Consider the following 46505-nt stretch of genomic DNA (forward strand, 5'->3'; position numbering starts at 1 on the left):
TACTACCATTTGCTTGAATTCCGGTGTGTAGCGCTTGTTTGCTTTCCCTTTTGGCATAATAAAACACCCCACTTGTTATCCAGTATATCATACTGTCTAACAAATGGGGTGCAGTTCATTTGAGGTCCTCAGCGGGGACTTTTTCATTCTGTTATGCTACGTTCTTTGCGATTTTCCAGCGGTTGGAGCGGTAGAACCACCAGCCCACCGGCACCGAGCTGGACACCGCAATGCCGCAAGCCAGATAAACACCGTAAATGCCCATAAAATGCTCCAGAATCACCGCCAGCACCAGACGGACCACGATGCAGTTGAGGAAGGAGTTCCACATAATAAACACCGTGTGGCCCGAACCAGTGGCCAACGTGTTATAGGTGTACATACCTGCATAGAAGAGCTGGCATACAATCTCAATCCGCAGGTTGATGACGGCCCAGTGCTGAACCTCCGGGTCGGGGGTGAAGATCATCACCAGCCAGGGAGCCAGGACCTCGGCCAGCACGATGATGACTGCCGCCATACCCAGGGACAGCTTCATACAGGTCTTCATCACCTGCTCCGCCCGGTCGTACATCTTGGCGCCCAGGCACTGGGCGCACATGGTGCCGGCGCCGGTGGTGAGCGCGGACAGGAACAGCTGGCAGAAATCCCGGATTTTATTGGAGGCTCCGTTACCGGCAGACACCGCCACACCGTATTTGTTCACCAGGCTCAGCACCACCAGCCAGGAAATGCTGGCGATGGTCCACTGGAGGGCCACCGGCAGACCCAGCTTCAGGGTCATACCCACCACGCGGCGCTCCGGGCGCAGGTACTTCAGCCGCAGGCCCAGGCTGTCCCTATGGATCAGGCTGAACACCAGGGCTGTTATAAAAGACACCGCCTGACCAATTACAGTGGCCATAGCCGCGCCTGCCACACCCATCTCATAGACCGCCACAAACAGAATGTCCAGGATTACATTGAGGCTGACGGACACAATGATGCAATACAGCGGGATGCGGGAATTTCCCACCCCCCGCAGAATGGCCGACAGTGCGTTATACCCAAAGATGAACAACAGACCGATGCCGCAGATTCCCAGGTAGGCCACCGAATCCTCCATGGCAGGGGCTTTCAGCAGCGTCAGGAAGGGCCGGCCCAACAGCAAAATCGCCACAGTAAACAAAATACCGGTGATAACGCCCACCGTGAAGGTATTACCTGCCGCTTTCTTGCGCTCCTCGTCCGCGCCGCTGCCAAAGTAGCGGCCCACCAGGATGTTGCCGCCCACCGTCAGGCCTATGGCCACCTGGGTCAGCATATTCATGATGACGCTGGAGGTATTGATGGCGGAGATACCGTTATCTCCGATGAAATGACCGGCGATGATAATGTCCGTGATGGAATAGATGGCCTGCAGCAGGCTGGATGCCACCAGGGGCATGGCGTATCGAATCAGCTTGCGGCTGACACTCCCCTCGGTCAGATTGTTCTGAAGGGCGGGCATACCCATCCTCTCCTTTTCTCTTTCTTATACATGGTATAGTGTACCGCGCCGTCCTTCTCCCTGCAATCCCCACCTTTTGCTCAGTCACTTTCTTTTTAGTAACCAATTTCATATCAAATAAAGCGGGGCCCGCCGGAATCCGGCGGGCCCCGCTGAACTTTTATTTGCTGTGCTTTTTGGTCAGGTATTCGTGCATGGAGGCGGCTGCCTTCTTGCCAGCGCCCATGGCCAGGATCACAGTGGCTGCGCCGGTAACGGCATCGCCGCCGGCATAGACCCCTTCCCTGCTGGTAGCCATAGTCTCCTCATCCACCTGGAGACAGCCCTTCTTATTGGTCTCCAGACCGGGGGTGGTGGACCGGATCAGGGGGTTGGGGCTGGTGCCCAGGCTCATGACCACAGTGTCCACGTCCATCACGAAGTTGGAGCCCTCCACCACCTTGGGGGCACGGCGGCCGCTCTCGTCGGGAGCAGTGAGGCGCATCTTGACGCACTCCAGGCCGCCCACCTTGCCGGTGCCGTCGTCCAGTACCCGCACAGGATTGGTGAGCAGCATGAACTCGATGCCCTCCTCCTTGGCGTGGTGGACCTCCTCCTTACGGGCGGGCATCTCCTCCTCGTCCCGGCGGTAGAGCACATAGACGTGCTTGGCGCCCATGCGCTTGGCGCAGCGGGCGGCGTCCATGGCCACGTTGCCGCCACCGATGATAGCAGCGGAGCCGGAGATCTTCAGGGGGGTGTCGTATCCCTCCCGGTAGGCCTTCATCAGGTTGATACGGGTCAGGTACTCGTTGGCGGAGTACACGCCCGCCAGGGTCTCGCCCTCGATGCCCATGAACATGGGCAGGCCGGCGCCGGAGCCGATGAACACGGCCTCGTAGCCCTCCTCAAACATCTCGTCGATGTCGAAGGTCTTGCCGATGACCATGTCGGTCTCCAGATCCACACCCAGGGCGGACAGCTTGTCCACCTCATTCTGCACGATGGCCTTGGGAAGACGGAACTCGGGGATGCCGTACACCAGCACGCCGCCGGCGGTATGGAAGGCCTCAAACATGGTGACCTGATAGCCCAGCTTGGCCAGATCGCTGGCGCAGGTCAGGCTGGCAGGACCGGAACCCACCACCGCCACCTTGATGCCGTTGCTCTGGGGCTTCTCAGGCATGGCGTTGATGTTCTCCCGGTACCAGTCGGCCACAAAACGCTCCAGGCGGCCAATGGCCACAGGCTCACCCTTGATAGCACGGACGCAGCGGGCCTCACACTGGCTCTCCTGGGGACACACACGGCCGCTGACGCTGGGCAGGGCGTTGGTGTCGGAGATGATCTCATAGGCGGCCTTGAAGTCACCCTCGGCCACCTTGGCGATGAACTCAGGGATGCGAATATTCACCGGGCAGCCGCCCACGCAGGGCTTGTGCTTGCAGTTGAGGCAGCGGCCGGCCTCCTCCATGGCCATCTCGGCAGTGTAGCCCAGAGAGACCTCCTGGAAGTTATGGTTGCGTACGTTGGGGTCCTGCTCCGGCATGGGGACCTTCTTCAAACTCATATTAGGCATTGTATCAGTCTCTCCTTACTGGATCATTTCCTTGGCAAGCTGGTCCATACGGCAGGCGTGGCGCTCCTTCTCCTCCGCCTCCTGAGCACGGTAAACCGCATTGCGGTTCATCAGCTCGTCAAAATCCACCTCGTGGCCGTCAAAGTCGGGGCCGTCCACACAGGCAAACTTCATCTTGCCGCCCACGGTGACACGGCAGCCGCCGCACATACCGGTGCCGTCGATCATGATGGGGTTCAGGGAGACGATGGTCTTGATGCCGTAGGGCTCGGTGGTCTTGGACACAAACTTCATCATGGGGATGGGGCCGATGGCGATGACAGCATCATAGTGGATGCCGGAGTCAATGAGCTCCTTCAGCTTGACGGTAACGAAGCCCTGCTCGCCATAGGAGCCGTCGTCGGTCATAATGTAGCAGTAGTCGCTGACAGACTTGAACTCGTCCTCCAGAATGACAATATCCTTGGAGCGGAAGCCGGCGATCACGTCCACCTCCAGGCCCTCGGCATGGCAGGTCTTGGCCTGGGGATAGGCAATGGCGCAGCCCACGCCGCCGCCCACCACGCAGACGCGCTTGGCGCCCTCAGGCAGCTCGGTGGGCAGGCCCAGAGGACCCACAAAGTCCTGGATGTGGTCGCCCTCATTCAGGTCGGCCAGCAGCTCGGTGGTCAGGCCCACCTTCTGGAAGATGATGGTGATGGTGCCCTTCTCACGGTCATAGTCGGCAATGGTCAGGGGGATGCGCTCACCCTGCTCATCCAGCCGCAGAATGATAAACTGTCCCGCCCGCGCCTTCTTGGCGATCAGGGGGGCTTCAACCTCCAGCAAGGTAACGCTGGGGTTCAGCACCTTCTTGCGTACGATCTTTACCATAGTATTCAACCTCTTCTTCTCAATAACAATCTGCGGCACGGTTTCCCTTCACGGCCGCTTCCGCCATTTTTATGACTGCCCAGTTTAGAAAACCTTACAGCCCCAATGGTTTGCGGCCTTCCAGTCATACGGATAAACGATATCAGTTTTCCCTTACTTTGTCAAGCGGCAATCACCGCCTTTGGCACATCATCCAAAGCTTCGCCCCTGCCAAAGGGGCCACTGTACCCGAATGGCAAACATACCGTTTTCCAGTTCAGCGGTCAGTTGGCAGCCCATCTGCTCCGCCAGAGTTTTGACAATGGCCAGGCCCAGACCGGTGTTGCGGCCGGTGCGCATTTTATCGGAAGTAAAGAAGCGATCGAAGATATGGGGCAGGTCCTCCGCCGTCAGCTCATCGGTCTCGTTGGCAAAGAGGCTCACCACCTTGTCCCCCTCCTGCCAGAGCCGGACGGTCATCTTCCCCTGTCCGTGGTCCAGGGCATTGCGGATCAGATTGGTGAATACCCGCAGTACGCCGCCGTTGTCTGCCTGCACCGGCGGCAGATACTCAGACAACTCCACCGTCATATCAAAGTGCCGGTCGGTAAAGTCGTTGTAGAAGGCGGCCAGCAAACCGGACAGGCTGGTATAGAGATTCACCGGTTCCTGCTCCAGAGGATACTCTCCCCCTTCCAGCCGGGACAGGTCATAAAAGCCGGTGATGAGACTCTGCAATGCCTTGGCCCGGCTCTCCACCACCGCAAGGTACTCCCTCCGCTCTCCCTCCGGCAGCGAAGGGTCCTCCAGCAGCTGAAGATAGCCCAGGATGGAGGTCAGAGGGGTACGCAGGTCGTGGGACACGTTGGCAATCTGCTGGCGAAGGGAGCGCTCCCGCTCCAGCCAGCGGGACTGGTCCTCCCGCCGCAGCTCCAGCAGGTGGTTGACCCCCTCCAACAGTTCCTCCGCCGCCCGGTTGGGTACCGCCATCCGCAGCCGTGCGGTGCTGTCTCCCTGGGTCAGCTCCCGCAGTTGCTCCGCCGCCTCTTTTAACGCCCGGTACTGTGTCCAAACCCACAGGCCCAGTCCGGCGCATACTGCGGCCAGCAGGATACAAAGGATGATCGTCATGGTCCCATCTCCTCTCCAGCCCAAGCGGGCGTGCCGCAGGAAGCGGCACGCCCGTGGAAAAGTTTCTTTTTACTTGATCTCCCGCCGCCGGAACCAGAGCAGGCCCAGCGCTGTGGTAAATACCAGCCAGCCTATCCCTACAGCCCAGCACCAGAACTGGTACTCCCAGGTAAGCCAGCCGGACAGAAAATCAGGCATCAGCAGGGATGCTGGCATTAAAATCGCCTGAATCAAACTGCCGACCCGGCCCTCGGTACCCATGGCCGCCAGGGCCACCAGCACAGGCTGGCCAAAGAAGCTGAGGATATAATAGAACGCCATCCATGCCGCCGTGCTGGGGATGAGCAGGGCCATCATGTGGCACAAGCTATATATCCCGCACCAGACGGGAAGGGCCCCCAGCAAAGAGAAGCCTACCACCGCCAAAGCAACCAAATCGGCCTCCCGGGAGTAGTGAGGCAGGGCCAGCCAACCCACCAGCAGGTAGCTTCCCAACAGCAGCAGGCACAGCACCAGCCCCAGCATCAATCCGGCCAACAGCTTGCCCCAGTAGATCCGTCCCCGGCTCAGCCCGAAGGACACCTCATTTTTTAAGCTCCCCAGGGCCTTGCCGTCCACGATCTGGGTAAGCAGCGGGGCAACCAGCATCCCCAGCAGCATGGTAGTGGAGGCAGCGGAGGCCATTTGGGAAAAGTCGTCAGCCTCCAGCATCATAAAGGTGAACAGAGCGGTACACACTCCCAGAAAGAGAACCAGCCCGTAGATTCCCTTGTGCCGGAAGGCCTTCCACAGCTCCGCCTTGATGTAGTTGAGCATATGTCTCCCTCCCGGCTCTGTCTGTCAGCGGATCTCTTTTTTCCGGAATGCCAGCAGGCCTACCAAAATGGACCCCGCCAGCACCACCAGGCCTACCACCCAGCACCGGCCCACATAGTCCCACTGGAAGGCATAGAGATGCAGCTGCTCCAGCATAACGGCGGGCATAAATTGCCGGATCATTTCAAAGGTCGGATGGATGAGCAGACCGCACAGTTGGAGGATGGAGGGCACCACACCCAGCAGGGCCACCGCCACAAAGGCGGCCAGGGTGGTGTTGCGCACCAGGAAATAACAGGCCAGTACCACGCCCTGGGCTCCCAGCCACAGGGGGAGCGCACCGGCGAGGGTGTAGCCCACCAGTGCCAGACCGGTCTGGTCCAGTTCATTGTGGGGCAGCAGCACCCAGCAGCCTGCCATATAGAGGGCCACCATCACCACCGCCGCCAGCAGTGCCACCAGGGTAGCCACCGCCAGCTTGCCCAGGTAGATCCGCACCCGGGACACGCCGTAGGACACCTCATTTTTCAGAGTGTTGTGCTTATACTGCTCAGAAAAGACCATGTCGCCGGTGAGGATGGTGGCATACAGTCCGATACTCAGCATCATGGGGATCATGATGACGGCGGAGTAAAAGTCCATTTGCGTGTTGCCGTTGGACCAGGTGAACCAGAACCCCCACAGCATCAGCCCCTCCAGGGCCAGCACCACCAGCAGGGTCAGGTAGAGATACTTTCTCCGGAATACTTTATAGCATTCAGCGGCCAGATAGTTACGCATGACGGACACCTCCGATCATGGACAGGAAGTAGTCCTCCAGGTTGGCCCCCCGGCTCTCCAGGGAGCGCAGGGCTACGCCGCCCTCCACCAGCACCTTTGCCACTGTCTGTGGCTGGTCCAGGAAGCTGTACAGCCGCAGGATACCGCCGGAGAGCACCTCGTAGTCCCGGGTGCCCAGCTTCTGCTCCAGCACCAGGGAGGCGGCGGAGGGGTCCTCCACTCCTACCTCGATGCAAGCCCGGCACTTCTCCTCCAGATCCCGGGCGGTGATCTGCTCCAGCATGACCCCGTTGTCGATGAAGCCGTAGCAGGTGGCCAAGTTGGCCAGCTCCGGCAGGATGTGGCTGGAGATCAGAATGGTGGTTTGCCGCTCCCGATTGAGCTTGAGCAGCAAGTTGCGGAACTCCACAATGCCCTCCGGGTCCAGTCCGTTGATGGGCTCGTCCAGCAGCAGGAAGTCGGGCCGGTTCATCAGCGCCAGGGCCAAACCCAGCCGCTGCTTCATGCCCAGGGAAAAGTTCTTAAAGATCTTTTTCCCGGTGTTGGCCAGGTCGGTCTCCTCCAGCACCTGGTCCACCGTTCCCTTGCCGGGGATGCCACGCTGGATGCGATAGTATTCCAGGTTCTGCCGGGCGGTAAGGTAGGGGTAGAAGCTGGGAGTCTCTACCATGACCCCGGTGCGGGCACGCACCTTCATCAGGTCCTTACCCGTGGCCCCGAAGAGGGAGAGCTCCCCCGCCGTAGGCACGGTCTGACCGGTCACCATGCGGATGATGGTGGTCTTTCCGGCGCCGTTGCGGCCTACCAGGCCATAGATCTGGCCCTTCTCCACCGTCAGCTCCGCCCGGTCCACCGCAGTGTGGGCCCCGTACCGCTTGGTCAGGCCCTTTGTGTGTAATACGGTATCTGTCATAGGGCATCAGCCTTTCTCTTGGTTTGTGATGCCAGTATACAGGCAAGTCAATAACCGGGCTTTAAGCAAAGGTGAAGAATGTTTAAAGTTGGGTGTGATCTTATAAATCGTTCAGTTTGAAGCCGATACCCCACACCGTTTTGATGTACTCCGTGGGGCTGGCCTTGGCCAGCTTGGACCGCAGATTGGAGATGTGGACGTTTACCGTATTGTCGTCCCCCATATACTCCCCGCCCCACACCTGCTGGTAGAGCTCCTCACGGGTAAAAACCTTCTTGGGATGCTCCATCAACAGGGCCAAAATGCGAAATTCCCGGGCGGTGATGGTCACCGGCTTGCCGCCGGCAGTGACGGTGACACCCTCCTTGTCCAGCACCAAGTCCCCGTGGGTAAGCACAGCCCCGCCGCTCCCCCGGTCAAACTGTTTGTACCGGCGCAGCTGGGCCTCCACCCGGGCCAGCACCTCGGCGTTGTCGAAGGGCTTGGGGATGAAGTCATCCGCCCCCAGCCGCAGCACGTTCACCCGATCCTCCAGCCCCGCCTTGGCGGAGAGAACGATGATGGGCATGGTTTTACGCCGGCGGAGCTGGGCAATGAACTCCTCCCCGGTCATGCCGGGGAGCATCAGGTCCAGCAGCACCAGATCATAATTATACTGCTCCGCCCACAGGGCGGCTTCACTGCCCGAGTAAGCGGGCCGGCAGTTGTAGCCCGCTCCGGTCAGGATCTTGCACAGCAGGTTATTGATATCCTGGTCGTCTTCCACCACCAGGATGTGGCAGGTCTCCATATATGATCTCCTCCTGGTCCCCGGTTATTTCACCCGCAGGCGCTTTGCCAGCTCGTGGTCCGGGTCCACCACGGCGGTCTGATAGGTGGTATACACCACCATGCCCGGCCGGGCCCCGGCGGGCTTCTTCACATATTTCACCGGGGTGTAGTCCACCGGCACCCGGGTGCTGTCCCCCGCCCGGGAGAAGGTAGCCGCCAGAATGGCCGCCTCGGTGAGGCTCTGGGCGTCGGCCTCCCCTCCTTCCAGCCACAGGATCACGTGGGAGCCGTGGATCTTCTGGGTGTGGAGCCAGATGTCGCTCTTATAAGCCATCTTGGTGGTAAGCTGGTCGTTCTGGCTGTTGTTCTTGCCCACAGTGATGCGTAGGCCGGTGGTGGAGCGGAACTCCATGGGCTTGCCCGCCACCCGCTTCTCCCGCTTGGCGGCAGTCTTGGCCCGGCGGAGATAGCCGGTGTCAGTGAGCTCCTGGCGGATCTCCCCCAGGTCCCGCTCCCCTTCTGCCAGGCGGATGTTCTCCAGCACGCTGTTCAGATACTCCAGCTCGCGCTCGCCCTTCTCAATCTGGATGGTGAGCATCTCCTCCGCCTTCTTAGCCTTGTTGTAGTCCTTATAATACTTGGCGGCGTTCTGCTGAGGGGTGAGCAGGGGGTCCAGCTTGATCTCAATCTCACCATAATCCGGGTCGTAGAAGTTCTGGGCATGGAGTACCGCCATCCCCTTCTCCATCCGGTGGAGATTGGAGGTGATGATGTCTCCCTGTTCCCGCAGCTTCTCCCGGTCAAAGGTGGCAGTCAGCTCCTTCTCCTGGTTGGCCAGCTTGCGGGCGGTACGGTCTCGGGCATTGGTCACCGCCTTCACCAGATCCTGGCCCCGCTGCTTGACCCGCTCCGCCGCCTCCCGGCGCTCATAGAAGCCGTCCAGCAGAGTGGAAAAGCTGTCCTGGCGGATGCTCTCAGTCTCCGGCCCGTACTGGAGGATGGGCAGGAAGGAAAAATCCACCGGTTTGCCTTCCCGCATCAGCAGATAGGCTGTAAAGTTATTTTGCTGTACAATATTTTGCAGCTTGAGCAGCTCCTGAACCAGGCCCTCCTCCCCTCCGGCCCGGAACACGATTTCCCGGGCAATCAGGGGTGAAAGGCCAGTAAAGGTATCCATCAGCAGCTTTTCCGGCTCTTTTCCCATGGGATTATCCAGGGCCGCCCTCAGCCCGTCCTCATCCAGTGTAAAGGGATTCAGCTTGGCAGGCGGAGCAGGGAGCCGATAGAACAGGCCGGGCAGCACCTGGCGCTGTCCTCTGGACAGGTCGCCGTCAATGCGGCGGATACAGTCAATGATGCGCCCCTCCCCGTCCAACAGGATCAGGTTGGCGGAGCGGCCCATGGCCTCCAGCACCAGACGGCGCTCCACCCGGTCCCCCAGTTCGTCAATGGTCTCCAGCTTAAAGTCCAGAATACGCTCCAGGGGGGGCTGGTTCAGCTCCAGAATGCGGCCGCCCAGCAGGTGCTTGCGCAGCAGCATACAAAACATAGGGGGCTTGTCCGGATTCTCCCGGTTCAGGGTGGTGAGGTAGGCCCTGGGGTGGCCGGGATTGGCGGAGAGCAGCAGCTTCAGATTCTCGCCCTGCCCCCGGAGGAAGAGCACGATCTCATCCCTGGTAGGCTGATAAATCTTGTCGATCTTCCCCCCCACCACGGCCCGGCGAAGCTCCTCCGCCACGGCGGTCAGGCACAGTGCGTCTAACGGCATTCCTCTTCCTCCATCATTACGGCAAACAGTTCATTGAGCCGGTCGGTGCGACCCTGAAGCCACAGCCATCCGAACAGAGCCTCCAGGCCGGTAGCAGCCTGGTAGTCCGCCCGACTGGCATTCTGGGGCACGCTGTGAGGGCTGGTATTGCGGCCCCGACGGAACACGTCCTGCTCCGCCTCCTCCAGCAGGGGGAGGATCTTCTCCACTGCTCTAGCCTGGGCGGGAGCCGCCACATAGCGGACCGTGGCCCGATGGAGGCCCTTGGAGGTGGCCTTGCCGTGGAGACACAGCCAGGAGCGCACCATCAGCTCAAACACACCATCCCCCAGATGGGCCAGTCCCAGGCTGCTGATCCCCTGGATCAGTTCCGGCTGGGCATTCAGATGAAAATAATCGGTCATAGTTCATTCCTCATTTGTAAATAGGATCTCATTCTGTCAGTATAGCGCAAACAAAGTGAAATTACAACAGATCGTCCAGCCGGGGGCAGCCGCCGGGCCGGAAGGGAAAACAGAGATAGTCCCGCCCCTCCAGCGTTTCCAGCCGTGCAAAGCAAAACAGCGGCGTCAACGGAAAAGGCCGGTCTTTCCGATACAGATAGGCCATAAGAAAGCCACGCTCGTCCCGACAGATCAGAGCCGGACCTTTGGCGGCAGCGGCCAGTAGCGGCTCCCCCATCAGCCGGCCGGGATTGTCTTCCCGCCGCCACCCTGCCGGAATCTTCTCTGCCCCATCAAAAGAGAACGCCAGTACGGCCTGACCGCCCTCCGGCGGCCAGGCACCCTGCCGCTCCAGCTCGCTGATCGTCAAGGTACGCTCCAACCGCAGGACACCGCCCTGGGGCACAAAGGTGCCCAGCAGGGCTTTTCCTCCCCCTCCGGTAAGCCAGCACTTGTACAGTCCTTTGCCGTCGTTAGGCAACTGTGCGGCACACACCGCACGGTTCTTCTCCTCCCGCACCGTGAGCCAGCCCCGGCCCTCCCACAGTGAAAACCGCCGCTCCATACCCCGTCCCCCCTTTCTGCCATTCTATGCGCTCCGGGGACCGGACAGACGAACCGGGGGGATGCCTTGTTTGGCATCCCCCCGGTTTTTTCTATGGGTATGGACTCAGCAGCAGCTGTTTCCGCAGCCGCAGTTGTTGCCGCAGCTATTACCACCGCCGCAGCAGCAGCACAGCAGGATGATGATCAGAATGATCCACAGGCAGCTACCGCCGCCAAAGCCACAGCCACAACCATTATTGCACCCCATCATAGAAGTACCTCCCGGTTTAAATGTTAGAAACCTGGAGCTGGCGGCGGAGCTTCCCGCTGTCCGGCCCGGTCTCATTCCATACTATGCCGCGCTCCGGAGGTGGTGCGTGCTGAAGGAAAAAATAGCGGGCCGCCCCGGTATGACCGGGGCGGCCTGCTGCAAAGAGAGGGTTTGCTTACTCCAGCTCAAACGCGCCGGTGTACAGCTGATAGTAGAGGCCCTGCTGAGCGATCAGGTCCTCGTGGTCGCCTCGCTCCACAATACGGCCGTGATCCAGCACCATAATGGCGTCGGAGTTGCGTACGGTGGACAGGCGGTGGGCAATGACAAAGACGGTGCGCCCACACATGAGGGAGTCCATACCCTGCTGGACAATGGCCTCAGTACGGGTATCGATGGAAGAGGTTGCCTCGTCCAAGATCATCACCGGGGGATCGGCCACGGCGGCCCGGGCAATGGCAATGAGCTGCCGCTGGCCCTGGGACAGGTTGGCACCGTTGCCAGTCAGCATGGTATCGTATCCCTGAGGCAGCCGCCGGATGAAGTCGTCGGCGTTGGCCAGCACAGCGGCGGCCTCCACCTCTTCATCGGTGGCGTTCAGGTTGCCGTAGCGGATGTTTTCCCGAACGGTACCGGTAAACAGGTTGGTATCCTGAAGCACGATGCCCAGAGAGCGGCGCAGATCGGGCTTCTTGATGTCGTTGATGGAGATGCCGTCATAGTGGATCTTGCCGTCGGCAATGTCATAGAAGCGGTTGATCAGGTTGGTAATGGTGGTCTTGCCTGCGCCGGTGGCGCCCACGAAGGCCAGCTTCTGGCCAGGCTTGGCAAAGAGGCTGATGTCGTGGAGGATGGTCTTACCCTCCTCATAAGCAAAGTCCACGTGGTCAAAGCGCACATCACCCGCCAGCTTCACATACTGGAAGGAACCGTCCTCCTGAGGTACCTTCCAGGCCCACAGGTTGGTATGCTCGTCGGTCTCATGGAGGGTACCATCCTTGTCAAAGGCCACATTCACCAGAGTCACGGTGCCGTGGTCCTCCTCAGCAGGCTCATCCATCAGATCAAAGATACGCTGGGCGCCGGCCAGAGCCATGACCACCGAGTTGATCTGCTGGGAGATCTGGCTGATGGGGTTGGACAAGCTCTTGGACAGCTGGAGGAAGGTAGCGATGACGCCCAAGGTGATGCCGGGGCCAATGCCGCTGAGGGCCAGAGCACCGCCGGCCATGGCGATGATGACATACTGGGCATTGCCGATATTGATCAGGATAGGCATAAGAATGTTGGCGTACTTGTTAGCCTTGTCGGCGCTCTCGAAGAGAGCGTCATTCACCTTATCAAAGCCCTCCTGGGCCTCCTCCTCGTGACAGAAAACCTTGACTACCTTCTGGCCGTTGATCATCTCTTCAATATAGCCGTTCAGATCGCCCAGCTTCACCTGCTGGCGAATGAAGTAGCGGCCGCTGCGGCCGGCCAGGAACCGGGTCACCAGCAGCATACCGATGATGCAAAGAATTACCACGCCGGTAAGCAGCAAATTGGTGAAGATCATGCCCACAAAGGCCACCACAATCATCATCAGAGAGTTGATGACCTGGGGGATGCTCTGGGAAAACATCTGACGGAGGGTATCCACGTCGTTGGTGTATACACTCATCACGTCGCCGTGAGCGTGGGTATCAAAATACTTGATGGGCAGGGACTGCATATGGCTGAACAGATCATCCCGGATCTTTTTCTGTACGCCCTGAGAGATGGTAACCATCAGACGGTTGTAGGCAAGGGCACACAGGGCACCGGCAAGATAGAGGCAGCCCATGAGAATAAGGGCATGGAGCAGGCCGTCAAACACCGGGTTATCCATGGCCAGCAGATCGGTGATATACACGTCGATGAGGGAGCCCAAAAATAGTGAGCCGGACACCGAGGCGATGGCGCTGATCAGGATGCATACCAACACCAGCAGGAACCGGAACCCGTATCCCCGCTTGACGTACTGCATCAGGCGGCGTATCGTGCGGGAGCGGTTCACAGGAGGCTTCTGTCTCATATCAGGTTTCATCTTCGCCGCCTCCTTTGGTCTGGGATTCATAAATCTCGCGGTAAATTTCGCAGGTCTTGAGCAGTTCCTCATGGGTACCCATGGCGGAGATCTTGCCGCCGTCCATCACCAGGATCTTGTCGGCGTCCTCAATGGAGGAGATACGCTGGGCAATGATGAACTTGGTGGTGTCGGGGATCTCCTCCCGGAACGCCTTGCGGATCAGGGCGTCGGTCTTGGTGTCCACTGCAGAGGTGGAGTCATCCAGAATGAGGATCTTGGGCTTCTTCAGCAGAGCCCGGGCAATACACAGGCGCTGCTTCTGGCCACCGGACACGTTGGAACCGCCCTGCTCGATGTGGGTATCGTACTTGTCTGGGAACTCCTGGATAAAGGGATCAGCCTGGGCCAGCTTACACACCCGGACCATCTCTTCGTCAGCGGCCTCCTTGTTGCCCCAGCGCAGATTCTCCTTAATGGTACCGGAGAAAAGCACATTCTTCTGGAGCACCATGGCCACCTGCTCACGCAGAGCCTCCATATCGTAGTCCCGCACATCCACGCCGCCTACCAGCACGCGGCCCTCAGTGGCATCGTACAGACGGGGGATCAGCTGGACCAGGGTGGTCTTGGAGGTACCGGTACCACCCAGAATGCCCACGGTCTCGCCGGACTTGATGGTGAGATTCACGTCCTTCAGACACTCCTTGGTGGGGTCCTTGGCGTAGCTGAAGCTGACGTTCTCAAAGACCACGGAACCGTCCTTCACCTCATGGATGGGATCGGGGCCGTTCTTCAGGTCGCTCTCCTCGTTGAGCAGTTCCACGATTCGCTCAGCAGAAGCCCGGGCCAGAATGATCATCATCAGCACCATGGACAGCATCATCAGGCTCATGAGGATCATCATGATGTAGCTGAACATACTGGTCAGCTGTCCGGTGGTCAGCTCGCCGCCCACCACCAGGTTGGCGCCAATCCAGGACACAGTGAGCATACAGGCGTAGACACAGATCTGCATCAGCGGCATATTGAATGCCACGATCTTTTCCGCCTTGGAGAAGTCCATATAGATCTCATTGGACACCTTGCCGAATTTCTCCTTCTCATGATCCTCCCGCACAAAGGACTTCACAACACGGATGCCCAGCAGGTTCTCCTCCACCACGTTGTTCAGCCAGTCATACTTCTTGAACACACGCTCGAAGACAGGGTGGGCCGATTTCATAACGAGCAGAATACCCGCTGCCAGAATAGGAATGACCACCAGGAAGATCAGCGCCAGCTTGGGATTGAGGGTAAAGGTAAGGAACCAGGCGCAGATTAGCATAATGGGGCAGCGCACCGCAATACGGATAATCATCATAAAGGCCATCTGCACGTTGGTCACATCAGTGGTCAGACGGGTAATGATACCGCCGGTGGAGAATTTATCGATGTTGGAAAAGGAAAACTTCTGTACGTTCTGGTACATCTCACGGCGCAGATTGCGGGAGAAGCCGGTGGAGGCCCGGGCCGCGAACCGGCCGGACAGGCCACCCAACAGCAGTGCCATCAATGCCATGGCCACAACCAGCAGGCCATACTGAATGATCCGGCTCATATTGCCCGCTCTGACGCCTTCATCCAGCAGCTTGCCGGTCATCATGGGAATCAGTACATCGAAGGCCACCTCTCCGATCACGAAGATGGGTGTAAGGATGGTAGCCGTCTTGAATTCCCCAATGCAGCTGATTAAGCCGCGTTTCTTCTTCATAGGGTTCCCTCCTTAGGATTTGCGCGTAAACCACAGTCTACGCAGGAATGACGCACTGTAAGCCGCCACACGGACGGCTTACATCAGATTCTGCTTCAGTTTTTCCACCGTGCTGAGGAATTGCTCCACCTCCGCCTGACTCAGCCCCTGGGTCAACAGGTCTTCCACACTGTTGATCCGATCGATGATCTCCTGATGGAGCGCATCCGCCTTGGCAGTGGTGGTCACCCGCTTGAGCCGGGCGTCCCGTTCCACTGACTGCCGCACGATAAAGCCTTGAGCCTCCAGCCGCTTGAGCAGCCGGGATGCCGTAGACCGCCGGATATAGAAGGCTTCCTCAATATCCTTTTGGCAGATCTCCTGGTCCCGATTATGACACAAAAAACCCAGCAGCTTCACCTGCATCTCGGTAAAATCGTCTCCTTCCGGTGTGCAGGTCATCTCCAAAACCTTTCGCCGCAGCAGATTGGACAGGGCTTTGATCTCATAGCCCACATGGCGCTCCTGCCGCATCACGTCATCTCCTTTTTCTGTACTATGTTTAGTTTAGTTTGTCTGCTAACAGTTGTCAATGCACAACATTAACAAAACACATAAGTTGATCTCCCCGTAATTCTGTTACCGAATTTGCTGCGATATCCGGTATATTGTCAGACAAACATACCCGTTTGGGGAGCGCTGTACAGCAGCAAAAAAGGGCCCGCCGCATATTGCGGCAGGCCCTGATGCAGGCATTTTCAGTTTTTCTCCCTGTCGGCCTCGATCAACAGCTTGACCGCCTCGATACCAACCTCCAGAGCGGCGGACAGGTCGTGGCTCTCGGTCTGATCCAGGCCGGCGGCCTCCCGCTCCTGATTCCAGATTACATGGAAGCAGGAGCCGCACCGCACGCCCAGTGCGGCGGCGCAGCAGAACAAAGCCGCCGACTCCATCTCAGAGGCCAGCACGCCAAGGCGCTTCCAGGCCTCCCACTTATAAAGCAGTTCCTGAGCCACCGGCATCCGGGACGGACTGTGCTGCCCATAGAAAGAGTCCTTGCACTGGACCACGCCAGCGTGCCACGGCTTCCCCAGGTTCTTGGCCGCCTGGACCAGAGCGGTCTGGACTTCATAATCGGACACAGCGGGGAATTCAATGGGCGCGTACTCCCGGCTGGTACCCTCGTGGCGCACCGCGCCGGTAGCAATCACCACATCGTCGCTTTTGACAGGCAGAGCAATACCGCCGCAGGTACCCACACGAATAAAGGTATCCGCCCCGATGTTATGTAGCTCCTCCATGGCAATCACAGCGGAGGGACCCCCGATGCCAGTGGAGCATACGCTCACCTTTTCGCCCAACAGTGTGCCGGTATAAATGGTATATTCCCGATTACTGCCGATCTTCACCGGATTATCAAAATAAGCGGCTATCTTCTCGCAGCGGCCCGGATCACCAGGCAGAAAGCAATAGCGGCCCACGTCGCCCTGCTTACATTTTATATGGAACTGCAATTCATGTTCATGCATCTCGGATACCTCCTCGGTGTCGCATACATCCCTTTCATCCCCGGATCAGACCGGGTATGGTCCACGGATTGGCGTACTGTATTATATCAGTTTCTGCTCCCCTTTGCAAGGTGCACAAATATCTCTCCTTTTTGTAACGTTTTGTTGTTGTATTTTTGTTTCATCCGTTTTAGAATAGTTTTGCTGAAGGACAGGCTGCATTTTTACCTGGTCCGGCAGACATCACGATTTAAAAGGAGGCGGCGAATGTGAAGCGGGCAGCCCTAATGACCGTACTGGCTCTGCTGTGCGGACTGGTTCTGGGTTCTATGGTGGGACTGTCTCTCTCTTCCTCTAATAACTCCGCTGCTGTCTCTTCCTCCATTCCTACTGTCGCCTATAATCAGCATACCTACGCCTCCGCTGTTCCTACGGAGCCACCCTTGGATGTCAACGACAATACGCTGCTCCTGGAGCGTGCCAGTCAGGTATTGGAGGCACTCAAGCAGGAAGATTATTCCGCGCTCTCCCAGCTGGTCCATCCCAGGCGGGGGGTCACCCTGACGCCTTACTCCACCGTGGACCATTCCTGTGACAATGTACTCTCGCAAGATCAGGTGGCCGGTTTAGCGGAAGATAAACAGCTCTACACCTGGGGTCTGGCTGTGGGCTCCGGCTCCCCCATCCGCTGCACCTCCAAGGACTATTTTGCCCGCTATGTTTTTAACACCGACTATACCGAAGCTCCCCAGGTGGGGATTGATACCGTGCTAATCAGTGGAAACGCCCTGGAAAACGTGGCTGATGCCTATCCCAACGGTCGTTTTGTGGAATACCACTTCCCTGGTATCGATCCCGCGCTGGAGGGCTTTGACTGGTGCTCTCTCAAGCTGGTTTTTGAGATCTGGAACAACGACTGGTACCTGGTGGGCATCATCCACGGCGAATGGACCAGTTAATCATCCTGCCGCCGCCCAATCTGCCGGTCACAGACCGGCAGATTTTTGTTCCAGGAAATCTTTCTTTTGCTTTCCCGAAGTTTGTCGGAATGATGAAAGAATACTTGCATCTACTGACAGATTGCGTTAAGATGGAGGCTACGATCATACATCATGAATGGACCGCTCTCGCCTGATTTATATAGAGCGTCTACAAGGGGACCCCGACCCCTGAAAGGATGGATATTGCTTGAAGATCATCATTGTGGGAGATGGAAAGGTCGGTTTTACACTGGCAGAGCATCTGTCTCAGGAGGAGCACAACGTCACGGTAATCGACACCAACGACGACGCCCTGCGCCACGCCTCAGAATCTCTGGACGTGATGTGCGTCAAGGGCAACGGCGCCTCCATCTCCGCCCTGAAGGAATCGGGTGTTGAGTCGGCAGACGTGCTCATCGCCGCCACCAGCCTGGACGAAGTCAACATGGTCTGCTGCCTCACCGCCAAACAGCTGGGCGCCAAATTTACCATCGCTCGGGTACGCAATGTGGAGTATGCCATGGAGCTGTCCCACATGAAGCGGGAACTGGGCATTGATCTGGCCATTAACCCGGAGAATGCCACCGCCGTGGAGATCTCCCGCCTGCTTCGTTTCCCCAGCGCGGCCAACATCGAAACCTTCTGCCGGGGGCGGGTGGAGTTAATCGGCTTCCGGGTGCGGGAGGGCGACTTCCTGGCCGACCAGCCTCTGTCCGCCCAGACCAGCAAGATCCGGGAGCTGCCCATGCTCCTGTGCGCGGCGGAGCGGGAAGACGGCGAGGTCATCATTCCTGACGGCACCTTTATTCCCCGGGTAGGCGACCGGCTCTATCTGGTGGGTCAGCCCGCCGGCCTGACCGCCTTCTTCCGCCTGCTGGGACGGCACATTCCCAAGCTGCATTCCGCCTTTATCATCGGCGGCGGACGCATCGCCCATTATCTGACCAGCATTCTGCTCAAGATGGGAATGCAGGTCAAGATCGTGGAGCGTAACCCGGAGCGCTGCCGTCACCTCAGCGATGTGCTTCCCCAGGCCCTCATTATTCAGGGCGACGGCACCGACCAGGAGCTGCTGGAGGAGGAAAACGCCAGCGCTTCCGACGCCTTTATTGCCCTCACCGACCGGGACGAGGACAATATCATCATCTCCCTCTACGCCATGCAGCAGGGTATCAAAAAGGTGGTGGCCAAGTCCAACCGGCAGAACTACGCCAGCATCGCCCACGCCGCCGGTCTGGACAGTGTGATCTCCCCCAAGCTCATCACCGCCAGCCACATTCTTCAGGTGGTCCGCGGAATGCAGAATTCCAAAGGCAGCGTGATGAACGCCCTGTACAAGATCTGCGACGGACACGCGGAAGCTCTGGAGTTCATCGCCAATGAGACGACCCACAATCAGGGCGTGCCGCTGAAGGATCTGCGGCTGAAAAAGGGCATCCTCATTGCCGTACTGGTCCACCAGGGTAAGATCATCATTCCTGACGGCTCCAGTTCCATTTCCGCGGGCGATACAGTGATTCTGATCTCCCGCAACCACGGCATTCTGGACCTCAATGATATCTATGAGGACTCTCTGCTGGATCTGGGGGCGGCGCAATGAACTTCAGACTGGTATTTAAAGTAGCCGGAAAGACCCTGATGGTGGAGGCTATCACCATGCTGCTGCCGCTGCTGGTGTGTCTGATCTATCAGGAAGACCCCACCCCCTTTCTCTTCACCATACCGCTGGTCATGGTAATCGGCTTCGCGCTTTCCCTTCTGCCCAGTGACGACCACTTCTTTACCCGGGAAGGCTTTTTCGCGGTGGCGCTGATCTGGCTGCTGGTAGGCGCCTTCGGCGCGCTTCCCTTCTATTTCAGCGGCTATTTCTCCTCTTACATAGACTGCTTTTTTGAAGCCGTCTCCGGCTTTACCACCACCGGTGCATCCATTCTGACCGCAGTGGAGCCGCTGCCTCGCGGCATTCTGTTCTGGCGCTCCTTCATCCACTGGCTGGGCGGTATGGGCGTGCTCATTCTTACCATCGCACTGCTGCCCAGTCTGGGGTCCCGCACTCTCCACCTGATGAGGGCCGAAAGTCCCGGCCCTGTAGTCAGCAAGCTGGTCCCCAAGAGTAGCCAGTCCTCCAAGATCCTGTACGGGATCTACTGCGGTCTGACCGCCATTGAGATCATCATTCTGAAGATCGCCGGGATGCCCTGGTATGACAGCATCGTTCACTCCTTCGCCACAGCAGGCACCGGCGGCTTTTCCACCAGAAACATCTCCATTGCCGCCTACGGCAGTCCCGCCATTGAGATCATCATTACGATCTTTATGCTGCTGTTCTCCGTGAACTTCTCCCTCTACTTCCTGCTGCTCTGCGGAAAGGTGAAGCAGGTACTGAAAAGTGACGAGTTGCGCTTCTTCCTGATCGTAGTCTTTGCCAGTATCACGCTGATCTCCATCAATATCTGGAATCTTTACCCCACCGGCGGAGAATCCATCCGCCATGCCGCCTTCCAGGTCGGTTCCATCATCTCCACCACTGGCTTCGCCAGCACGGATTTCAACCTATGGCCAGAGTTCTCCAGAACCCTGCTGGTGCTGCTCATGTTTATCGGCGCCTGCGCCGGCTCCACCGGCGGCGCTATCAAGTGTTCCCGTGTCCTGCTGCTGGGCCGTTGCATCAAGCGGGAGATCCGCCAGGTTATCCATCCCCGGGCCGTCAACGTGGTCAAACTGGACGGTCGTGTAGTGGACGAGACCGCCCTTCGTTCCGTCCAGATCTTTTTTGCCGCCTATATCTTTATCACCCTGGGCGCCACACTCTTGGTCTCTGTGGACAACAACTCCTTCGGTACCACCTTTACTGCGGTGGTCTCCTGCATCGGCAACATCGGTCCCGGTCTGGAATTGGTAGGCCCCATGGGCAACTACGCTTTCTTCTCCGGCTTTTCCAAACTGGTGCTTTCCCTGTGCATGATTGTGGGCCGCCTTGAGGTTTTGCCCATTCTGGTGCTCTTTAGCGGAAATGCATGGAAACGGTCTTAAACTGTCCATTCGTTTTTGTCCAAAGCGTCAAATCCTCGGATTTGACGCTTTCTTTTTTGAATACTCTTGCCAAACGGATGTATTTTGAGGTATTATAATGTTGTCTGTAAAACCGGAAACCCTTGCGCTACAATGGTTTCCGAATTAAAGGAGTTGGGTAAGATGATCGAAAACCTCTTTTGGCTCGGTCTAGTAGGCGCTTTTATCGCGCTAATCTTCGCCGTAGCCCAAGCAAGGAAGGTGCTAAAGTTTTCTGAAGGCACTGAACTGATGCAAAAGCTCGCCGCCTCTATCCGCAAAGGCGCTAACGCTTACCTTAAGCGCCAGTATACCACCGTCGCAAAGATCTTTATTGTAGTCTTCGTGATTTTACTTATTCTGGCAGGAGTGGATATGCTGGATAACTGGTTTATCCCCTTCGCCTTCCTCACCGGCGGTATCTATTCCGGCCTGGCTGGTTTTGTTGGCATGAAAATCGCCACCTCCGCCAACGCCCGTACCGCCAACGCCGCTCATGAGAGCCTGAACCGGGGCCTCAACGTGGCCTTTTCCTCCGGCGCCGTCATGGGCTTCACCGTGGTGGGTCTTGGCCTGCTGGACGTGTCCATCTGGTTCCACATTCTGAAGTACATTGCTCACTTTGAAGCCGCCAAGATCGCCCAGACCATGGTTATGTTCGGTATGGGCGCTTCCTTCATGGCGCTGTTTGGCCGCGTAGGCGGCGGTATCTTTACCAAGGCCGCCGACGTGGGCGCCGACCTGGTGGGCAAGGTTGAGGCCGGTATTCCCGAGGATGACCCCCGTAACCCCGCTACCATCGCCGACAACGTGGGCGACAACGTGGGCGACGTGGCCGGCATGGGTGCCGACCTGTACGAGTCCTACGTGGGTTCCATTCTGGCTACCTTCGCTCTGGGTGCTGCCGCTTATGCCAGCGACAACATGACCTGGAACGCCATGCTGCTGCCACTGGTCATTGCCGTGGTGGGCGTGATCTGCTCCGTGCTGGGCAGCTTCCTGATCCGCACCAAGGAGAACGCCACCCAGAAGTCCCTGCTGGCCACCCTGCGTAAGGGCACCTATACCGCTGCTGTTCTGGCCGCAATCGCCGCCGCCCCCATCACCTACTTCATCATGGGTTCCTGGGGCCCCTACATCTCCATCCTGGCCGGTCTGGTGGCTGGCTGCGCTATCGGTTACTTCACCGAGTACTACACCTCCGACACCTACAAGCCTACCCAGGGCCTGGCTGACTCCACTGAGACCGGCGCCGCTACCACCATCATCGGCGGTATTTCCCTGGGTATGCTCTCCACCGCCGCTCCCATCATCATCATCGGCATCGCTATCATCGTCTCCTTCCTGGCCTCCGGCGGCTCTCTGACCACCGGCGGCGCCGACTATGAGCTGCTCTTCTCCAAGGGCCTGTACGGCATTGGTATCGCCGCCGTGGGTATGCTGTCCACCCTGGGCATCACCCTGGCCACCGACGCCTACGGCCCCGTGGCCGACAACGCCGGCGGCATCGCCGAGATGAGCGGCCTGGGCGAGGAGGTCCGCAACCGTACTGACGCTCTGGACTCCCTGGGCAACACCACCGCCGCCACCGGTAAGGGCTTCGCCATTGGTTCCGCCGCCCTCACCGCTCTGGCTCTGCTGGTCTCCTATGTGGACGTGGTCAAGGGCAAGCTGGACCACGCCATGGACCTGTCCCTCACCAACCCCGCCGTGCTGGTTGGTCTGTTCGTGGGCGCCATGCTTACCTTCATCTTCGCCGCCCTCACCATGAGCGGTGTGCAGCGTGCCGCCCAGTCCATCGTGGTGGAGGTTCGCCGTCAGTTCCGTGAGATCTCCGGCATCATGGAGGGCAAGGCTGATCCCGACTACGCCTCCTGCGTGGACCTGTGCACCAAGGGCGCTCTGCATGAGATGGTTATCCCCTCCCTGCTGGCCATCATCGTCCCCGTCATCGTGGGCCTGATCCTGGGCGCTGAGGCCGTTGTGGGCCTGCTGGGCGGCGTTACCGTCACCGGCTTCGTGGTTGCCGTGTTCATGTCCAACGCCGGCGGCGCTTGGGATAACGCCAAGAAGTACATTGAGGCCGGCCACCACGGCGGCAAGGGTTCCGATTGCCACAAGGCCGCCGTGATCGGCGACACCGTGGGCGACCCCTTCAAGGACACCTCCGGCCCCTCTCTGAACATCCTGATCAAGCTGTGCTCCACCGTTTCCATCGTGTTCTCCGGCCTGATCACCACCATTCACCTGTTCTAATCCAGCATAAAAAAGGACGCCTGACGGCGTCCTTTTTTGCTATGCAAAAGCATAGCAAAATTGGCCATATGCCGCTTTCAGCGGCACGGCCATGAAATCAAAGCGCATGGGCCGGGACGGCCCATATGCGCATAAACTTCATGCGCCACAAGCCTCGCCCGTTTTCGTGGTGTGCTCTTGGCGCATGAAGTTTTATGCCCTTTTAGCTCAGCTCAAACATACCGTTGTACAGCTGATAATATTCTCCCTGCTGGGACAGCAGGTCCTCGTGGCTGCCCCGCTCCACAATCTGCCCCTGTTCCAGCACCATAATAGCGTCAGCATTACGGACCGTGGACAGCCGGTGAGCAATCACAAACACCGTCCGCCCCTCCATCAGCTGGTCCATTCCCTTTTCGATGAGGGCCTCGGTGCGGGTATCAATGCTGCTGGTTGCCTCGTCCAAAATGAGTACCGGTGGGTCAGCCACTGCCGCCCGGGCAATGGCAAGCAGCTGCCGCTGGCCCTGAGACAGATTGGCTCCGTCTGCCGTCACCATAGTGTCGTAGCCCTGGGGCAAGCGGCGGATGAAGGAATCAGCGTTGGCGATTTTGGCCGCCTTCTCCACCTCCTCCATGGTGGCATCCAGCTTGCCAAAGCGGATGTTATCGGCAATGGTACCGGTAAAGAGGTGGGTATCCTGAAGTACCATGCCCAGGGATCGCCGCAGATCATCTTTCCGGATGTCCTTCACGTCAATGCCGTCATAGGTCACCCGCCCCTTTTGTACATCGTAGAAGCGGTTGATCAGATTGGTGATGGTGGTCTTGCCCGCGCCGGTAGAGCCCACAAAGGCGATCTTCTGGCCGGGCTTGGCAAAGAGACTGATGTCTTTCAGAATGGGGTGACCGGCATCATAACCAAAGGTGACACCTTCAAAGCGGACATCCCCCCGCAAGGGCACCTCAGAGCCGTCAGGCTTGCGCCAAACCCAGCCCCCGTCGCGCTTTTCCAACCTCACCTGACCGTCGTCAACCTCCGGAGTCTGGTCCATAGCCTCAAAAACCCGCTCGGCGCCAGCCAGGGCAGCCAGCAGTAAGTTGGTCTGCTGGGTAAATTGGTTGATGGGCATGGCGGCCTGACGCACAAAGACCAGATAGCTGGCCAGGCTTCCCACGTCGGTCATGCCTGCCATGGCCATATAGCCTCCCAGGGCAGCCACAATGGCATAGTTAATATAGGAGATGCTCACTACCGCCGGGATCATGGTAGCTGCGTAGCTCTGAGCACCGGTGCCCGCCTTGCGAAGCGCTTCGTTTTTCTCTCTAAACGTCCGCAGGTTGGCTTTTTCATGGTTGAAGACCTTGACCACCTTCTGGCCCGCCACCATCTCTTCAATATAGCCGTCCAGATCACCCAATGCCCGCTGCTGCTTGTTGTAGTAGGCCTTGCTTCGCTTTCCGCTATAGCGGATATAGAGAAACATGACCACATAGCATACCGCTACTACCAGGGTGAGCCGCCAGTTGAGGATGAAGAGCATGGTCAGGGTACCTGCCACCTGAATGAAGCTCTGGATCACCATAGCGAAGCTGTTGTTCAGGGCGTCCGAAATGGTGTCCACGTCGTTGGTGAAGTAGCTCATCACGTCGCCGTGGCGGCGGGTATCGAAGAAGCGGAGGGGCAGCTTCTGGAGATGGGCGAACAAGTCCCGGCGGATATCGTAAAGTACCTTCTGTGCCGCCTTCACCATGGTCTGGGTATAGCCCCAGGCCGCCAGGGCTCCCGCCAGATAGATGAGGGCAGTGATGGCCACCCCTCTCAGCAGGGCTTCCATCCCCCCTGTAGCCAGGTTATTGACCACCGGTCGGATCATATAGGTGCCCAGCAGGTTGGCCAGAGCACTGACAGTAACCAACACCGCTACCGCCAGCAGCAGGAACTTGTGTCTTCCCAGATAGGACAGAAGGGCGCGAATGGTGTAACCCAGGTGCTTGGGCTTTTTTGCGCTGAGCTGTCTAGCCATTCTCCTCCCCTCCTTTCATCTGGGATGCGTAGATCTCCTGATAGATGGGGTCATGCTCCAACAGTTCCCTATGGGTGCCGGCGGCGTGAATTCTGCCGTCCTCCAGGATGACAATAAGATCGGTGTGCATCACCGAGGTGACTCGCTGGGCAATAATAATCTTGGTGACGCCGGTAAGCTTGCTCAAAGCTCCCCGGATCTTGCCCTCTGTTGCAGTATCTACCGCACTGGTGGAGTCATCAAAAATCAGGATCTTGGGGTTTTTCAACAGGGCTCGGGCAATACATAACCGCTGCTTCTGGCCTCCGGAGACGTTGACGCCCCCCTGCCCCAGATCGGTATCCAGGCCGTCCGGCATTCGCTCCAAAAATTCATCGGCGCAGGCCGCCCGGCAAGCCGCCCACAGAGTCTCATCGTCGGCACCCGGGTCGCCCCACTTCAGATTCTCCCGGACAGTACCGGAGAAGAGCACATTTTTCTGGAGCACGATGCCCACCGCGTCCCGCAGGACTGTCAGGTCGTAGTCCTTTACATCGTGGCCACCAACCCGCACAGTACCTTCAGTGGCATCGTATAGCCTGGGAATGAGCTGTACCAGGGTAGTCTTGGCAGAGCCTGTGCCGCCCAGGATACCCACAGTCTGGCCTGCCCTGATATGCAGGTTCACCCCAGACAGAGCATACTCCCTGGCGTCGGTATGGTACTTGAAGGAAACACTCTCAAAGTCCACGCTGCCGTCGGGCACTTCCTCCACCGGCTGAGCCGGGGAAACAAGGGCCGGCTTCTCCTCCAATACCTCCGCAATGCGGTGGGCACTGGCCAGAGACCGAGTGAGCAGCAGGAACACGTTGGAAATCATCATGAAGGAGTTCATCACCTGGAGCACATAGCTGAGAAAGCCGGTCAGTTCCCCCACCTGGAGACTGCCGCCCAGGATCATGCCGCCGCCGAACCACAGAATGAGCACGATGGCAGTATACATCGCGAACTGGAAAGCGGGCAGGTTGAGTACCGCAAAGTGGAAGGTCCGCTGACTGGTGGCCATCAGCTCCTCATTGACCGACTGGAACTTCTCCTCCTCATACTCCCCCCGCACAAAAGCCTTCACCGCCCGGATGGCGGTAAGACCCTCCTGAACCACATTGTTCAGCTTATCCATGGCCTTCTGGAGCCTGCCATACATGGGCGCCACCTTACGCACCACAAAAAAGAGGATGAGCGCCAGTATGGGAGCAGTCACCACAAAAATCAGAGCCAGCCGGGCATTCATCCAGAAGGACAGTCCTAATCCCATCACCAGCATCACCGGGCTGCGCACCAGGGGCCGCAGTCCGCCATTGATTGCGTTTTGCAGCACCGTTACATCGGTGGTCATACGGGTAACCAGAGAGGAGCTTTCAAAGCGGTCCAAGTTGGAAAAGGCGTAGTCCTGGACCCGCTCATACTGGGCCTCCCGGATACGGGCGCCCCAGCCGTAGGCAGCCCGGGCGGCAAACCGGGCATACAGCAGGCCGGTGATCAAAGCCAGTACAGCACATACGCCCATCTGTACACCCTTGACCACAATATAATTCAGATCCCGGTTCTCTACTCCCACGTCAATGAGGTCAGCCATCAGCACCGGGATCACCAGCTCAAAGGCGGTCTCCACCAGCACCAATAATCCGCCCAGAAACAGGTCCCGGCGGTAGGGGCCCAAATAGGACAGCAGGCGTTTCAGTTCTTTCATGACCGTCCCTCCCCTGCTGTCTTCAGATTGCGGTACGCCCGGCTCAGGTAGCCGGCGAACCGCTCCTGCTCTTCCGGTGTAAACCCCGCCAGCATCCGTTCCTCCATGGTACGGCAGCAGCTTCGCCAGGCGTCATAGGCCGTCTGGCCAGCAGGAGTGATCTCGATTCGGTCCCGGCGCTTGTCCTGTCCATCCCCGCACCGGGTCACAAAGCCGCCCTTTTCCAAGCTGTCCAGCATCCGGCATACCGCCGCCGGATCGATCTCAAAGTAGTCGGCCAGCTGACGCTGGCGGCTGGGACCATGCTGGCTGAGATAGCCCAGCAGCTTGGGCTGACCGGTTCCCAGTCCTACCTCCGCCAGGCAGGGACGCAACGCCCCCCGCTGGGCATGAAAAGCCCGGTAGAGCAGCATATGGAATGTCTTTTCCATCCACTCACCTTCCTAATTGACATATCAACGATTGACGTATCAATTATATCCCGAGATTTTACACTGTCAAGTCCAACAATGGTTGGATTCTACTTGCAACCGGAGGCATAAAGTGGGATAATATTGGCAACGACATCCAAAAGGAGGCCCTCCCATGGAAGGTAAGAAAGCATACCGTCCGGAAAACCTGCACTATCTGAAAATGCTGGCCCGGCAATACCCAAATGTCCAGGCTGCCAGCACCGAGATCATCAACCTCCACGCCATTCAGAACCTGCCCAAAGGCACTGAGCACTTTATCTCCGACGTACACGGCGAGTATGAGGCCTTCCTTCACATCCTGAATTCGGCTTCCGGCGTGGTACGCGAGAAGCTGGACAGCCTGTTTGCCACCACCGTATCCAAGGCCGATCTAGACCAGCTGGCCACCCTTATCTACTATCCCCAGGAAAAACTGGAGGAGATCGAGCGGGAGACCACCGATATGCGGGAGTGGTATCGCATCACCTTCCACCGCCTGATCGAGATGTGCCGTCTGGTTAGCTCCAAATACACCCGTTCCAAGGTCCGTAAGGCTATGCCTCCTGAGTACGCCTACATCATTGATGAAATGATCCATACTCACTATGAGGACATGGACAAGCGGGACTATTACGAGAACATCATCTCCACCATTATCGACATCGACCGGGCCTCCAACTTCCTGGTGCAGCTGTGCGAGCTCATCAAGCGACTGGCGGTGGACCATCTTCATCTGGTGGGCGATATCTTTGACCGTGGTCCTCGGGCGGACATCATTCTGGACTCTCTGATGAACTACCACAGCGTGGATATCCAGTGGGGCAACCACGACGTGCTGTGGATGGGGGCCGCCTCCGGCTCCCGCACCCTGGTGGCCACCGTACTGGCCAACTCCCTGCGCTACAACAATCTGGAGGTCATCGAGACAGGCTACGGCATCTCCCTGCGGCCTCTGTCGGTCTTTGCCAACGAGGTATACAAGGACTGCGATGTCCACTGTTTTGAGGTGAAGCTGACCAACGAAGACGCCGCCCACTACACGGAAAAGGATAAGCTGCTGGCCGCCCGAATGCACAAGGCCATTACCATCATTCTCTTCAAGCTGGAGGGGCAGAAGCTGCTGCGCAACCCCTGCTTTGGTATGGCGGACCGGCTGCTGCTGGACAAAATCGACTATGAGAATAAGTGCATCACCATCAATGGCACCACTTATCCCTTGGAGGATACCGACTTCCCCACTGTAGACCCCAACGATCCCTATACCCTTACCGAGGAAGAGAGTACCCTCATCAATCAGCTGACCAGCTCCTTCCTCCACAGCGAAAAGCTCCAGCGGCACATTCGCTTCCTCTACTCCAAGGGCAGTCTGTACAAGGTCTACAACGGCAACCTGCTCTTCCACGGCTGCATCCCCATGACGGAGGATGGTCAGCTCCAGTCCTTTACCATCGGCGGCGTGACCCTGTCCGGCAAAGACTTTCTGGATTATGCCGATACCAACGCCCGCCGGGCCTATTACAGCAAGCCGGGCACGGAAGAACGGGAGTTCGGTATGGACTTTCTGTGGTTCCTGTGGGCAGGCCGCAACAGCCCCATCTTTGGCCGTGACCGTATGACCACCTTTGAGCGGCGGTTCATCCTGGATGAGTCCACCTGGACCGAACCCAAAAACGCCTACTATCAGCTGTACAACGACCCCGCTGTGTGTGAGTTCCTGCTGAAGCAGTTCGGTCTGGAGGGACCTCACTGCCACATCATCAACGGGCACATCCCGGTAAAGTCCAAAAAGGGCGAGAGCCCCATGAAGGCAGGCGGCAAGCTGCTGGTTATCGACGGCGGCTTCTGCAAAGCCTATCAGAAAACCACCGGCATTGCGGGCTACACGCTGATTTACAACTCCGCCTGCTTCCGGCTGGTCTCCCACGAGCCCTTTGTTGGACGGGCCAACGCCATCCGGGAAAACCAGGACATCGCCTCTACTTCGGTGGTATTTGAGCGGTTGGAATCCCGGCTGAAAATCGCCGGGACTGACGTGGGCCGCCAGCTCCAGGAGCAGATCGACGATCTGATGGCTCTTGTCCAGGCCTTCCGCAGCGGCGAGATCGTAGAGGATCACAAGGAGTAGTCCCTCTCTCCACCGCCCAGTACGGGCGGCAACTGTCAAATATAACAGCACGGGCCGCTGCAAACGCAGCGGCCCGTTTTCCAATATCAATTAACCCAGTGTCATTCCCAGCGTAACGGACACGATGGCTCCGCCAACCAGTGCCACACCGCACAAAGGCACATAAATAAACTTACCAATAGGGTGGAACCAGCCGCCCACAGGCTTATGGGAACCCTGGCTGACGGCATCTACAGCCGTCTTTTTCTTCATCACCCAGAAGAACATGATCCCGGCCAGCATAGCGCCAAGCGGGCAGATGTAGATGGATACCACGTCCATCCACTGAGAGGTCCAGGGCTGGATGAGCAAAGCCACCACCAGTCCGACGGCATGAATGACGACAACAGATACCACACGATTGAACTTCAGCTTCTCCTGCAAGAAAGCCACGGGGGTCTCATACAGGTTAATGATGGAGGTGGTACCGGCAAAGAGGACAGCAACAAAGAAGAAGGCCCCCACCACCCAGCCAATACCGCCCATACCGTTGAACACGCTGGGGAGCGCCACAAACATCAGACCGGGGCCCTTGGTCGTCAGCTCACCACCGGTGGTAGCCATAGCGGGGATGATTACGAACATCGCCACCAAAGCTGCCAAAGTATCAAACACAGCCACATTGCGGGCAGATGCGCCGATGGCCACATCCTTACCCAGATAGGAGCCGTAGATGACCGAGCCGTTGCCGGCCACAGACAGTGAGAAAAATGCCTGGCCAAAGGCAAACAGCCAAACCTTCCAGTCCAGCAGCCCCCGGGGGTTCAGGCTGAAGATGAACTTATATCCATCGCCAGCGCCCGACAGAGTGGCGATATACACCGCCATGACCAAAAACAGACCAAACAGCAGAGGGATCATAATCTTACAGGCCCTTTCAATGCCGCCGGATACACCCAGCGCCATGATGACCACAGAAACCACGATAGCTACAATAATCCAGAAGCCGTTGCCAATGCCAAAGATACCGTTCTGAAGCATCATGCTGACACCTTCGCCAAGGGTCTTGGTTTCAGGGGCAGCGGCACTAAAGGTTCCGTCAATAGCGGCAGTATCCTGGCCCAGAGCAAATAGCTCACCGGTAATGGCCATCTTGGTATACTTAAAGATCCAGCCCATAACCACCGTATAACCGATAGCCAGGCCCATGGACCCAACTACAGGAAGGATACCGATGGCCTCTCCCACACGACGTTTGCCACCCCGGGTTTCCACTGCTTTTCCGAAAGAACCCACAGGCCCTGCGCCGCCCCAACGGCCCAGGGCAAATTCCTCCATCACGCCGGAAGCTCCAATGAGCAGCACAAACAGAAAATACGGCAGCAGGAATGTCAGGCCGCCGAACTCAGCCACCATATAGGGGAAGCGCCAGATATTGGCCATGCCGACGGCAGAACCGATACACGCAAGGATAAACCCCCATTTGCTTCTAAACCCATCTCGATTATCAAGATTGCCTGGGGTGGAACCTGCCATAATAGACCTCCTTGATTCCATCTTGGTTTGGTCAAACCATTGTAATCGGAAAAAGAGGGTACTCAACGAACTGATATTGGGTTCGTTGGGTGCCCTCTCTCCTTTTATCTGCATTCGTCTCCCCGTAATGCAGTTGCTGCATGGTCCTGCCGGGCTGCCTGCCTCCTACTTCTCTTGGTTAGGGTAGGGCTCCAGGAAGGCGTGGAAGTGCCGCATGGGCAGGTTGTGTCCCCAGACAATCCGCATATTGGGGATGGATTCACGATCCTCATACAGCGCCTTGACAGCAGCGATGACGTAGTCCAGGTGCTCCTGGGTCAGGCGGCTGCGGTCAATGGCGAAGCGGACCACATTGGCCAGCTCAGCCTGCTGCTCGGGGGTCTTCAGGTCATACTCCATGGAGTAGTCGCCCAGCTCGGACACACGGATGCCGTAGCGGCGGATCAACTCCAGAGAGAAGCCCTCTCCAGCAAAGGTGGTATGATCACGCTTGCCGTCAAAGAACTCGTCCATGTTGATGTACACAGCGTGGCCGCCGGCGGGCAGTACGACACCTTTGACACCAGCCTTGTAGAAACCCTCGGCCAGGTAGTTACACTGGGCAACACGCTCGTTCATGTAGTTGAAGTCGCAGCTCTCATACAGGCCCACAGCCAGAGCCATGATGTCACGGCCGGACATTCCACCGTAGGAGTCGTTGCCATAGCAGGAGATCTGCTTCACTTTCAACAGAACACCCACGTCGGTCTTCACGCTGCCGTCGGGGTTGAAGTCCGAGAATTTCTGCCAGAACAGGCCCCGGTCCCGGAAGGCCAGCATACCGCCCATATTGGCATGGCCGTCTTTCTTGGCGGACATGGTGAAGGCATCACAGTAGGAGAACATCTCAGTGGCAATCTCAGCGATGGATTTATCGGCGTAGCCCTCTTCATTCATCTTGATGAAGTAGGCGTTTTCAGCCCAGCGGGCCACGTCAAACACCAGCGGGATGTCGTATTTGTGAGCGACCCGGTTGATCTCCTTCAGGTTACCCATGGACACGGCCTGGCCACAGATGGGATTGTTGGTGATACAGGTGAAGATCAGCGGCACGTTCTCAGGACCTACCGCAGTAATCAGCTGCTCCAGCTTGTCGATATCCATGTCGCCCTTGAAGGGGTTCTTCTCGTAGCGCCCTCCTTCAGGAACTTCGTACAGGATCTCCTTGTGGTACAGGTTACGAGGCACAGAGCCCATCTGCTTGATATTTCCTTCGGTGGTATCGAAGTGACCGTTGGAGGGGATGGTGAAGACCTTGCCGGGATGACGGGCAGTCAGGATCTTCTTCACGATCTCCATCAGCACAGACTCCGCAGCACGGCCCTGCTGGATGATAAAGGTATTGGGGCGCTCCATCTGCTTGGCGCCTCCATTAAAGAACCCGCCCTCGTACTCGCACAAATAGACCTCGTCCATCATCTTCTCAACGTCCCGGCAGTCGGTGCGCACCAGGTCGATGATCTTCTTCCAGTTCTTCTCGCCGCCTCGCTCAAAAATGTCGCGGAATGTGTCCAGCAGCACATAGTAGCCGGTGTTGCGGCCATAGGCCTCATCCCCCAGGAACAGAGCAGCCCACTGCTGATTGGTCATGGCGGTGGTGCCGGAGTCGGACAGCATATCAACGGTCAGCATCCCGGCGGGAAAGGCAAACTCATTATAGTGAGTGGCTTTCAGAGCGCGCTCACGCTGCTCAACAGTGACATCGGGTACGTCACGAACGGCAAACGTAAAATGATGAGGAACAGAGACGTTCAGTTTGTACTCTTCCATGGTTCTTTCCCTCCATAATATAAGCGCATAGCGCTTGCATTTTTTAGAGGATACCCCGGTCGTCGGAAGCCAGCCCGTCCGGCTCCAGCAACTGGCGGACAGTAACCTTTCTGAATGATGTACGTAGGGCCTGAATCTTTGCTTTACTTTACTGCGATAGCCTCAATCTCCACGAGAGCGTCCTTGGGCAGACGGGCCACTTCCACAGCGGAGCGGGCAGGATAGTTGCCCTCGGTGAAGAAGGTGGCATACACCTCGTTCATCGCGCCAAAGTTGTTCATATCGCTGAGGAACACGGTGGTCTTGATAACCTGATCCATGCTCAGACCGGCCTGGGCCAGAATGGACTTCACGTTGGTCAGAGACTGGCGGGTCTGCTCGGCGATACCCGCGGGGAAAGCTCCAGTTGCGGGATCAATGGGCAGCTGGCCGGAAGTAAACACCAGGCCATCAATCTCAACCGCCTGAGCGTAAGGGCCGATGGCCGCAGGGGCCTTATCAGTATTGACAATTTTCTTCATGGTATTTTCCGCCTCCTTTTAATATTGCAATAGTAATTTATCACGGAGATAATTTTTTGTCAATCATTCTTTGCGTAATTCCCGGGTATTTCAATTCAATCCCGGCATTATTGGGGGACTATGGGGATAGGAATGGACAACATCATCAAATTATTTATATTTATGAGAAAAATTTTCTAATCTTCTTTTGACAATAATCCTGTGATCGGCTATACTGAATATAATAAATTGGGGCTTGATAGGCAATTTTAAACAGCTGATATACGCTGCCAAAGGTAAGGATAGAGGTGAGCTAATTGGCCAGTCCATTGTTGCAGCACTACATCAAATTGACTGAATTTTTGGGCTATGCCCTGGGGCCCGATTATGAGGTAGCGCTTCATGATCTGACAAACAAAGACCGCTCCATTATCGCTATTGCCAATAACCACATCAGCGGCCGCGACGTAGGCGCTCCTCTGACCAATGTTGCACTGCGTATCCTGAGGGATAAAAGCTACGAAACCCAGGACTATATCCTCCATTACCTGGGTGTATCCAGCACTGGCAAGACTCTGCGCTCCTCCACCATGTTCATCAAACACGACGGCAAGCTGATCGGAATGCTGTGCATCAATTTTGATGACAGCCGATTCCAGGCAGTGAGCGATGCCTTACTGCGGCTCTGCCACCCCGATCATTTTGTTGATACCAATTTTCAGGTGGATGAGACTGTGGCAGACCGTTTTGCTCCGGCAGAGCGCTTCCACAACTCCATCCACGGTGTGGCTACTGAGGCGGTACTTCGGGAACTGGACCGCAGGAATATCACGGCGGACCGTCTCAATTCCGAAGAACGCATTCAGATCATCGGCGCACTGGACAGCGAGGGCGTTTTCCTGCTCAAGGGCGCTGTAAAAGATGTGGCCGATGCTCTGGAATGTTCCCAGGCAAGTGTATATCGTTATCTAAGCGCAATCCGCAAGGAAGAGGCTTAAGGCCTCTCCCCTTTTCCTCAGTTCTATGGGAGGTAAGATCAAGATGGGTTATCACTATCCCCGCCGGCTGCTCTGGGTAGTTCTGGGCATGGTGATCAGCGCGGTGGGTATCGTTATGATGTTGCAGGCCAACATTGGACTGGAGCCATGGAGCGTCCTGCAGCAAGGTATGGCCCAAACCTTCGGCATCACTTACGGCACTGCCTCCATCATCGTGGGCGCGGCCGCCATCGGTGTTGCCATTCTATTTGGCGAGGACTTCGGCCTGGGTACGATTTTAAATATCACCCTATGTGCCATTTTTATTGACTATATGTTGGCCCAGGGATGGATTCCTCTGATGGAAAACCTGTTCTCCGGCATTCTGATGCTGTTGGGCGGCCTGGAACTGCTGGCCATCGGGACCTGGCTGTACATGAAAGCGGCTCTGGGCGCCGGTCCCCGGGATTCCCTGATGGTGGCTCTGGCCCGCAAGACCAAACGGTCCGTGGGCCTATGCCGGGCAGTGGTAGAAATCGGCGTCATTATTCTCGGCTGGCTGCTGGGCGGCCAGGTGGGAATCGGCACAGTTATCTCCGCTATCGTGTTGGGTACCCTGTTCAATCTGAATTTTGCCCTCTTCCGCTTCCGCGCGGCAGAGGTTCATCAGGAAAATCTGATGGAAAGCTTCCGCAATCTGGCCAGCAGAATGCACAGCCCTTCCCACGGATAAAAAAATTCCTCCGTTCTGAGACGGAGGAATTTTTTTATGTAATTACTTGTTGCCGCTGCAGGCAGTGCAGCCGCCGCACTGGGGGTGGGACTGTGCCCACAGCTTGTCGGCGGTGGGCTTCCAGTTGTCGGCGTAGGGGTGGGTCTTGGAGGTCAGGTGCTCCACGGTCTCGGGAGACTGAGGATCGGTGGAGTGGGCGCCGGTCTTGTTGACGATCTCCTCGATGCGCTCGGGGTTCTCCAGCATGGGGCAGGGACGGAGCATATTGTCATTGAAGGGCTGGTTGTCATGGTAGGCCATGAACAGCGGGGACTGCAGGCACTCCAGCAGGGTCTTTTCGTGGATGTTGGAGTCGGAGTAGTGGATAAACACGCAGGGATCCACGTCGCCGTTGGCATTGATGTGCAGGTAACGGCGGCCGCCGGCAATACAACCGCCCACGTACTCACCGTCATTCTGGAAGTCCATGGCGAAGATGCCCTTGGTCTGACGCATAGCGCGGATGCGGTGATAGATCTCCTCACGCTGCTCGGGGGTGGGCATCAGCTCAGGAGCGGCATCGTTGCCCACAGGCATATAATGGAAGAACCACACAAAGTAGGCGCCCAGGTCGATGATCTTGTCGTAGAACTCCTCGCTGGTGATGTCCTTGTAGTTGACGCTGGTGTAGCAGGTGGAGATACCAAAGGGCAGGTGATGGCTCTTCAGCAGGGCCATGGCGTTGGTAACCTTCTCGTACACGCCCTGGCCGCGGCGGCTGTCGTTGGCCTCCTCAAAGCCCTCCAGGCTGATGGCGGGAATGAAGTTCTTCACCCGCAGCAGATCCTGGCAGAACTCCTCGTCAATGAGGGTGGCGTTGGTGAAGGACAGGAAGGCCACGTCATTGTGCTTCTCACACAGGGCAATGATGTCCTTCTTGCGCACCAGGGGCTCGCCACCGGTGTAGATGTACATATAGATGCCCAGTTCCTTGCCCTGGGTGATGATGGAGTCGATATCGTCAAAGGACAGATTCAGCTTATTGCCGTACTCCGCCGCCCAGCAGCCGGTGCAGTGCAGGTTGCAGGCAGAGGTGGGGTCCAGCAGAATGGCCCAGGGAATATTGCAGCCGTACTTCTCACGCATCTTCTCCTGCTTGGGCCAGCCCACCAGGTTGGCGTTGACGAAGAAGTTGTTGAACACGGTCTTGAGCACATCGGGGTCGGTCTGGGTCCAGACCTTCTCGATCAGCTGGTGCCAGCAGGAATCCTTATCATTGATGGCCTTGTCGAACGCCTCACGCTGAGTGGACAGGGTGTCCCCGGAGAACTTATTGACCAGGTCCATAACCTTGCTCATATTGTTCATAGGGTCTTTATCCAGATAATCAAACACCTTGGCCAGGCCATAGCGCTTCAGACTGTCAGGAATTTTCATCTTTATTTTCCCCTTTCACGGCATAACAATACCTATCATTGTGTGTCATGATACCTTTTCTGACGAAAATTGAAAATAGACAAAACCCGTTTCATGTCCAAACTCTATACAAAAACAGCAGTTTGCTTAAAAGCGTTTCAGATTTGCGCCCCAGTTTTATATAATTTTATCCATGCTATAATGTGGTTTATGAAACTATATCAGTCCCCCGGCGGCAGCCGCTGGTCCTCCCTGTCCGGCTCTCCCGCCGGATGGACGGCAGAAGCAATGGAGATGGCCCCCCGCCCATATTTGTCCCGGATGGAATCCATGGCCTTCTCCAGCTTCTCCAGCTTATCACGGCAGGGTATGGCGTCGGCGGCGAACAGGTCCACCTGCTCCCCTGCGTCCCGCTCCTCCACCAGGTTCTGGGCCGTAATGGTAAGGGCCCGGACTGGCTGCCGCTCACTCCAACAGCTGTGCAGCAGCTCCATCCCGCACTGCGCCAGGTCCCGGGAGATATAAGTGGGGGCACTAAGCCGCTTCTGGCGGCAGATATCTTTAAAGGACGGATCACGCACGGTGATCTGTACGGTGGTACATTTGAGTCCGTGCTTGCGCAGCCGGACCGCAACCTCGTCTGCCAACTCAGACAGCGCTGTACGCAGCTGCTCCCAGCCCACCAGATTTTTAGGGAAGGTCAATCCGTTTCCCACCGACTTGGGCCCTGGCATATCCCGGGCAGGTACCACCGGGGCGTGTTCCCTGCCCGTGGCATAGTCGTGGAGGGTATATCCTCCCTTGCCCAGAATCTGCCCCAGGCTCTCCCGGTCAAACCGGGCCAGATCACCAATGGTGCGTATCCCGTAGCCATTGAGCACCCTGGCCGCCGCACGGCCCACAAAGAGCAGATCGGTCACCGGCAATGGCCAGAGCAGCTGTTGAAAGTTTTCCCGGGTGATCACCGTTGTGGCGTCCGGTTTTCGGTAGTCGCTGCCCATTTTCGCAAATACCTTATTAAAGGAAACGCCCACCGATACCGTCAGCCCCAATTCCTGCCGCACTGTTTGGCGAATCTGGTCGGCCAAAGCCTTTCCATCCCCTCCAAAGAGATGAAGGGTCCCGGTCACATCCAACCAGCTCTCGTCAATGGAGAAGGGCTCCACCAGATCGGTATACCGTTCATAGATGGCATTCACCTTTTTGGAATACTCCCGATACTTCCAGTGGTGGGCCGGCAGCAGTACCAGGTCCGGACACTTCCGTCTGGCCTGCCAGATGGTCTCTGCCGTCTGTACTTTATACTTTTTGGCCAGCTCATTTTTGGCCAGAATAATTCCATGGCGACTCTCCGGGTCACCACATACCGCCGCCGGCCTGTCCTTTAACTCCGGATGATCCAGCAGCTCCACCGATGCGTAAAAACTATTCAAATCACAGTGAAAAATGACCCGGTCCAAGCACTTCCCTCCCCTCTCCCAAAAAGATACGGCTGATTTTTTTATTATATGCTTTTTTTACCGCAAAGTCAAACATTCGTTCTATTCGCTATATTCCAGGCGCACACCGCTGTTCATAGCTGCACGGATATGATACACTGATAGCAAAGGAGGGGTTTTCATGGACGAAAATGCTCTGCTGTTTTTTCAGCAGGATATAGAGGCGCTGCCGCTGTATGAGCGGTTGGAAGGCCTGATCTTGGACCGGATTGCCGATGTACAAATCAAGGTACAGAAAAGCCAGATTTCCTTTTATAACCGGCATATGTTTGCCTGCGTCTCCTTTAGCAAAGTCCGCAAGGCCAAAGATCGCCCCGCCCACTACATTGTGGTCACCTTTGGCCTGGATCACTGTCTGGAATCCCCCAGAATTGACGTGGCTACCGAGCCCTATCCCAACCGCTGGACCCACCATGTACTTATTTCAAACCTTGATGAAATCGACGATGAGCTAATGGGATGGATCTATGAGGCCAGTGTCTTTTCCGCGCTCAAATAGTCCCTGACAGTGTATTCGGAGCCATATTCTCGGCTCATTTTCTTAAGAAAAACGTCACAATCCAGCCCGAGAAAGCATTTCCGCACGGGATTGCCCTGTGATATAATGACACTATATCATGTATAAACCACTACACATAATTGCTCTGTTCACCCACTGACCATCTTACTTTGGAAAACTGTGTTATGGCTAAGGATGAAATTACATCTACTGGTAAATATAGCGGTTTTTGCAGCCTTTTCATGCCCTGCGACAGCCTGCCCAATAGCAGGGTGCCGCAGGGTTTTGTCGCTGTAACCTGTTCTTTAAGTTGATTTCCACTAGGTTATTCTCTTTACCAGGATGAAGGTGCAGCATCCGATTAGGAGGGAGTTTTATGATAGCGGACAGACGCTTTCTTTTGATTGATGGGCAGAAAATTGCATTGGATACCAAGGAGCTGCCAATGGATGTTCAACTTATTCGCGATCTGACTCCTCTGGCCACTTTGAAACAGTTAGAAAAGCTGTACCTGCCTGGGCGTCTTATCTCTGATCTGGCGCCTTTGGCAGAACTGAAAGAACTAAAAAGTCTGGACCTTTCCATGAACCGCATTACAGACCTGACGCCGCTTACAGGTTTACTGCAACTGCGTGATTTGAAGCTTAACCAAAATCAAATCGTTAATCTTATACCTTTGGCTGCGCTGGCACAATTAAAGAAATTGGATCTGCACGAGAATCAGATTACCGATGTGACACCCGTGGCACAACTGCAGCACTTGGCAATCTTAGAGCTGAGTGGAAATCCGGTGTCTGACATATCTCCGCTGACGAACCTTACCCGCATGGTATATTTATACCTTTCAAATACGCAGGTCCAGGAGATATCTCACCTTGCGTACATGAAGCAGCTGCGTACCTTATATCTTGACAGATGCAGAGTTGTTGATCTAACGCCTTTAGCTGGGCTGACACGGCTTGAATCGTTGGAGCTGAGCAATAATCTGATCTCCAATTTGGCGTCTTTGGCAGGATTGCCGCAGTTGAGTACACTGTATCTCAGCCACAATCGAATTACAGACCTGTCTCCATTAGCGGATATACCGAAATTGACTGAGCTGTTCTTGGAGCACAATAGAATCACAGACTTGACCCCGCTGACCAATTTAAGATGGCTGCATCGTTTATCCTTGAAAGGAAATCCTGTTACTGACCTGAATCCATTAGGTGATATGCCGATGCTGCGGGAGTTATATATACAGGATTGCCCCATTAGAAAGCAGGAACTCAATGCGTTTAAAAAAACACATCCGGATTGTTATATCCAAGTAAAAGAATAACCTCAAACAGCAGAACATTGCGAGGAAACTATGATTGAAATCAAAGGAAAATACAACGAAGCCAAAATTTTTACCGATGTGGTGGACAGCGCCTCCATCGCACAGGTTCAGGAGCTGTGCAATCAGGAATTCACAGAAGGCAGCCGTATCCGGCTCATGCCGGACATTCACGCCGGAGCAGGCTGCACCATCGGCACCACCATGACCATCACCAACAAGGTGGTACCCAATCTGGTGGGGGTGGATATCGGCTGCGGCATGGAGACCACCCGCATCAGGGAAAGCCGGCTGGAGCTTCAAAAGTTGGATAAGCTGATCTATGAGAAAATCCCCTCCGGCTTCTCCATCCGGGATAAGGCCCACCGCTACCTCAATGAGATCGACTTGAGTGAGCTGTACTGCGCACCTCATGTGGATCTGCTCCGGGCTGAGAAAAGCATTGGAACTCTGGGCGGTGGAAATCATTTTATTGAGGTGGACAGGGATGACGAGGGGAACCTCTACATTGTGGTCCATTCCGGCAGCCGCCACCTGGGTGTGGAGGTGGCCAGCTACTACCAAGAGGCCGGTTATAAGGTGCTCAACCGCACCGATGACGCTTCGATTGCAGCTCTGGTTGCCCAGATGAAAGCGGAAGGCCGAGAGAAGGAGATTCAGAAAGAACTGAAGAAGCTGAAAAACCTCAAGCAGACCAGCATCCCCAAAGCCTTGGCTTATGTGTCCGGGGAGCTGTTTGAGCAGTATATCCACGATATGAAAATTGTTCAGCACTTCGCCATGCTCAACCGTCAGGCCATGATGGATGAAATTATCCTCATGGAAAAACAGTGAGGGCACTGGAAGCAACGGGGATTCAGGATAATTAAACTGCTGTATCCGAAGAAGAAAATTACGTGTGCTTAAGAGCTTGTCTAACTGCCGCCTGGTTTTGGAGGGAAAGTGTTCAGATATTGTTGAATAAAATTTTCAATATGGCGACGAGTAAGCTGCCTCAGGTTTGTCCATTTGGGCTCGGCATCTGCAATAAACTGTAGGAAATATGTAATTGCATCTAATTCCAAACGAACCGTTGATAAGGCACAGATTGTCAACCTTGTTTTTATATATTTCTTTGCGAGTCTTTGGAATGCTGGCGGTATAAATGTGAAGTTACAAGAAGTATTGGAAACCTCTCGATTGGATTTTACCCAGGACGTACAAATATCGGAACCCTTTGATTTGTCCGATACCCTTCCAACACTGTGTGAACCTTATAAACTCATTGCTAAAGCCAATCAAATAGATTTTTCTGTGGAAATCCATGAGGGTTGCCCCCTTGATCTGCCAAAAAGAAATTTAGAGAAGATTCTGGCCAATTTGCTTTCCAATGCGGTTTCCTACACCAAGCCTGGAAGCAAGGTTTCGGTCGTCCTTTATGCAGACCGTATAATGATTGAAAACGAGTGTACACCGATTCCTCAAGAAACTCTTTCTCACCTGTTTGAGCCTTTTTACCGTCCTGATTTTGCCCGAAACCGTCAAGATGGTGGAAATGGCTTAGGGTTATATATTGTGAGCACTTTGTCGAAGGCTATTCTCGCTGATGAACCAACAGGCAACTTAGATGAAGATACTGCACAGGACATCGCGGAAATTCTCAAAGAGAGTGCACACAAAATGAATAAGTGCGTTGTGGTGGTAACGCACTCCAATGAATTAGCAAAACAGGCTGATATAGTGTTGAGGTTGATACGAGGAAAATTGCAGATGGAGCAACTTTATTAACACGCCTATGCAGACTGCGTATGACATTAAAAGCAGGTTATTAGCAAGAATGATAGTACAAAGCAATGAACAAAACATGGATATTGTGTCCAGTTAGAAAATCAAAAATAAGAGCACAAAATTGGTAAGGCTCCATTTGCATAATCTGTGTCTGTATTTCTATTAAGTGAAGTCGAGATATATGTTTTTCTACCTCATTCCCACTGGAGGTGAGCAGCATGGGAGAAATCATAGTTATTCGGACTTCCGATCCTGACGGAAGCATCTTTCGCTCCATCTTGGGAGCCTTACAGGGAAAAGATGTTCAGATTCTCCATGCTGCTGATCTGAAACCCTCCGGCCTGACTCTGGGTGATATTGAGATATTTCCAGAGCAACGGCGGGTCACGAAGGCCGGTGTGGAGATCTGCCTGAACTATGGAGAGTTCTCTATCCTTTACTGCATGGCCCGCTGCCCTGGTCGTGTATTCAGCCGGGAGCAGCTCTACAATGCGGCCTGGGGCGAGGACTATGAATTAGGCACCAACACCGTGGACAATACGATCTGGCGCCTGCGGAACAAGCTGGAACCTGACCCAAAGCACCCCACCTACATCAAGACCGTCTTTCGGGTGGGATATAAAATTGAAAAATAGCACACAGGAAGCGCCGAATGTAGCGACTTGGTACTGCCACTACATTTGGCGCTCATTCAATGCCTTGTTTAGAAAATTTTCAAAATGAGCATTGACTTTTTTTCTTATTGTGCTACAATGAAAATATCATTTAGAGGTTTTTCAAAATAACAGGGGGACAAAGGTGAAAGCACTGTGAGTTTACCTAATATTTTCAAAGCATTAAGCGATCCCGTCCGACGGGAGATACTACTGAAACTAAAACAAAAACGGAAGATGTCAGCCGGTGAAATTGCCGCAGAATTTGACTTGACTAATGCCACTATTTCATACCACCTTTCTACTCTAAAAAAGGCTGATTTGATTTTTGAAACGCGCTATCAGAAATACATCTATTATGAAATCAATACATCGGTATTTGAAAGCGTTGTTATGTGGCTTATGCAATTTCAGGAGGATAAAGATGAACCCCAAAAATAAACGAACCTTGTTTCTGACAAGTACAATTTGCATTATTTTGTCCATTGTGACATTTGCTCTATCCCAAATGGGTGGGGCCAGCACCGAGAATTATATTCTGCTCTATGTGATTGCCGTTTTGCTGAATGTTGTTCTGAACCTTGCGCTTAGTATCAATATTGCTTCTACAAATGGAGCCAAGACGTTAGTGTCTTTGGGAAAATGGATTATGCCCATTGCGGGAGTAATTTATTTGATCCCGCAGATATATTCTGTGCTGTTTCCCGACAAGACTATGCAAGATACCTATGGGTATGTCTTTATTGGCATTTTGTTTATTATCAGCGGCAACTATTTTCCTAAAAACCATATCAATCCCTATATCGGGCTAAAGTTTCCGTGGCTATTCAATGATGAAGAAGGCTGGTACAAGACGCATCGGCTGGGCAGTTACACATGGATACTGGCCGGTTTTGTCAGCATTCTTCATCCGTTGCACAATCTTATTTTTGTAACCGTTCCGCTAATCATTTTTCTGGTTGGCGTTGTGCCGTTGGGCTATTCGCTTGTCCTCTATTTTAAGAGAAAACGAAGCAATTAAAGGAGGTAATACTTATGAAGCCCGCAATGAAGCATATTGTTATCAGCACCGTTTTGTGCGCTTTGACGCTAGCAGTCTTTCTCGCTTTCTATAACCGCCTGCCGGAGTCTATCCCCGTCCACTTCGATTCTGCCGGAGTTGCAAATTCTTTCTGGCCCCGCAATGTTGTGGTGTTCGGCGTCCCCGTGGCTTGTGTCCTGCTGAACCTCATTTCTGGCTTTACCGTTAGTCAGAAAGAAAATGCCAAGCCGTATATGTACTATATCATGGCGGTTGTTGCATTTGTGGCGACGGGCATCATGCTCTATTTGGGGATGAAATGAATTGCCCCCAACAAGAAATTTGGTGGCGGAACGGTTATTTTTTTTGAATGTCATTTTGAAAATTTTCTAAATAAAGGCAAGGAATGCTATGCTACAAATTAAAAACTTATCAAAAAACTACGGTACAAAAAAAGCCGTAAGCAATCTTAATGTCGTCGTGGAAGATGGCGACATAATGGGCTTCATCGGAAAGAATGGAGCTGGCAAAACCACAACATTGAAAGCCTGTTTAGGCATCATCGGCATAGACGAGGGAGAAATCCTTTTGGATGGAATTTCTGTCCTCAAAGAACCGATGGCCTGTAAGCGAAAAATGGCGTATGTGCCAGATAACCCCCAACTTGACGAGTATATGACTGGATTGCAATATCTCAACTTTATCTGTGATATTTACGAAGTACCGTCTAAGACGCGGAAACAAAACTTCGAGAAATTGGCTTCGGCTTTTCAGATGGGGCCATATTTGAATAACTTGATTTCTTCTTACTCCCACGGTATGAAACAGAAACTTGCCCTGATTGCTGCCTTTTCGCACACGCCTAAACTTCTGATATTGGACGAACCTTTTGTTGGATTAGACCCGGAAGCATTTGTGATCCTGAAAGAGCAGATGAAAGAACTCTGTGCGAGTGGAAATTCCGTTCTGTTTTCAAGCCATATTCTCGATGTGGTAGAAAAGGTGTGCAATAAAATATCCGTTATTAAACACGGACAATTATTGTATTCCGGCATGACAACAGAAATCGTTGGAACAAAGGGTCTGGAAGAAGTATTTATGGAGATGAATGGCGATGAAGTTTCTGTTACCCCTACTGAGGAATAATCTTTTGCAGCTATCTCATGCCAATCAGCTTCGATATGCAGATGCAAAGAACCGCGCAAAGACGATCACTTTGTATATGCTTATAGCCGCGATCCTAATGGGATTGCTTGCATACCTGATTTACTCCTTGAATATCATTTATTCTATTGCGTGGCCGTTGGAAGAAGTTGTTACAGAACTTGTTGTTCCTATGGCGCTGATCTGCGTGATACTCAATATTGCGATTAGTGTTTTTTGGGGAAGCGGCCTGCTCCTTAGCGACACTAATATTGACAGTGTGCTTGCACTTCCAATTCCGCTGCGTACACTGATACTCTCAAAATTGAGCATCTTGTATACGGTGGAAGTTGTCCTTACGGTGGCACTGTTGCTTCCTATGATAGTGCTGTTTGGCCTAACCGCAGGTATGGAATTTCCGTTTTATCTGGTTGTGTTTGGAATAACGATCCTCTTTCCCATCATTCCCGGCCTTTTGGGGACAATGATCGGAACACAGATTTACCGCGTCTTGAAAAGTTCCTCTGCTCGTATTGCCCGACTAAAGGCAGCCGGGGCTATCCTGATTTTGTTTGCATTTATGATATTCATGTTTTGTAAATTCCCGGATATAGCTACCGGAAATTTTGGGGATAGCTTTTCCGCCTCAACTTTTACACTTTATGCAGGCCAGTATATTCACCGATTGCTTAACGGGGACTATCTATTGATAGGATCTTACTTCGGTGTGGTGTTCATTGTAGGCGGCTCTCTGCTCTGTGGTTTAATCAAAATATTTCGTAACTGGTATAGCAATGACACGACACAAGATTCAAGAAATCAGCCCGTCGATTGGAACGAACAAGCTACGAAACGGCACAGTCCGGTATCTGCTCTTTTAGAAAGAGAGCGCACACGTTATTTTTCGCTTCCGGTATATCTGACCAATACTGCTTGCGGATTGCTTTTTGCTGCGGTCTTTGTTCTGCTGGTCGTTTTAATGTCGGATAAGATCACACCATACATCTATCAGTTGGCCGAGTATTTTCAGGTACCTTTTGCTGATTATGATGTGCTTTTTATGTATGCTTTTTCCATTTTGACAACAATGTCCTGCACAACCTATGTCAGCATTTCTGTCGAGGGAAAACAGATTGAAATACTGAAATCCTTACCCGTTGCGGCAAAGTGCCTTTTTCGAGTAAAGTTACTGCATCATCTTTCAATGTCCGTGCCGACTATTTTGGTTTTGAATACTATCATGGCATTGTATTTGCAATGGTCTTTCCCTAAAGCTATGCTGGGGTATGCTTTACCTTTGCTGTGTTCGATGTTGATCGGGATGATTGGCTACATCTTAAATCTCATTTTCCCTAATTTTGAATGGGAGAATGTTACCCATATTATCAAGCAAAGTCTACCAGCAATTTTGACGGCCTTGATCGGAGTCATAGTTACCTGTGGAACTGCATATCTGCTGTTGAGATTTTTCCCAAGCGCCTTGTTTATGGGGAGTTGGATTGCCTGTGCAATTATTCTACTGCTGCTTTTGACAATGGTGGTGTGGGTGGCCAAAAAAGGTCAGCACTTATATCAAGAATTATAGACCAGTGTTTTCGTATTGTTTAATCAAGATTGAAAGAATGATAGTACAAAGCAATAAACAAAACTCTGTATTTCTATTAAGTGAAGTCGAGATAAATGTTTTTCTACCTCATTCCCACTGGAGGTGAGCAGCATGGGAGAAATCATAGTTATTCGGACTTCCGATCCTGACGGAAGCATCTTTCGCTCCATCCTGGGAGCCTTACAGGGAAAAGATGTTCAGATTCTCCATGCTGCTGATCTGAAACTCTCCGGCCTGACTCTGGGTGATATTGAGATATTTCCAGAGCAGCGGCGGGTCACGAAGGCCGGTGTGGAGATCTGCCTGAACTACGGAGAGTTCTCTATCCTTTACTGCATGGCCCGCTGCCCTGGGCGTGTGTTCAGCCGGGAGCAGCTCTACAATGCGGCCTGGGGCGAGGACTATGAATTAGGCACCAACACCGTGGACAACACAATCTGGCGCCTGCGGAACAAGCTGGAACCTGACCCAAAGCACCCCACCTACATCAAGACCGTCTTTCGGGTGGGATATAAAATTGAAAAATAGCATACCAAAAGCGTCGGACGCAGAATGTGCCTTTGTGTCCGGCGCTCTTTTCTGCCATTATAAAAAGCTAAAATGCAAAGAAAAGAAAGGGAATTTTACATTTCTCGATGAAGTCCTGATGATTTCTTCAAGATAAACTCTTACTGTGACAGTCTACCCATCCCCTGGGGAAAAGTGAGGTGAGGCCGATGAGGGGCTGCAAATGTCAACGCCGGACGGTAAAAAATCTAAAACGCCGGCCAGAAAATGACCCAAACGCCGGAAACATAGCGCCGGTTATTTACGCCGGAACTCTGTCAGCCGGTCAGTTGTCCGCCGGAAG

Annotated in this window: 41 protein-coding genes and 1 pseudogene; 18 read left to right on the top strand and 24 right to left on the bottom strand. The window is 55.0% G+C overall.

Going from position 1 to position 46505, the window contains the following annotated elements; all coding sequences use genetic code 11:
* Window positions 1-151: 151 nt before the first annotated feature.
* From B5G06_RS10100 to udp, 16 genes are all read right to left on the bottom strand, one after another.
* A complete protein-coding gene (locus tag B5G06_RS10100) occupies window positions 152-1489 on the bottom strand; it encodes an MATE family efflux transporter (RefSeq protein ID WP_087188949.1) in 1338 nt (445 codons plus the stop codon).
* A gap of 160 nt (window positions 1490-1649) precedes the next feature.
* Window positions 1650-3047: an NADPH-dependent glutamate synthase gene (gltA, locus tag B5G06_RS10105; RefSeq protein ID WP_087188950.1), complete on the bottom strand. Its 1398-nt coding sequence runs from the start codon at window positions 3045-3047 to the stop codon at window positions 1650-1652.
* 15 nt (window positions 3048-3062) lie between these two features.
* On the bottom strand, window positions 3063-3920 hold the full coding sequence (locus B5G06_RS10110; protein ID WP_087188951.1) for a sulfide/dihydroorotate dehydrogenase-like FAD/NAD-binding protein: 858 nt from the start codon (window positions 3918-3920) through the stop codon (window positions 3063-3065).
* Between the two features lie 189 nt (window positions 3921-4109).
* On the bottom strand, window positions 4110-5030 hold the full coding sequence (locus tag B5G06_RS10115; protein ID WP_087188952.1) for a sensor histidine kinase: 921 nt from the start codon (window positions 5028-5030) through the stop codon (window positions 4110-4112).
* Between the two features lie 69 nt (window positions 5031-5099).
* A complete protein-coding gene (locus B5G06_RS10120; protein ID WP_087188953.1) occupies window positions 5100-5846 on the bottom strand; it encodes an ABC transporter permease subunit in 747 nt (248 codons plus the stop codon).
* Window positions 5847-5870: 24 nt separating this feature from the next.
* Complete coding sequence (locus B5G06_RS10125) at window positions 5871-6626, bottom strand: ABC transporter permease (RefSeq protein ID WP_087188954.1); 756 nt, start codon at window positions 6624-6626, stop codon at window positions 5871-5873.
* Window positions 6619-7539 carry an ABC transporter ATP-binding protein gene (locus tag B5G06_RS10130; RefSeq protein WP_087188955.1) on the bottom strand — a complete coding sequence of 307 codons (921 nt, stop codon included), beginning with the start codon at window positions 7537-7539 and terminating at the stop codon, window positions 6619-6621. The genes B5G06_RS10125 and B5G06_RS10130 overlap by 8 nt, the downstream gene beginning before the upstream one ends.
* A gap of 100 nt (window positions 7540-7639) precedes the next feature.
* Window positions 7640-8329: a response regulator transcription factor gene (locus B5G06_RS10135; RefSeq protein ID WP_087188956.1), complete on the bottom strand. Its 690-nt coding sequence runs from the start codon at window positions 8327-8329 to the stop codon at window positions 7640-7642.
* Window positions 8330-8353: 24 nt separating this feature from the next.
* Window positions 8354-10078: an Rqc2 family fibronectin-binding protein gene (locus B5G06_RS10140; RefSeq protein WP_087188957.1), complete on the bottom strand. Its 1725-nt coding sequence runs from the start codon at window positions 10076-10078 to the stop codon at window positions 8354-8356.
* The gene (locus B5G06_RS10145; protein ID WP_087188958.1) at window positions 10069-10482 is read right to left on the bottom strand and encodes a Mini-ribonuclease 3; all 414 of its coding nucleotides are present in this window, start codon (window positions 10480-10482) and stop codon (window positions 10069-10071) included. The genes B5G06_RS10140 and B5G06_RS10145 overlap by 10 nt, the downstream gene beginning before the upstream one ends.
* A gap of 61 nt (window positions 10483-10543) precedes the next feature.
* Window positions 10544-11086: a hypothetical protein gene (locus B5G06_RS10150; protein ID WP_087188959.1), complete on the bottom strand. Its 543-nt coding sequence runs from the start codon at window positions 11084-11086 to the stop codon at window positions 10544-10546.
* Between the two features lie 105 nt (window positions 11087-11191).
* Window positions 11192-11338, bottom strand: coding sequence for a hypothetical protein (locus B5G06_RS14050; RefSeq protein WP_158094694.1), 147 nt, complete (start codon window positions 11336-11338; stop codon window positions 11192-11194).
* A gap of 175 nt (window positions 11339-11513) precedes the next feature.
* Window positions 11514-13403: an ABC transporter ATP-binding protein gene (locus B5G06_RS10155; RefSeq protein ID WP_242955453.1), complete on the bottom strand. Its 1890-nt coding sequence runs from the start codon at window positions 13401-13403 to the stop codon at window positions 11514-11516.
* Window positions 13393-15135 carry an ABC transporter ATP-binding protein gene (locus B5G06_RS10160; protein WP_087188960.1) on the bottom strand — a complete coding sequence of 581 codons (1743 nt, stop codon included), beginning with the start codon at window positions 15133-15135 and terminating at the stop codon, window positions 13393-13395. Before B5G06_RS10160 ends, B5G06_RS10155 begins: the two co-directional genes overlap by 11 nt.
* Before the next feature lie 78 nt (window positions 15136-15213).
* Complete coding sequence (locus B5G06_RS10165) at window positions 15214-15648, bottom strand: MarR family winged helix-turn-helix transcriptional regulator (protein ID WP_242955454.1); 435 nt, start codon at window positions 15646-15648, stop codon at window positions 15214-15216.
* Window positions 15649-15872: 224 nt separating this feature from the next.
* Window positions 15873-16643, bottom strand: coding sequence for a uridine phosphorylase (gene udp, locus B5G06_RS10170; protein WP_087188961.1), 771 nt, complete (start codon window positions 16641-16643; stop codon window positions 15873-15875).
* A gap of 248 nt (window positions 16644-16891) precedes the next feature.
* On the opposite strand from udp, the gene B5G06_RS10175 reads away from it, so the two are divergent.
* The 4 genes from B5G06_RS10175 (at window position 16892) to B5G06_RS10195 (ending at window position 22909) form a co-directional block, all read left to right on the top strand.
* Entirely contained in the window at window positions 16892-17581 is a 690-nt protein-coding gene (locus B5G06_RS10175) for a hypothetical protein (protein ID WP_087188962.1), read from the top strand.
* Window positions 17582-17810: 229 nt separating this feature from the next.
* On the top strand, window positions 17811-19202 hold the full coding sequence (trkA, locus tag B5G06_RS10185) for a Trk system potassium transporter TrkA (RefSeq protein ID WP_087188964.1): 1392 nt from the start codon (window positions 17811-17813) through the stop codon (window positions 19200-19202).
* Window positions 19199-20635, top strand: coding sequence for a TrkH family potassium uptake protein (locus B5G06_RS10190; protein ID WP_087188965.1), 1437 nt, complete (start codon window positions 19199-19201; stop codon window positions 20633-20635). Before trkA ends, B5G06_RS10190 begins: the two co-directional genes overlap by 4 nt.
* A 132-nt stretch (window positions 20636-20767) precedes the next feature.
* Complete coding sequence (locus tag B5G06_RS10195; RefSeq protein WP_343286362.1) at window positions 20768-22909, top strand: sodium-translocating pyrophosphatase; 2142 nt, start codon at window positions 20768-20770, stop codon at window positions 22907-22909.
* Between the two features lie 202 nt (window positions 22910-23111).
* Here the strand turns inward: B5G06_RS10195 and B5G06_RS10200 are convergent, their stop codons facing one another.
* From B5G06_RS10200 to B5G06_RS10210, 3 genes are read right to left on the bottom strand one after another with little or no spacing between them, the layout of a single operon-like run.
* A complete protein-coding gene (locus tag B5G06_RS10200; protein ID WP_087188967.1) occupies window positions 23112-24914 on the bottom strand; it encodes an ABC transporter ATP-binding protein in 1803 nt (600 codons plus the stop codon).
* On the bottom strand, window positions 24907-26643 hold the full coding sequence (locus B5G06_RS10205; protein ID WP_087188968.1) for an ABC transporter ATP-binding protein: 1737 nt from the start codon (window positions 26641-26643) through the stop codon (window positions 24907-24909). The genes B5G06_RS10200 and B5G06_RS10205 overlap by 8 nt, the downstream gene beginning before the upstream one ends.
* On the bottom strand, window positions 26640-27074 hold the full coding sequence (locus tag B5G06_RS10210; RefSeq protein WP_087188969.1) for a MarR family winged helix-turn-helix transcriptional regulator: 435 nt from the start codon (window positions 27072-27074) through the stop codon (window positions 26640-26642). Before B5G06_RS10210 ends, B5G06_RS10205 begins: the two co-directional genes overlap by 4 nt.
* 154 nt (window positions 27075-27228) lie before the next feature.
* On the opposite strand from B5G06_RS10210, the gene B5G06_RS10215 reads away from it, so the two are divergent.
* Window positions 27229-29220, top strand: a complete 1992-nt coding sequence (locus B5G06_RS10215; RefSeq protein WP_087188970.1) for a fructose-1,6-bisphosphatase — start codon at window positions 27229-27231, stop codon at window positions 29218-29220.
* A gap of 90 nt (window positions 29221-29310) precedes the next feature.
* On the opposite strand, the gene B5G06_RS10220 is transcribed toward B5G06_RS10215, so the two are convergent.
* From B5G06_RS10220 to B5G06_RS10230, 3 genes are all read right to left on the bottom strand, one after another.
* Entirely contained in the window at window positions 29311-30756 is a 1446-nt protein-coding gene (locus tag B5G06_RS10220; protein WP_343286363.1) for a sodium-dependent transporter, read from the bottom strand.
* Between the two features lie 144 nt (window positions 30757-30900).
* Window positions 30901-32544 carry a tryptophanase gene (locus tag B5G06_RS10225; protein WP_087188972.1) on the bottom strand — a complete coding sequence of 548 codons (1644 nt, stop codon included), beginning with the start codon at window positions 32542-32544 and terminating at the stop codon, window positions 30901-30903.
* Between the two features lie 143 nt (window positions 32545-32687).
* Window positions 32688-33065 carry a RidA family protein gene (locus tag B5G06_RS10230; RefSeq protein ID WP_087188973.1) on the bottom strand — a complete coding sequence of 126 codons (378 nt, stop codon included), beginning with the start codon at window positions 33063-33065 and terminating at the stop codon, window positions 32688-32690.
* 296 nt (window positions 33066-33361) lie between these two features.
* On the opposite strand from B5G06_RS10230, the gene B5G06_RS10235 reads away from it, so the two are divergent.
* Complete coding sequence (locus tag B5G06_RS10235; protein ID WP_087188974.1) at window positions 33362-34042, top strand: helix-turn-helix transcriptional regulator; 681 nt, start codon at window positions 33362-33364, stop codon at window positions 34040-34042.
* Window positions 34043-34085: 43 nt separating this feature from the next.
* Window positions 34086-34754, top strand: a complete 669-nt coding sequence (locus tag B5G06_RS10240; protein ID WP_143382736.1) for a YczE/YyaS/YitT family protein — start codon at window positions 34086-34088, stop codon at window positions 34752-34754.
* A gap of 42 nt (window positions 34755-34796) precedes the next feature.
* Here the strand turns inward: B5G06_RS10240 and B5G06_RS10245 are convergent, their stop codons facing one another.
* Both B5G06_RS10245 and dinB read right to left on the bottom strand, forming a co-directional pair.
* Window positions 34797-36170: a radical SAM protein gene (locus B5G06_RS10245; protein WP_087188976.1), complete on the bottom strand. Its 1374-nt coding sequence runs from the start codon at window positions 36168-36170 to the stop codon at window positions 34797-34799.
* 200 nt (window positions 36171-36370) lie between these two features.
* Window positions 36371-37609, bottom strand: a complete 1239-nt coding sequence (gene dinB, locus B5G06_RS10250) for a DNA polymerase IV (protein ID WP_087188977.1) — start codon at window positions 37607-37609, stop codon at window positions 36371-36373.
* A gap of 160 nt (window positions 37610-37769) precedes the next feature.
* Between dinB and B5G06_RS10255 the strand changes: the two genes are divergently transcribed.
* The 11 genes and pseudogenes from B5G06_RS10255 (at window position 37770) to B5G06_RS10305 (ending at window position 46183) form a co-directional block, all read left to right on the top strand.
* Window positions 37770-38147 carry a DUF5655 domain-containing protein gene (locus B5G06_RS10255; protein WP_087188978.1) on the top strand — a complete coding sequence of 126 codons (378 nt, stop codon included), beginning with the start codon at window positions 37770-37772 and terminating at the stop codon, window positions 38145-38147.
* A gap of 376 nt (window positions 38148-38523) precedes the next feature.
* Window positions 38524-39468 (top strand): leucine-rich repeat domain-containing protein, encoded by a 945-nt coding sequence (locus B5G06_RS10260; protein ID WP_087188979.1) that lies wholly within the window; start codon window positions 38524-38526, stop codon window positions 39466-39468.
* A 30-nt stretch (window positions 39469-39498) separates the two neighbouring features.
* Window positions 39499-40281 (top strand): annotated as a pseudogene (locus tag B5G06_RS10265) (RtcB family protein); the annotation flags it as partial.
* A 330-nt stretch (window positions 40282-40611) separates the two neighbouring features.
* Window positions 40612-41232, top strand: a complete 621-nt coding sequence (locus B5G06_RS14585; RefSeq protein ID WP_204220807.1) for an ATP-binding protein — start codon at window positions 40612-40614, stop codon at window positions 41230-41232.
* Window positions 41233-41450: 218 nt separating this feature from the next.
* The gene (locus tag B5G06_RS10275) at window positions 41451-41867 is read left to right on the top strand and encodes a winged helix-turn-helix domain-containing protein (RefSeq protein ID WP_087188980.1); all 417 of its coding nucleotides are present in this window, start codon (window positions 41451-41453) and stop codon (window positions 41865-41867) included.
* A gap of 174 nt (window positions 41868-42041) precedes the next feature.
* Window positions 42042-42326 (top strand): autorepressor SdpR family transcription factor, encoded by a 285-nt coding sequence (locus tag B5G06_RS10280; RefSeq protein WP_040342330.1) that lies wholly within the window; start codon window positions 42042-42044, stop codon window positions 42324-42326.
* Window positions 42310-42906: an SdpI family protein gene (locus B5G06_RS10285; RefSeq protein WP_087188981.1), complete on the top strand. Its 597-nt coding sequence runs from the start codon at window positions 42310-42312 to the stop codon at window positions 42904-42906. The genes B5G06_RS10280 and B5G06_RS10285 overlap by 17 nt, the downstream gene beginning before the upstream one ends.
* A 14-nt stretch (window positions 42907-42920) precedes the next feature.
* A complete protein-coding gene (locus tag B5G06_RS10290; RefSeq protein WP_087188982.1) occupies window positions 42921-43229 on the top strand; it encodes a DUF1648 domain-containing protein in 309 nt (102 codons plus the stop codon).
* 88 nt (window positions 43230-43317) lie between these two features.
* Entirely contained in the window at window positions 43318-44052 is a 735-nt protein-coding gene (locus B5G06_RS10295) for an ABC transporter ATP-binding protein (RefSeq protein ID WP_087188983.1), read from the top strand.
* A complete protein-coding gene (locus B5G06_RS10300; RefSeq protein WP_087188984.1) occupies window positions 44021-45634 on the top strand; it encodes a hypothetical protein in 1614 nt (537 codons plus the stop codon). The genes B5G06_RS10295 and B5G06_RS10300 overlap by 32 nt, the downstream gene beginning before the upstream one ends.
* 132 nt (window positions 45635-45766) lie before the next feature.
* A complete protein-coding gene (locus tag B5G06_RS10305; protein ID WP_087188985.1) occupies window positions 45767-46183 on the top strand; it encodes a winged helix-turn-helix domain-containing protein in 417 nt (138 codons plus the stop codon).
* Window positions 46184-46505: the final 322 nt, after the last annotated feature.

This window comes from Flavonifractor sp. An52 (genome assembly GCF_002159385.1).
GTDB lineage: Bacteria > Bacillota > Clostridia > Oscillospirales > Oscillospiraceae > Flavonifractor > Flavonifractor avicola.

What these genes read in the sequence shown, in the direction of transcription:
- B5G06_RS10100 (WP_087188949.1), bottom strand. Translation starts at nt 1,489, where the DNA reads ATGCCCGCCCTTCAGAACAATCTGACCGAGGGGAGTGTCAGCCGCAAG.
- gltA (WP_087188950.1), bottom strand. Translation starts at nt 3,047, where the DNA reads ATGCCTAATATGAGTTTGAAGAAGGTCCCCATGCCGGAGCAGGACCCC.
- B5G06_RS10110 (WP_087188951.1), bottom strand. Translation starts at nt 3,920, where the DNA reads ATGGTAAAGATCGTACGCAAGAAGGTGCTGAACCCCAGCGTTACCTTG.
- B5G06_RS10115 (WP_087188952.1), bottom strand. Translation starts at nt 5,030, where the DNA reads ATGACGATCATCCTTTGTATCCTGCTGGCCGCAGTATGCGCCGGACTG.
- B5G06_RS10120 (WP_087188953.1), bottom strand. Translation starts at nt 5,846, where the DNA reads ATGCTCAACTACATCAAGGCGGAGCTGTGGAAGGCCTTCCGGCACAAG.
- B5G06_RS10125 (WP_087188954.1), bottom strand. Translation starts at nt 6,626, where the DNA reads ATGCGTAACTATCTGGCCGCTGAATGCTATAAAGTATTCCGGAGAAAG.
- B5G06_RS10130 (WP_087188955.1), bottom strand. Translation starts at nt 7,539, where the DNA reads ATGACAGATACCGTATTACACACAAAGGGCCTGACCAAGCGGTACGGG.
- B5G06_RS10135 (WP_087188956.1), bottom strand. Translation starts at nt 8,329, where the DNA reads ATGGAGACCTGCCACATCCTGGTGGTGGAAGACGACCAGGATATCAAT.
- B5G06_RS10140 (WP_087188957.1), bottom strand. Translation starts at nt 10,078, where the DNA reads ATGCCGTTAGACGCACTGTGCCTGACCGCCGTGGCGGAGGAGCTTCGC.
- B5G06_RS10145 (WP_087188958.1), bottom strand. Translation starts at nt 10,482, where the DNA reads ATGACCGATTATTTTCATCTGAATGCCCAGCCGGAACTGATCCAGGGG.
- B5G06_RS10150 (WP_087188959.1), bottom strand. Translation starts at nt 11,086, where the DNA reads ATGGAGCGGCGGTTTTCACTGTGGGAGGGCCGGGGCTGGCTCACGGTG.
- B5G06_RS14050 (WP_158094694.1), bottom strand. Translation starts at nt 11,338, where the DNA reads ATGATGGGGTGCAATAATGGTTGTGGCTGTGGCTTTGGCGGCGGTAGC.
- B5G06_RS10155 (WP_242955453.1), bottom strand. Translation starts at nt 13,403, where the DNA reads ATGAAACCTGATATGAGACAGAAGCCTCCTGTGAACCGCTCCCGCACG.
- B5G06_RS10160 (WP_087188960.1), bottom strand. Translation starts at nt 15,135, where the DNA reads ATGAAGAAGAAACGCGGCTTAATCAGCTGCATTGGGGAATTCAAGACG.
- B5G06_RS10165 (WP_242955454.1), bottom strand. Translation starts at nt 15,648, where the DNA reads ATGCGGCAGGAGCGCCATGTGGGCTATGAGATCAAAGCCCTGTCCAAT.
- udp (WP_087188961.1), bottom strand. Translation starts at nt 16,643, where the DNA reads ATGCATGAACATGAATTGCAGTTCCATATAAAATGTAAGCAGGGCGAC.
- B5G06_RS10190 (WP_087188965.1), top strand. Translation starts at nt 19,199, where the DNA reads ATGAACTTCAGACTGGTATTTAAAGTAGCCGGAAAGACCCTGATGGTG.
- B5G06_RS10195 (WP_343286362.1), top strand. Translation starts at nt 20,768, where the DNA reads ATGGTTTCCGAATTAAAGGAGTTGGGTAAGATGATCGAAAACCTCTTT.
- B5G06_RS10200 (WP_087188967.1), bottom strand. Translation starts at nt 24,914, where the DNA reads ATGGCTAGACAGCTCAGCGCAAAAAAGCCCAAGCACCTGGGTTACACC.
- B5G06_RS10205 (WP_087188968.1), bottom strand. Translation starts at nt 26,643, where the DNA reads ATGAAAGAACTGAAACGCCTGCTGTCCTATTTGGGCCCCTACCGCCGG.
- B5G06_RS10210 (WP_087188969.1), bottom strand. Translation starts at nt 27,074, where the DNA reads ATGGAAAAGACATTCCATATGCTGCTCTACCGGGCTTTTCATGCCCAG.
- B5G06_RS10215 (WP_087188970.1), top strand. Translation starts at nt 27,229, where the DNA reads ATGGAAGGTAAGAAAGCATACCGTCCGGAAAACCTGCACTATCTGAAA.
- B5G06_RS10220 (WP_343286363.1), bottom strand. Translation starts at nt 30,756, where the DNA reads ATGGAATCAAGGAGGTCTATTATGGCAGGTTCCACCCCAGGCAATCTT.
- B5G06_RS10225 (WP_087188972.1), bottom strand. Translation starts at nt 32,544, where the DNA reads ATGGAAGAGTACAAACTGAACGTCTCTGTTCCTCATCATTTTACGTTT.
- B5G06_RS10230 (WP_087188973.1), bottom strand. Translation starts at nt 33,065, where the DNA reads ATGAAGAAAATTGTCAATACTGATAAGGCCCCTGCGGCCATCGGCCCT.
- B5G06_RS10240 (WP_143382736.1), top strand. Translation starts at nt 34,086, where the DNA reads ATGGGTTATCACTATCCCCGCCGGCTGCTCTGGGTAGTTCTGGGCATG.
- B5G06_RS10245 (WP_087188976.1), bottom strand. Translation starts at nt 36,170, where the DNA reads ATGAAAATTCCTGACAGTCTGAAGCGCTATGGCCTGGCCAAGGTGTTT.
- B5G06_RS10255 (WP_087188978.1), top strand. Translation starts at nt 37,770, where the DNA reads ATGGACGAAAATGCTCTGCTGTTTTTTCAGCAGGATATAGAGGCGCTG.
- B5G06_RS10260 (WP_087188979.1), top strand. Translation starts at nt 38,524, where the DNA reads ATGATAGCGGACAGACGCTTTCTTTTGATTGATGGGCAGAAAATTGCA.
- B5G06_RS10275 (WP_087188980.1), top strand. Translation starts at nt 41,451, where the DNA reads ATGGGAGAAATCATAGTTATTCGGACTTCCGATCCTGACGGAAGCATC.
- B5G06_RS10285 (WP_087188981.1), top strand. Translation starts at nt 42,310, where the DNA reads ATGAACCCCAAAAATAAACGAACCTTGTTTCTGACAAGTACAATTTGC.
- B5G06_RS10290 (WP_087188982.1), top strand. Translation starts at nt 42,921, where the DNA reads ATGAAGCCCGCAATGAAGCATATTGTTATCAGCACCGTTTTGTGCGCT.
- B5G06_RS10295 (WP_087188983.1), top strand. Translation starts at nt 43,318, where the DNA reads ATGCTACAAATTAAAAACTTATCAAAAAACTACGGTACAAAAAAAGCC.
- B5G06_RS10300 (WP_087188984.1), top strand. Translation starts at nt 44,021, where the DNA reads ATGAAGTTTCTGTTACCCCTACTGAGGAATAATCTTTTGCAGCTATCT.
- B5G06_RS10305 (WP_087188985.1), top strand. Translation starts at nt 45,767, where the DNA reads ATGGGAGAAATCATAGTTATTCGGACTTCCGATCCTGACGGAAGCATC.